General features: G+C 66.3%; 52 protein-coding genes and 1 pseudogene (1 of these 53 only partly in view). 16 read left to right on the forward strand and 37 right to left on the reverse strand.

Annotated features, from left to right (window positions below):
* The 3 genes and pseudogenes from lipA to DBZ45_RS09275 form a co-directional block, all read left to right on the forward strand.
* Positions 1-1,007, forward strand: a 1,007-nt coding sequence (gene lipA, locus DBZ45_RS09265) for a lipoyl synthase (RefSeq protein WP_223256996.1), incomplete at its 5' end; no start/stop codon positions are given.
* Positions 1,008-1,095: 88 nt separating this feature from the next.
* Positions 1,096-1,848, forward strand: a complete 753-nt coding sequence (locus tag DBZ45_RS09270; RefSeq protein ID WP_111903633.1) for a DUF4191 domain-containing protein — start codon at positions 1,096-1,098, stop codon at positions 1,846-1,848.
* Positions 1,849-1,979: 131 nt separating this feature from the next.
* Positions 1,980-2,306 (forward strand): annotated as a pseudogene (locus tag DBZ45_RS09275) (DUF3817 domain-containing protein); the annotation flags it as partial.
* 3 nt (positions 2,307-2,309) lie between these two features.
* On the opposite strand, the gene DBZ45_RS09280 reads toward DBZ45_RS09275, so the two are convergent.
* Positions 2,310-2,747 (reverse strand): RDD family protein, encoded by a 438-nt coding sequence (locus tag DBZ45_RS09280; protein WP_111903634.1) that lies wholly within the window; start codon positions 2,745-2,747, stop codon positions 2,310-2,312.
* Positions 2,748-3,018: 271 nt separating this feature from the next.
* Here DBZ45_RS09280 and glnA (DBZ45_RS09285) point away from each other — a divergent pair, with 271 nt between their 5' ends.
* Positions 3,019-4,443, forward strand: coding sequence for a type I glutamate--ammonia ligase (gene glnA / locus DBZ45_RS09285; RefSeq protein ID WP_111903635.1), 1,425 nt, complete (start codon positions 3,019-3,021; stop codon positions 4,441-4,443).
* Positions 4,444-4,589: 146 nt separating this feature from the next.
* On the opposite strand, the gene DBZ45_RS09290 is transcribed toward glnA (DBZ45_RS09285), so the two are convergent.
* The 5 genes from DBZ45_RS09290 to glnA (DBZ45_RS09310) all read right to left on the reverse strand — a co-directional run bounded on the left by DBZ45_RS09290 (position 4,590) and on the right by glnA (DBZ45_RS09310) (position 10,674).
* Entirely contained in the window at positions 4,590-5,066 is a 477-nt protein-coding gene (locus DBZ45_RS09290; RefSeq protein ID WP_111903636.1) for a hypothetical protein, read from the reverse strand.
* A gap of 277 nt (positions 5,067-5,343) precedes the next feature.
* On the reverse strand, positions 5,344-5,859 hold the full coding sequence (locus DBZ45_RS09295; protein ID WP_111903637.1) for a GNAT family N-acetyltransferase: 516 nt from the start codon (positions 5,857-5,859) through the stop codon (positions 5,344-5,346).
* A 6-nt stretch (positions 5,860-5,865) separates the two neighbouring features.
* Positions 5,866-6,291: a VOC family protein gene (locus DBZ45_RS09300; RefSeq protein ID WP_111903638.1), complete on the reverse strand. Its 426-nt coding sequence runs from the start codon at positions 6,289-6,291 to the stop codon at positions 5,866-5,868.
* 21 nt (positions 6,292-6,312) lie between these two features.
* On the reverse strand, positions 6,313-9,324 hold the full coding sequence (locus DBZ45_RS09305) for a bifunctional [glutamine synthetase] adenylyltransferase/[glutamine synthetase]-adenylyl-L-tyrosine phosphorylase (RefSeq protein WP_111903639.1): 3,012 nt from the start codon (positions 9,322-9,324) through the stop codon (positions 6,313-6,315).
* A gap of 9 nt (positions 9,325-9,333) precedes the next feature.
* Complete coding sequence (gene glnA, locus DBZ45_RS09310; protein ID WP_076798006.1) at positions 9,334-10,674, reverse strand: type I glutamate--ammonia ligase; 1,341 nt, start codon at positions 10,672-10,674, stop codon at positions 9,334-9,336.
* A gap of 242 nt (positions 10,675-10,916) precedes the next feature.
* Between glnA (DBZ45_RS09310) and panB the strand changes: the two genes are divergently transcribed.
* Positions 10,917-11,822 carry a 3-methyl-2-oxobutanoate hydroxymethyltransferase gene (gene panB, locus DBZ45_RS09315; RefSeq protein ID WP_111903640.1) on the forward strand — a complete coding sequence of 302 codons (906 nt, stop codon included), beginning with the start codon at positions 10,917-10,919 and terminating at the stop codon, positions 11,820-11,822.
* Positions 11,823-11,843: 21 nt separating this feature from the next.
* Here panB and DBZ45_RS09320 read toward each other — a convergent pair whose 3' ends face one another.
* Complete coding sequence (locus DBZ45_RS09320; protein WP_111903641.1) at positions 11,844-12,008, reverse strand: SPOR domain-containing protein; 165 nt, start codon at positions 12,006-12,008, stop codon at positions 11,844-11,846.
* Between the two features lie 125 nt (positions 12,009-12,133).
* Between DBZ45_RS09320 and map the strand changes: the two genes are divergently transcribed.
* Positions 12,134-13,012 (forward strand): type I methionyl aminopeptidase, encoded by an 879-nt coding sequence (gene map / locus DBZ45_RS09325; protein ID WP_111903642.1) that lies wholly within the window; start codon positions 12,134-12,136, stop codon positions 13,010-13,012.
* A gap of 80 nt (positions 13,013-13,092) precedes the next feature.
* A complete protein-coding gene (gene ppgK / locus DBZ45_RS09330) occupies positions 13,093-13,896 on the forward strand; it encodes a polyphosphate--glucose phosphotransferase (protein ID WP_111903643.1) in 804 nt (267 codons plus the stop codon).
* A gap of 150 nt (positions 13,897-14,046) precedes the next feature.
* Here ppgK and nrdR read toward each other — a convergent pair whose 3' ends face one another.
* From nrdR to DBZ45_RS09345, 3 genes are all read right to left on the reverse strand, one after another.
* A complete protein-coding gene (gene nrdR, locus DBZ45_RS09335) occupies positions 14,047-14,631 on the reverse strand; it encodes a transcriptional regulator NrdR (RefSeq protein ID WP_111903644.1) in 585 nt (194 codons plus the stop codon).
* A 161-nt stretch (positions 14,632-14,792) separates the two neighbouring features.
* Positions 14,793-16,169 carry a histidinol dehydrogenase gene (gene hisD / locus DBZ45_RS09340; protein WP_111903645.1) on the reverse strand — a complete coding sequence of 459 codons (1,377 nt, stop codon included), beginning with the start codon at positions 16,167-16,169 and terminating at the stop codon, positions 14,793-14,795.
* Between the two features lie 65 nt (positions 16,170-16,234).
* Positions 16,235-16,816: a hypothetical protein gene (locus DBZ45_RS09345; RefSeq protein ID WP_111903646.1), complete on the reverse strand. Its 582-nt coding sequence runs from the start codon at positions 16,814-16,816 to the stop codon at positions 16,235-16,237.
* Positions 16,817-17,009: 193 nt separating this feature from the next.
* Between DBZ45_RS09345 and DBZ45_RS09350 the strand changes: the two genes are divergently transcribed.
* Positions 17,010-17,468, forward strand: coding sequence for a flavin reductase family protein (locus DBZ45_RS09350; RefSeq protein ID WP_190243070.1), 459 nt, complete (start codon positions 17,010-17,012; stop codon positions 17,466-17,468).
* A 13-nt stretch (positions 17,469-17,481) separates the two neighbouring features.
* Here DBZ45_RS09350 and dnaE read toward each other — a convergent pair whose 3' ends face one another.
* From dnaE to dinB, 23 genes are all read right to left on the reverse strand, one after another.
* Positions 17,482-21,039: a DNA polymerase III subunit alpha gene (gene dnaE / locus DBZ45_RS09355; RefSeq protein ID WP_111903648.1), complete on the reverse strand. Its 3,558-nt coding sequence runs from the start codon at positions 21,037-21,039 to the stop codon at positions 17,482-17,484.
* 52 nt (positions 21,040-21,091) lie between these two features.
* Positions 21,092-22,018, reverse strand: a complete 927-nt coding sequence (locus DBZ45_RS09360; RefSeq protein WP_111903649.1) for an RluA family pseudouridine synthase — start codon at positions 22,016-22,018, stop codon at positions 21,092-21,094.
* The gene (gene lspA, locus DBZ45_RS09365; protein ID WP_111903650.1) at positions 22,011-22,583 is read right to left on the reverse strand and encodes a signal peptidase II; all 573 of its coding nucleotides are present in this window, start codon (positions 22,581-22,583) and stop codon (positions 22,011-22,013) included. Before lspA ends, DBZ45_RS09360 begins: the two co-directional genes overlap by 8 nt.
* A gap of 81 nt (positions 22,584-22,664) precedes the next feature.
* On the reverse strand, positions 22,665-23,360 hold the full coding sequence (locus DBZ45_RS09370) for a DivIVA domain-containing protein (RefSeq protein WP_111903651.1): 696 nt from the start codon (positions 23,358-23,360) through the stop codon (positions 22,665-22,667).
* 170 nt (positions 23,361-23,530) lie between these two features.
* Positions 23,531-23,818 (reverse strand): YggT family protein, encoded by a 288-nt coding sequence (locus DBZ45_RS09375; protein ID WP_102973980.1) that lies wholly within the window; start codon positions 23,816-23,818, stop codon positions 23,531-23,533.
* A gap of 146 nt (positions 23,819-23,964) precedes the next feature.
* The gene (locus DBZ45_RS09380) at positions 23,965-24,495 is read right to left on the reverse strand and encodes a cell division protein SepF (RefSeq protein ID WP_111903652.1); all 531 of its coding nucleotides are present in this window, start codon (positions 24,493-24,495) and stop codon (positions 23,965-23,967) included.
* Positions 24,496-24,584: 89 nt separating this feature from the next.
* Positions 24,585-25,322 (reverse strand): YggS family pyridoxal phosphate-dependent enzyme, encoded by a 738-nt coding sequence (locus DBZ45_RS09385; protein WP_111903653.1) that lies wholly within the window; start codon positions 25,320-25,322, stop codon positions 24,585-24,587.
* Positions 25,315-26,025, reverse strand: a complete 711-nt coding sequence (locus DBZ45_RS09390) for a polyphenol oxidase family protein (protein WP_111903654.1) — start codon at positions 26,023-26,025, stop codon at positions 25,315-25,317. Before DBZ45_RS09390 ends, DBZ45_RS09385 begins: the two co-directional genes overlap by 8 nt.
* Before the next feature lie 68 nt (positions 26,026-26,093).
* Positions 26,094-27,326, reverse strand: a complete 1,233-nt coding sequence (gene ftsZ, locus DBZ45_RS09395; protein WP_111903655.1) for a cell division protein FtsZ — start codon at positions 27,324-27,326, stop codon at positions 26,094-26,096.
* 203 nt (positions 27,327-27,529) lie between these two features.
* Positions 27,530-28,615 (reverse strand): cell division protein FtsQ/DivIB, encoded by a 1,086-nt coding sequence (locus tag DBZ45_RS09400; RefSeq protein ID WP_223256997.1) that lies wholly within the window; start codon positions 28,613-28,615, stop codon positions 27,530-27,532.
* A complete protein-coding gene (murC, locus tag DBZ45_RS09405) occupies positions 28,608-29,984 on the reverse strand; it encodes a UDP-N-acetylmuramate--L-alanine ligase (RefSeq protein ID WP_111903657.1) in 1,377 nt (458 codons plus the stop codon). The genes DBZ45_RS09400 and murC overlap by 8 nt, the downstream gene beginning before the upstream one ends.
* On the reverse strand, positions 29,981-31,081 hold the full coding sequence (gene murG / locus DBZ45_RS09410) for an undecaprenyldiphospho-muramoylpentapeptide beta-N-acetylglucosaminyltransferase (RefSeq protein WP_111903658.1): 1,101 nt from the start codon (positions 31,079-31,081) through the stop codon (positions 29,981-29,983). Before murG ends, murC begins: the two co-directional genes overlap by 4 nt.
* 10 nt (positions 31,082-31,091) lie before the next feature.
* Entirely contained in the window at positions 31,092-32,423 is a 1,332-nt protein-coding gene (ftsW, locus tag DBZ45_RS09415) for a putative lipid II flippase FtsW (protein WP_111903659.1), read from the reverse strand.
* Between the two features lie 2 nt (positions 32,424-32,425).
* Entirely contained in the window at positions 32,426-34,045 is a 1,620-nt protein-coding gene (gene murD / locus DBZ45_RS09420) for a UDP-N-acetylmuramoyl-L-alanine--D-glutamate ligase (RefSeq protein WP_111903660.1), read from the reverse strand.
* Complete coding sequence (gene mraY / locus DBZ45_RS09425) at positions 34,027-35,136, reverse strand: phospho-N-acetylmuramoyl-pentapeptide-transferase (RefSeq protein ID WP_111903661.1); 1,110 nt, start codon at positions 35,134-35,136, stop codon at positions 34,027-34,029. Before mraY ends, murD begins: the two co-directional genes overlap by 19 nt.
* Positions 35,133-36,605: a UDP-N-acetylmuramoyl-tripeptide--D-alanyl-D-alanine ligase gene (locus DBZ45_RS09430; protein ID WP_111903662.1), complete on the reverse strand. Its 1,473-nt coding sequence runs from the start codon at positions 36,603-36,605 to the stop codon at positions 35,133-35,135. Before DBZ45_RS09430 ends, mraY begins: the two co-directional genes overlap by 4 nt.
* A gap of 6 nt (positions 36,606-36,611) precedes the next feature.
* Positions 36,612-38,270, reverse strand: coding sequence for a UDP-N-acetylmuramoyl-L-alanyl-D-glutamate--2,6-diaminopimelate ligase (locus tag DBZ45_RS09435; protein WP_111903663.1), 1,659 nt, complete (start codon positions 38,268-38,270; stop codon positions 36,612-36,614).
* An 82-nt stretch (positions 38,271-38,352) separates the two neighbouring features.
* Positions 38,353-40,161 (reverse strand): peptidoglycan D,D-transpeptidase FtsI family protein, encoded by a 1,809-nt coding sequence (locus DBZ45_RS09440; RefSeq protein ID WP_111903664.1) that lies wholly within the window; start codon positions 40,159-40,161, stop codon positions 38,353-38,355.
* Positions 40,162-40,205: 44 nt separating this feature from the next.
* Positions 40,206-40,871, reverse strand: coding sequence for a hypothetical protein (locus tag DBZ45_RS09445; RefSeq protein ID WP_111903665.1), 666 nt, complete (start codon positions 40,869-40,871; stop codon positions 40,206-40,208).
* Positions 40,868-41,866, reverse strand: coding sequence for a 16S rRNA (cytosine(1402)-N(4))-methyltransferase RsmH (gene rsmH / locus DBZ45_RS09450; protein ID WP_111903666.1), 999 nt, complete (start codon positions 41,864-41,866; stop codon positions 40,868-40,870). Before rsmH ends, DBZ45_RS09445 begins: the two co-directional genes overlap by 4 nt.
* Before the next feature lie 174 nt (positions 41,867-42,040).
* Positions 42,041-42,469 carry a division/cell wall cluster transcriptional repressor MraZ gene (mraZ, locus tag DBZ45_RS09455; RefSeq protein ID WP_111903667.1) on the reverse strand — a complete coding sequence of 143 codons (429 nt, stop codon included), beginning with the start codon at positions 42,467-42,469 and terminating at the stop codon, positions 42,041-42,043.
* Positions 42,470-42,871: 402 nt separating this feature from the next.
* The gene (locus tag DBZ45_RS09460; RefSeq protein ID WP_111903668.1) at positions 42,872-43,243 is read right to left on the reverse strand and encodes a DUF3040 domain-containing protein; all 372 of its coding nucleotides are present in this window, start codon (positions 43,241-43,243) and stop codon (positions 42,872-42,874) included.
* A gap of 315 nt (positions 43,244-43,558) precedes the next feature.
* Positions 43,559-44,719, reverse strand: a complete 1,161-nt coding sequence (gene dinB / locus DBZ45_RS09465) for a DNA polymerase IV (protein ID WP_440130510.1) — start codon at positions 44,717-44,719, stop codon at positions 43,559-43,561.
* Positions 44,720-44,860: 141 nt separating this feature from the next.
* Here dinB and DBZ45_RS09470 point away from each other — a divergent pair, with 141 nt between their 5' ends.
* Both DBZ45_RS09470 and DBZ45_RS09475 read left to right on the forward strand, forming a co-directional pair.
* On the forward strand, positions 44,861-45,418 hold the full coding sequence (locus tag DBZ45_RS09470) for a hypothetical protein (RefSeq protein ID WP_223256998.1): 558 nt from the start codon (positions 44,861-44,863) through the stop codon (positions 45,416-45,418).
* On the forward strand, positions 45,415-46,509 hold the full coding sequence (locus tag DBZ45_RS09475) for a polyprenyl synthetase family protein (RefSeq protein ID WP_111903670.1): 1,095 nt from the start codon (positions 45,415-45,417) through the stop codon (positions 46,507-46,509). The genes DBZ45_RS09470 and DBZ45_RS09475 overlap by 4 nt, the downstream gene beginning before the upstream one ends.
* A 54-nt stretch (positions 46,510-46,563) precedes the next feature.
* Here DBZ45_RS09475 and DBZ45_RS09480 read toward each other — a convergent pair whose 3' ends face one another.
* Positions 46,564-46,917, reverse strand: a complete 354-nt coding sequence (locus DBZ45_RS09480) for an Rv2175c family DNA-binding protein (protein ID WP_111903671.1) — start codon at positions 46,915-46,917, stop codon at positions 46,564-46,566.
* A 250-nt stretch (positions 46,918-47,167) separates the two neighbouring features.
* On the opposite strand from DBZ45_RS09480, the gene DBZ45_RS09485 reads away from it, so the two are divergent.
* A complete protein-coding gene (locus DBZ45_RS09485; protein ID WP_111903672.1) occupies positions 47,168-48,484 on the forward strand; it encodes a lytic transglycosylase domain-containing protein in 1,317 nt (438 codons plus the stop codon).
* Positions 48,485-48,680: 196 nt separating this feature from the next.
* Positions 48,681-50,834: a PASTA domain-containing protein gene (locus DBZ45_RS09490; RefSeq protein WP_440130511.1), complete on the forward strand. Its 2,154-nt coding sequence runs from the start codon at positions 48,681-48,683 to the stop codon at positions 50,832-50,834.
* Between the two features lie 104 nt (positions 50,835-50,938).
* On the opposite strand, the gene DBZ45_RS09495 is transcribed toward DBZ45_RS09490, so the two are convergent.
* On the reverse strand, positions 50,939-52,330 hold the full coding sequence (locus DBZ45_RS09495) for a class II 3-deoxy-7-phosphoheptulonate synthase (protein ID WP_111903674.1): 1,392 nt from the start codon (positions 52,328-52,330) through the stop codon (positions 50,939-50,941).
* A gap of 75 nt (positions 52,331-52,405) precedes the next feature.
* Positions 52,406-53,125, reverse strand: coding sequence for a lysophospholipid acyltransferase family protein (locus tag DBZ45_RS09500; RefSeq protein ID WP_111903675.1), 720 nt, complete (start codon positions 53,123-53,125; stop codon positions 52,406-52,408).
* 110 nt (positions 53,126-53,235) lie between these two features.
* Between DBZ45_RS09500 and DBZ45_RS09505 the strand changes: the two genes are divergently transcribed.
* From DBZ45_RS09505 to DBZ45_RS09515, 3 genes are read left to right on the forward strand one after another with little or no spacing between them, the layout of a single operon-like run.
* Entirely contained in the window at positions 53,236-54,024 is a 789-nt protein-coding gene (locus tag DBZ45_RS09505) for an alpha/beta hydrolase (protein WP_111903676.1), read from the forward strand.
* Positions 54,021-54,833, forward strand: a complete 813-nt coding sequence (locus tag DBZ45_RS09510) for an alpha/beta hydrolase (protein ID WP_111903677.1) — start codon at positions 54,021-54,023, stop codon at positions 54,831-54,833. Before DBZ45_RS09505 ends, DBZ45_RS09510 begins: the two co-directional genes overlap by 4 nt.
* On the forward strand, positions 54,826-55,518 hold the full coding sequence (locus tag DBZ45_RS09515) for a GlsB/YeaQ/YmgE family stress response membrane protein (protein WP_111903678.1): 693 nt from the start codon (positions 54,826-54,828) through the stop codon (positions 55,516-55,518). Before DBZ45_RS09510 ends, DBZ45_RS09515 begins: the two co-directional genes overlap by 8 nt.
* An 8-nt stretch (positions 55,519-55,526) precedes the next feature.
* On the opposite strand, the gene DBZ45_RS09520 is transcribed toward DBZ45_RS09515, so the two are convergent.
* Complete coding sequence (locus tag DBZ45_RS09520; protein WP_223256999.1) at positions 55,527-56,672, reverse strand: ROK family glucokinase; 1,146 nt, start codon at positions 56,670-56,672, stop codon at positions 55,527-55,529.
* A gap of 194 nt (positions 56,673-56,866) precedes the next feature.
* Here DBZ45_RS09520 and DBZ45_RS09525 point away from each other — a divergent pair, with 194 nt between their 5' ends.
* A protein-coding gene (locus DBZ45_RS09525; RefSeq protein ID WP_111903679.1) for an AMP-dependent synthetase/ligase crosses the window boundary here: on the forward strand, positions 56,867-57,084 show its 5' portion. Its footprint extends 1,603 nt past the window's final position; only the first 218 of its 1,821 coding nucleotides appear in the window; the start codon lies at positions 56,867-56,869; its stop codon lies beyond the right edge, outside the window.

The raw sequence follows: 57,084 nt of genomic DNA on the forward strand, positions 1-57,084 counted from the left end.
TGACACTGGCACCAGAAGGCCGGAAAATGCTGCGGATCGAGCAGCGCAATGCGGCCACCCCGGTGGAACGCAAACCGGACTGGATCAAGGCCAAGGTCCAGATGGGCCCGGAATTCGTCCAGCTCAAAAACCTGGTCAAGAAGGAAGGCCTGCACACCGTCTGCGAAGAGGCCGGCTGCCCCAACATCTTCGAATGCTGGGAAGACAAGGAAGCCACCTTCCTGATCGGCGGCTCCGAATGCACCCGCCGCTGCGACTTCTGCCAGATCGACACCGGCAAACCCTCCCCCGTGGACAGGTTCGAACCCACCAAGGTGGCCCGCTCCGTCCAGGCCATGGCCCTGCGCTACGCGACCGTCACCGGCGTTGCCCGTGACGACGTCGAGGACGAAGGCGTCTGGCTCTACGCCGAAACCGTCCGCAAGATCCACGAACTGAACCCCGGCACCGGCGTCGAACTGCTCATCCCGGACTTCTCCGGCAAACCCGAACACATCGCCGCGATCTGCGACTCCAAACCCGAGGTGTTCGCGCACAACGTCGAAACCGTGCCCCGGATCTTCAAGCGGATCCGGCCCGCCTTCCGCTACGAACGCTCCCTTGACGTCATCACCCAGGGCCGGAACCTGGGCATGGTCACCAAGTCCAACCTGATCCTGGGCATGGGCGAAACCCGCGAAGAGATCTCCGAGGCCCTCCGCGACCTGCACCAGGCAGGCTGCGACCTGATCACCATCACCCAGTACCTGCGCCCCTCCGAACGCCACCTCCCGGTGGACCGCTGGGTCAAACCCCAGGAATTCGTGGACCTCCAGCACGAAGCCGAGGAGATCGGGTTCCTCGGCGTCATGTCCGGGCCCCTGGTCCGCTCCTCCTACCGCGCCGGCCGGCTCTGGGCCACCGCCATGCGCAAAAAGGGCTGGGAAATCCCCGCCGAACTCGCCCACATCGAATCCTCCGGATCCACCCGCCAGGAAGCCAGCTCCCTGCTCGCGGCGCACCGGTAGCACCAAGTATTTTCCATGGCCAAGGGCCGGACACCAGGACTTTTCGGCGTCCGGCCCTTTGTCGTGGATCACGTAGAATTAAGGCACTATGGCGAAATCCCCTGACTCCAGCAACAACACTCCTGCGGCCGCTGATGGCTCCAAGCGCGGACTCTTCGGGCGCAAGCCCAAGGCCGTGAAGGAAAAGAAGCCCAGCCGGCTCAAGCAAATCCGCGAGGTCTTCAACATGACCCGCCGCCACGACCCCATGGTTCCGTGGCTCATGCTGCTGGCGTTCCTGGGCGTCGTGGCCGTCAGCCTCGTTGTTGGCCTGTTGCTGAATAACTGGATTACCGGCCTGATCATCGGCATCCCGCTTGGTTTCCTCGCGGCTACGTTCATTCTTTCCCGCCGCGCCGAAGGGGCTGCCTTCGCCCAGATCGAGAACCAGCCCGGAGCATCCGGCGCTGCCCTCAGCACGCTGAAGCGCGGCTGGATCACAGAGGAGCAGCCCGTGGCTGTGAACCCGCGGACCCAGGACGCCGTGTTCCGCGCCGTCGGGCGTCCCGGCGTCGTCCTCGTCGCCGAAGGACCCACACACCGCGTGCGTCCGCTGATCGAAGGCGAGCGGAAGAAACTGGCCCGCATCCTTCCCAACGTCACCATCCACGTCATCGAGACGGGGCGCGGCGAGGGCCAGGTCCCCATCAGCCAGGTGGCGAAGAAGATGAACAAGCTCAACAACGAGCTCACCAAGACCGAGGTCAGCGCCGTGTCCAAGCGCATCTCATCGCTGGGCGGCCGCCTGCCGATCCCCAAGGGCGTGGACCCCTACAAGGCCCGCCCCCAGCGCGGACGCTGATCCGCTTGAAAAGCCCCGGGGCCGTCGCATCTGCGCCGGCCCCGGGGCTTTTTAGTCTGATCGGCATACCCCGGTAAAAGCGCATCCTCAAACCAGCCAGACACCAGCACCTACAGAAGCCGGAGCCTCCTGTGAAATTCCCGTCCGCGTCCACCGTCGTCCGCGCCTTCCGCCTGCTAGCGGTCGCCGAAGCCTTCAGCTGGGCCGCGCTCCTCGCCGGCATGTATTTCAAATGGATCGCCGGAACCACCGAACTCGGCGTAGAGATTGCAGGACCGGTGCACGGAGCCCTGTTCATCGGCTACGGAGCGGCTGCCCTTGTCCTGTGGCGCCTGCAGCGCTGGCCCTTCAGGGTGGCGCTGTTGGCAGGCCTCTCGGCGGTGTTCCCCTTCGCCACGGTCCTGTTCGAGCGGTGGGCGCTCCGCCGGGGATACCTTCCGACCGGGCGGCTACCTGCGCGGCTACCTGCGGACGAGGACGGTGTTCATGGCCTTGTCATGGAGCCCGCGCTGGTCGGGATCGAAGATGACCGCCGGGATCACCAGGCAGAGCAGGACGGTGCGGACCAGCGCAGCGAGCGGGCCGGCCGCTGAGCCGTCCGGCTTCACCACGTGGATGCCCATCGCCCGGTGCCCGATGCTGTAGCCCAGGGTCCCGATCAGCAGGATCTGCTCGGCGGCAAAGACGGCAAGCGTGGCCATGGAATTACCGGCAAGGAACACGTTGCTGATCAGCAGCGCGATGGTCCAGTCAATGGTGATCGCCAGGATCCGCCGGCCGGCGCGGGCCATGGATCCGGGGCCTGCCTCGGGGAAGCCCAGGCGTTCCCCCGGGTACTTGGAAATGCCGGAAGTGTCCGGCCCGCTGAGCCACGAACCGATGTCTTTGCGATCTACCACCTACCAAGTTTACCGAGCCGCGGGGAGCCCCTCGGTCGTTCATACTCTGGATAGGCGTGGACCACAGTGTGGACACCGTATAGCGTTTACATATCAGTAGGTTCTGTAACCTGCCGGAAACAAAGCGGACACGGACGGGAAATCCCGAATCCCTAGGGTGGTAACAGTTGCTAGCGAGCCTGGAGCGGGGCACTTTTGTGTTTCCGCCCATTGGATTGCGCTGGACCACTTGGCTTTCTAGCCAGTTATTACATATGCGTAAGGAGCATAGATGTTCAAGACTGCGGACGAAGTCCTCAAGTTCATCAAAGATGAAGACATTCGGTTTATCGATATCCGCTTCACCGACCTCCCCGGCGTTCAGCAGCACTTCAACGTGCCCGCCAAGAGCGTGGACGCCGACTTCTTCGTCAACGGCCAGCTCTTCGATGGTTCTTCCATCCGCGGCTTCCAGGGCATCGCCGAGTCTGACATGCAGCTCATTCCGGACGTCACCACCGCGTTCCTGGACACGTTCCGCATGGAAAAGACCCTCGCGCTGAACTTCTCCATCGTGAACCCCCGCACGGGCGACCCCTACCACCGCGACCCGCGCGGTGTGGCAGAGAAGGCTGAAGCCTACCTCGCCTCCACCGGCATCGCCGACACCGCGTTCTTCGCTCCCGAAGCCGAGTTCTTCGTGTTCGACAACGTCCAGTACCAGTCCTCCCCCGAGGGCAGCTTCTACAAGATCGACTCCGAAGAAGCCCACTGGAACACCGGCCGCGAGGAAGAAGGCGGCAACCTGGGCTACAAGACCCCCATCAAGGGCGGTTACTTCCCGGTTTCCCCGACCGACAAGCAGGCCGACCTGCGCGACGCCATGTGTGTTGCCCTGGACGAGGCCGGCCTCGAGGTCGAGCGCAGCCACCACGAAGTTGGCTCCGCCGGCCAGGCCGAGATCAACTACAAGTTCACCACGCTGACCCACGCGGCTGATGACCTGCAGAAGTTCAAGTACGTCATCAAGAACACCGCCGACGCCTGGGGCAAGTCCGTCACCTTCATGCCGAAGCCGGTCTTCGGTGACAACGGCTCGGGCATGCACTGCCACCAGTCCCTGTGGAGCAACGGCGACCCGCTGTTCTACGACGAGAAGGGCTACGCCGGCCTGTCCGACACCGCCCGCTGGTACATCGGCGGCCTGCTGAAGCACGCCGACGCCGTCCTCGCGTTCACCAACCCGACGGTCAACTCCTACCGCCGCCTGGTCAAGGGCTTTGAAGCCCCGGTCAACATGGTCTACTCGCAGGGCAACCGCTCCGCCGGTATCCGTATCCCGATCACGGGCTCCAACCCGAAGGCCAAGCGCATCGAGTTCCGCGCTCCGGACCCCTCGTCCAACCCGTACCTGGCCTTCGCGGCCCAGCTGATGGCCGGCATTGACGGCATCCGCAACCGCATCGAGCCCCCGGCTCCGATCGACAAGGACCTCTACGAGCTCCCCGCCGAGGAAGCCAAGGACATCCCCAAGGCTCCGGGCACCCTCGAGGAAGCACTGCAGGCCCTGGCCGAGGACAACGAGTTCCTGCAGGCCGGCGGCGTGTTCACCCAGGACCTGATCGACACCTGGATCGAGTACAAGTACGAGAACGAGATCCGCCCGCTGTCCCTGCGCCCGAACCCTTACGAGTTCGAGCTCTACTACGGCGTCTAGTCTGACTAGTCTGACCTCAGGGAAACACTCCTGACACCGCCGAGGGCGGCCACCGGTTACTGACCGGTGGCCGCCCTTGGCCGTACTACGGGTGAGTGCCCGTTCTACGGGTAAGTGCCCGTTTCCGGTTAGGTGCCCGTCCGCGGTCATGTGCCCCGGCAGGGTTCCTCCGCGTACCGTCCCCACAACGAGTCTGCACCCGTGCCGCCGAAGGCTTCCCGGTCATCCCGCAGCGCGCGGCACAGAATAAGGGAGTCCGCGAAGCTCCGCCGGATGTAGGCTTCCCAGTCCGCGCGTTCAGAGGTGAAGGCCTGCGTTCCCATCTGGTACTTCAGATGGGCGAAGTGATCCAGAATGCGGTGGGCCGTCGCCTCGGCCCGGCCCGCCAGCTGCTGCGCCTCCCGCTTCGCCGCAGGATCCGCCACCGCCGAGGCGTCCGGCAGTTCCTGGCGGCGCCAGAAATACGGCTGCAGGTCAACATTGTCCACGAAGATCCTGTCGATCTCCTGCTGCTGGGCATAGAGGGAGGAAGCCGTGCTGCTTTCCAAAGTGCTCCTGATCCCGGCGTACTGGTACGCGGCCGCGATGAGCGTCGCGGCGACCCCCGCCCCGATGAGCAACACCTCCGCCCGCCTGAACCTCCTGGCGCGGCCGCCCTTCGCTCGCGCCCGGGCATGGTCTGCGTCCTGCCGCGCGGCATCCTGCCCCAGCGGGGGCGCCCGAAGCTGGCCCCCGACGTGCTGAGACCGGGAGCCAGCCTGTTCCGGCGAGTGCCTCCGAGACGAAGACTCTTTCAAGCCTTCCCCCCAACAAGGTTTGAAGTGCACAGCCAAGACACAGCGTAGGCACGCACCCGTGCCGGCGCAACGGTCCGGCCGTGTCTCCCGGCGGGATTAGCGCTCAGAAGGCGGCATACATGGTCCGCTGCGGACCGGCCTCGCCGCCCAGATAGACTCCTTTGTCCGCAAACCCCGCCTTCAGGTACGCTCCCTGCCCGGCGGGGTTGCGCTCGTTGACTGAAAGCACGACGCCGGTTTGGCCGCCTCCCAGCCTGGCCGTCAGTTTGGCGGCGGCTGCCACTGCCGCAGAGGCCGCCGCCTGTCCCAGGCCCTGACGTTGCCGCCGCCTGTCGATTAGGAACCCGCGAAGCAGCCAGGCGGAGTCGTCGTCGGGCCAGCCGGCCAGCCCGGCGGCGCCCGACTGCAGCGTCAGCACCCCGGCAGCCCTGCCGCCCGCCTCGATGACGTAGGGCCTGCGGGACCCGTCCTCGAGCCCTGCCAGCATCATGCGCAGCGGGTCGCCCACAAACTCCTGCTGGCCCGGGGCAAGTTCCAGCTCCGCCACCGCACCCAGTTGGATCGCCCGGGCATCGGCATCCAGGTCCCGCAACGGAATGAGCCATACGTCCGGCCTCATGATCCGTCAGGAAGCAGGTGCCGCCCCGTCGGCGGGCGGACCCGCCGGATCCATCCACATGACCTCCCACAGGTGCCCGTCCGGATCCTGGAAGCTGTGGCTGTACATGAAGCCGTAATCCTGCACCGGCTGCGATTCGGATCCGCCGGCGGCCAGGGCCTTGCCCACCATCTGGTCCACCTCTTCGCGGCTGTCCACCGAGAAGGCCATGATGGCCTCGGTGGCCGAGGTCGCGTCCACGATCTCCTTGGCGGTGAACGTCTTGAAGAACTTCTCCACCAGGAGCATGACGAAGGCGTCATCGTTGATCACCATGCAGGTGGCGTTCTCATCCGTGTAGTCCTGGTTGAACTTGAAACCCAGCGCAGTGAAGAACTGCACGGACCTGTCGAGGTCCCGGACGGGCAAGTTCATGAAGATTTGGGTAGCCATGCGCCCAAACCTAGCACCGGTTCAGTGGCCGTAGAAGACTTTCTCAAACACCGCACGGGCGCGCCTGCTCACCCGCAGGTAGTCCTCCTCGAACGCAGTTGCCATCCCTTCCTCATAGCCGCACCATCTGGCCACGGCCTCCAGGTCGCGCCGGGAGGAGGGCAGCAGGTCGGAGGCGCGGCCCGTCCAGATCACGTTCGCGGAACGGATCCGGCTGGCGAGCTGCCAGGCGTCGGCCAGCAGGCCGGCGTCGTCCTCTTCCAGCAGCCCCAGCGAGGCCGCCGCCTGCAGAGCCTTCAGGGTGGACGTGGTGCGCAGCTCGGGGTGGCTTCCGGCGTGCTGGAGCTGCAGCAGCTGCACGAGCCATTCCACGTCGCTCAGGCCGCCGCGTCCCAGCTTGAGGTGCCTGGCAGGGTCCGCGCCGCGGGGCAGCCGCTCGGACTCCACCCGCGCTTTGATGCGGCGGATCTCCCGGACGTCCGCGTCGGAGACGGCGGCCGGGTAGCGGATGGGATCGACCAGCTTCACAAAGTCCGCCGCGAGCCCGTTGTCTCCGGCTATCGGCCGGGCACGGAGCAGTGCCTGCGCCTCCCAGATGAGCGACCAGCGGCGGTAGTACTCGCCGTAGGACTCCAGGGACCGCACCATGGCCCCGTTCTTGCCCTCAGGACGAAGATCGGCGTCGACGGCGAGGACCCGCTCGGCCATGATCGCCGGTTTGAGCGGCTGCGTCAGAAGGCTGGAAACATGGCCCACGATCTTCGCGGCCTGCTGCTGCGCTTCATCGTCCGAGGCTCCGGGCAGCGCCCGATGGACGTAGAGGACGTCGGCGTCGGACCCGTAGCCGATTTCCAGCCCGCCCTGCCGGCCCATGGCCACCACCAGCACCGATGTCTTGAGCGGACCAGTGGCGGAAACAATGTTTTCCGCCACCCGCAGGGCACCCAGGATGGCGGCCCGGTCCGTCTCTGCGAGCGCCTCCCCCACCTGGTCCTGGCCGAGCAGACCGGCGCTGTCCGCGATGGCGATCCGCAGGATTTCACGTCGGCGGATGAGCCGGATGAGGCGCATGGCGCTTTCCGGGTCCGCGTGCCGGGACATCTTGGAGGTGATCTCCTGCCACTGCGCCTCGAAGCTGAGCGGCGCCAGTTCCTTGTCCGTCCCCAGCCAGGACACCGATTCCGGCGATACTTCCAGGAGGTCAGCGATAAGACGGGAGTTGGACAGCATGTGGCAGAGCCGCTCGGCCGCCGCGGCCGAATCGCGGAGCATGCCGAGGTACCAGTGCGTGGTGCCGAGCGACTCGCTGATCCTGCGGAAGGCAAGCAGCCCGGCGTCGGGGTCCACGCCTTCGGCCAGCCAGCCCAAGAGGATGGGCAGCAGCTGCCGCTGCAGGGCCGCGCGCCGGCTGACCCCGGCCGTCAGGGCCTCGATGTGGCGGAGTGCACCCTGCGGGTCCCGGTAACCGAGCGCGGCGAGCCGGCCCTGCGCCGCTTCCGGCGTCAAGCGCGCATCCTCGCTGCTCAGCTTGGCGGCCGTGTTCAGGAGCGGACGGTAGAAGATGCGGTCGTGGAGTTCCCGGACCGAGCGTTTTGTCCGCTGCCACGCGGCCAGCAGGGCGTCGGGGTGCGGCCGGTCCGTGGAGAAGGGCCCGAGCACCGCCTTGGCCAGCGTGCGCAGGGGCTCCTCCTTGACCGGCATGAGGTGCGTGCGGCGCAGCTGGAACAGCTGGATGCGGTGTTCGAGCAGGCGCAGATACCGGTAGGCGTGGTCGAAGGCGGCGGCGTCGGCCCGGCCGATGTAGCCCCCGGTCGACAGCGCGGCGATGGCCGACGTCGTGTCCCGGCGCCGGAGGGACTCATCCGACTTGCCGTGGACGAGCTGGAGGAGCTGGACGGTGAATTCGACGTCGCGCAACCCGCCCCGGCCCAGCTTGATCTGCCGCTGTTCCTCGGCTGGCGGGATGTGTTCGGTCACCCGGCGGCGCATGGCCTGCACGGATTCGACGAATCCGTCGCGGTTCGCCGAGGTCCACACGAGCGGCGATACGGCCTCCTCGTAGCGGGCGCCCAGTTCGGCGTCGCCCGCGATGGTGCGCGCCTTCAGGAGCGCCTGGAACTCCCAGCTTTCCGCCCAACGGGCGTAGTAGCTCTGGTGTGACGCCAGTGTCCGGACCAGCGGGCCGGACTTTCCTTCCGGGCGGAGGTTGGCGTCAACTTCCCACAGCCCGGGCTCACGTGCCGGTGACGAAATGGCGCGCGAGATGCCGGAGGCCAGCGCCGTGCCGATGGTGTTGGCCCGGGCGTCGTCCAGCTGGCCTGACTCCACCACGTAGATGACATCGACGTCGGAGATGTAGTTCAGTTCCCGGGCTCCGCACTTGCCCATCCCGATTACTGACAGTGCGACGTCGGCGACCTCCCCGGCGTCGAACTTTCCCGCTGCTTCGGCGCGGGAGACCGCAAGGGCGGCCTCGATGGCCGCTCCCGCAAGATCCGCCAGTTCGGCGCCGACGGCGGGCATGAAGTCCAGCGGGTCGGCGGCGCAGAGGTCCTTGACGGCGAGGTCCACCACGCCCCTGCGGTAGGCGGTGCGGAGTGCCTCGTAGGCTTCGGGGCCCGAGATGCCCGCCACAGGCCGGGCCGCGGTGGTGTCGGCGCGCACCGACCTGAGCAGCTGGGCACGCAGCTCCGCCGGATCGGCCTGGAGCGGTTCCGGGCTTGCGGTCACGCTGAACGCATCGAGGTGCTCCGGGTGCCGGATGAGAAATTCGCCGAGCGCCTCGCTGGCGCCCAGGACCCGGTAGAGCGGTTCGCTCACCTCGGTGTCCGCCGCTGCCAGCTTCCGCAGGTCCGGGTGCTTCTCGATCAGCCGGACCAGGGACTGCAGCGCGGCGTCCGGGTTCGCCGCCAGCTGCAGGCCCGCAAACAGGATGTCCTGGTCAATTCCCTCCAGCTCGGGGGCGGCAAGGAATCGTTCGCCCTTCTCGAGGTCGCTGAAGCCGGCGGTAATGAGCCGGCGGGCCAAGCTCACCGCAGCCGCCTAAAGGATGGCGAGGTTGCGCTGCAGCTCGTAGGGGGTCACCTGCAGGCGGTAGTCCTGCCACTCGGCCCGCTTGTTGCGCAGGAAGTGCTCGAAGACCTGCTCGCCCAGGATCTGCGGCATCAGTTCCGAGTCCTCCATGGCACGGATGGCGTCATGCAGGCTGGCAGGAAGGGGATCGTGGCCCATCGCCCGGCGCTCGGCGGAGCTCAGCGACCAGATGTCGTCCTCCGCCGCTGCGGGCAGTTCGTAGCCCTCCTCGATGCCCTTCAGCCCGGCGCCCAGGAGCACGGCGTAAGCAAGGTAGGGGTTGGCGGCCGAGTCGATGCCGCGGTATTCGATCCGGGCTGACTGTCCCTTGCCCGGCTTGTACAGCGGGACGCGGACCAGGGCGGAGCGGTTGTTGTGCCCCCAGCTCAGGTAGCTGGGCGCCTCTCCCCCGCCCCAGAGGCGCTTGTAGGAGTTGACGAACTGGTTGGTGACCGCGGTGAATTCAGGGGCGTGCTTGAGGATGCCGGCAATGAACTGGCGCGCCGTCTTGGAGAGCTGGAATTCCGCCCCTGCCTCGAAGAAGGCGTTGGTGTCACCTTCGAAGAGCGAGAAGTGCGTGTGCATGCCGGAGCCCGGGTGGGCCGTGAAGGGTTTGGGCATGAAGGTGGCGTAGGTGCCCTGCTGCAGCGCCACCTCCTTGATGACGGTCCGGAAGGTCATGATGTTGTCCGCCGTCTGCAGGGCGTCCGCGTAGCGCAGGTCGATTTCGTTCTGGCCCGGGCCGGCCTCGTGGTGGCTGAACTCCACGGAGATGCCCACCGATTCCAGCATGGTCACTGCGGTGCGGCGGAAGTCCTGGGCCACGCCACCGGGGACGTGGTCAAAGTAGCCGCCCTCGTCCACCGGAATGGGCGAACCGTCGGGGCCGGGTTCCTGCGACTTGAGCAGGTAGAACTCGATCTCGGGGTGCGTGTAGCACGTGAACCCCATGTCGGCTGCCTTGGCCAGGGTGCGCTTGAGGACGTTGCGCGGATCCGCTGCCGAGGGCTCGCCGTCGGGAGTAAGGATGTCGCAGAACATGCGGGACGTCTGCTCGGTCTCGCCGCGCCACGGAAGGATCTGGAAGGTGGACGGGTCCGGCTGGGCCAGCATGTCCGACTCAAAGACGCGGGCGAGACCCTCGATGGCCGAGCCGTCAAAGCCCAGGCCCTCGTCGAAGGCGCCTTCGACCTCGGCAGGAGCCAGGGCCACCGACTTGAGCGAGCCCACGACGTCGGTGAACCACAGGCGCACAAAGCGTACGTCGCGCTCTTCGATCGTGCGCAGGACAAACTCTTGCTGGCGGTCCATGAAGGCCTCTTTTCCGGTCTACGTTCATGCCCCGGTCCGTCCACGACGGAGCAGCGGCAGCTCACGAATCACTTTACTAAGCATTTAGGCGTGATGCTGGCGGGGCTGCAGCGCGTAACACAGCGTTAACACTCAACCGGAGACCGGGCAGCCCCGGACTGGCACCCCGTTATGACGCGAATCACCAGTCGTCCGCTGCCGGCCGGTGGCTAGCACGGCGGGTCCCGGACTACGCTCTAGCCATGGCCTCAACCAGCAGTCCCGATCCAAGCATGTCCGCTGAAGTACCTGCTCCTTACGGGAGCGGCCCCGCGGCAGCCGCAGCGCCGCCGTCGGAATCCGGACGGAAGCCGCTCTCCCGGATCCGCACGCACCACCTGCAGCAGGCCAAGACCAGCGGCGAACACTTCGCCATGCTCACAGCGTATGACCAGTACACGGCAGAAATTTTCGACCAGGCCGGCATCGAGGTCCTGCTGGTGGGCGATTCGGCATCCAACAATGTCTTTGGCAACGAAACCAGCCTTCCCGTCACCGTCGATGAGCTGCTGCCGCTGTGCCGCGCGGTCGCACGCTCAGCCAAGCGCGCCCTGGTGGTGGCGGATCTTCCCTTCGGCAGTTACGAGGTTTCGCCGCAGCAGGCAGTGGCCACCGGCGTGCGCTTCCTTAAGGAGGGCCTGGCGCACGCAGTGAAGATCGAGGGCGGCAAGTTCTACGCCGAGACCGTCAAGGCCATGGTCCAGGCAGGCATTCCGGTCATGGCCCACATTGGCTTCACACCCCAGAGCGAGCACTCCCTGGGCGGCTACCGCGTGCAGGGCCGGGGCGATGACGCCGCGCGGCTGGTTGAGGACGCTGCGGCGCTGACCGACGCCGGCGCTTTCAGCGTGCTCATGGAAATGGTTCCCGCGGAGACGGCAAAGGCCGTGGACGCTGCCATTCCGGTGCCCACCATCGGCATCGGCGCTGGCAATGCCACCACGGGGCAGGTTCTGGTCTGGCAGGACATGGCCGGGCTCCGCGGCGGCAGGATGGCCAAGTTCGTCAAGCAGTACGCGGACCTCCGGACCGTGCTGAGCGACGCGGCCAAGGCATATGGCGAGGATGTCCGGTCGGGACAGTTCCCCGGACCGGAACATTCGTTCTAGGGGGCCTGGGCTCCGGCAAGATCAGTCGTCGTCGCCCTTTTCCCAGGTTTCATTGCGCGCCTTGACCTTCTCGAGGGCGTGTTCCGCCTCTTCCCGGGTCTTGTAGGGACCGATCAGCTGGGTCCAGTCCGACATCGCGTCTTCCTCCACCGTGTGGGTCTTGACGTTATACCAGTACTCGGGCATCAGTGTTCCTCGCTTTCCGGGTTAACAGCACACTGCCGCCGTGATCCACGTAACGTAACCCGCAACGTCAGCTGCGGGCCGCGTTAATTTACATGGCGTTCTGTGCTGCCTTATATGATCAATCTATGCCTTCCTTAGCCTCGACCGCACCCACCGGCACGCTTACCCCGGGAACCATCAGCCCGCAGCGGGCCGTTCCCGCGTCGATCGCGCGGCCGGAGTATGTCGGCAAGCCAGGACCGGCCAAATTCACCGGGTCAGAGGTCAAGTCACCGGAAACCATCGAGAAGATTCGGGTGGCCAGCAGGATCGCCGCCCAGGCCATCGTGGAGGTGGGCAAGCACATCCGGCCGGGCATCACCACCGACGAGCTGGACCGCATCGGCCACGAGTTCCTGCTGGAGCACAACGCCTACCCGTCCACACTGGGGTACCGCGGTTTCCCCAAGTCACTGTGCTCGTCGCTGAATGAGGTCATCTGCCACGGCATCCCGGACAGCACGGTGCTGCAGGACGGCGACATCATCAACATCGACATCACCGCCTTCATCGGCGGGGTCCACGGCGACACCAACCACACGTTCCTCGTGGGAGAGGTGGACGAGGAGTCGCGGCTGCTGGTCGAGCGCACAAAGGAGTCCCTCAACCGCGCCATTAAGGCCGTTGCCCCGGGACGGGAGATCAACGTCATTGGCAGGGCCATCGAGTCCTACGCCAGGCGCTTCGGCTACGGCGTGGTCCGGGATTTCACCGGGCACGGCGTGGGCGAGGCCTTCCACACCGGGCTGATCATCCCGCACTACGACGCCGCACCGGCCTACAACACCGTGATCGAGCCCGGCATGGTGTTCACCATCGAGCCCATGCTCACCCTCGGCACCATCGAGTGGGACATGTGGGCCGACGACTGGACCGTGGTCACCAAGGACCACAAGCGGACCGCGCAGTTCGAACACACACTCCTCGTCACCGAGTCCGGTGCCGAGATCCTCACCCTTCCCTGACGCCAGGCAACCGCCCGCGTCATTCCGGCAAGTCACCCTTGCCCAGCCCAAGCCCCTACCCTGCCACGAACGGAATCCCATTGGCCAAGAAGGACGAAAAGACCCGCAAGCACGCCCCGCTGATCGGCATCGACATCGGCGGAACCGGAATCAAGGGCGGCATCGTCGACCTGAAGAAGGGCAAACTGATCGGCGATCGCTTCCGCCTGGCGACGCCGCAGCCGGCCACGCCGGAAGCGGTGGTCGAGGTGGTGGCCAAGGTTGTCGAGGAACTCTCGGCTCGCCCCGACGCACCCGAGGCCGACAGCCCCATCGGCGTGACCTTCCCCGGCATCATCCAGCACGGCGTGGTTCACTCTGCGGCCAACGTGGACAAGAGCTGGCTCAACACGGACATTGATGCGCTGCTCACGGCCCGCCTGGGCCGCCCCGTGGAGGTCATCAACGACGCCGACGCAGCGGGCCTGGCCGAAGCCCGGTACGGTGCGGGCGCCGGAATCGGCGGCACCGTCCTGGTCATCACCCTCGGCACCGGCATCGGGTCCGCGTTCATCTTCAACGGCCACCTGGTGCCCAACGCCGAACTGGGCCACCTGGAGGTCGACGGCTTCGACGCTGAAAGCAAGGCCTCTGCGGTGGCCCGCGAACGGGACGGCCTCAGCTGGGAGGAGTACAGCGTGCTGCTGCAGCGCTACTTCTCCCACGTCGAGTTCCTCTTCTCCCCCGAGCTCTTCATCGTCGGCGGCGGCATCTCCAAGCGGGCAGACGAGTACCTGCCGCGCATGAAGCTGCGCACTCCGATCGTTCCCGCTGAGCTGAAGAACGAAGCCGGCATCGTGGGCGCTGCCCTGGAGATCGCCGTCAAGCACGAGCTGGCGAAGTAAACCCGGACGGGCAGCGGTAAGCGGTGCCCGCAGAAACACCGAAGGCGGCAGACACAGGGTCTGCCGCCTTCGGTGTTTCACGTAAAGCTGATGTTTGCACTGGAGCCGGTGGCAGCCGCGGCTTCCCCTCCGCTGCCGCCACCGGAGACTTTAGAGCGTGCTCTTCGCGGTGTTCTTGGCCTCGGTGTTCTTAGCCTCGGTGTTTTTAGCCTCGGGGCTCCTAACCTCGGGGCTCTTGCCTTCGGAGCCCTTGCCTTCGGCCTTGCTTGTTGTGGCTTTGGCCTCGACGTCGGACTCGTGCCGGAGCAGCGCAATGGCAGATTCGAAATCCTCAAGTGATTCAAAAGCCTGATAAACACTGGCGAAACGGAGGTAGGCCACCTTGTCCAGCTTCTGCAGCGGCCCGAGGATGATCAGCCCAACTTCGTGGGCGTCGATTTCCGCCGCGCCGGAGGCCCGGATGTTCTCCTCGACTTCCTGCGCCAGCATCGCGAGGTCGTCTTCGCTCACGGGCCGGCCCTGGCAGGCCTTGCGGACACCGTTGATGACCTTGCTGCGGCTGAAGGGCTCGCCCACGCCAGAGCGTTTGATCACGGACAGGCTGGTGGTTTCCACCGTGGTGAAGCGGCGCCCGCACTCGGGGCACTGCCGGCGGCGGCGGATGGCTGAACCGTCGTCGGCCATCCGGCTGTCCACCACGCGTGAATCAGGGTTGCGGCAAAACGGACAGTACACGTTTTCCTCCCCTTCCTTCCCCTCACGGGAAGCCCTTATCCCGAAGCCCTTATCCGGAAGCCCGTTACCGAAGCTTCTTCCGGCACCAGTTTAGGGCCACATATGGCCGAATAACAAGCCTGTAATTACTACATGTAGTGGGCGGTCGCTACATGTAGTGGTCAGCTGCCCGCCTGGAAACGGACCGTCACCGCGTCGCCATGCGCCGGGAGGTCCTCTGCACCGGACAGGCTGACAATGTGACCACTGACTTGCCCCAGCGCCGCCTCCGAGTAGTTGATCACCTGAATGGCGCGCAGGAACGTGGTCACGTTCAGCCCGGACGAAAAGGCCGCAGTACCGCTCGTGGGTAGCACATGATTGGAGCCGGCGCAGTAGTCGCCGAGGCTGACGGGGCTGTAGTCGCCCACGAAAATGGCGCCCGCGTTCCGGATCCGCGCCGCCACGGCGGGGGCGTCGGCAGTCATGATCTCCAGGTGCTCGGCCGCGTAGGCGTCGCACGCTGCGATCCCCTGGTCGAGGTCGTCAACAAGCACGACGCCGGACTGCGGGCCGGAAAGTGCCTCTCGGACACGCTGGCTGTGCTTGGTGGATGCAGCCTGCAGTTCCAGCTCCTCACGGACTTCCGCGGCGAGCTCAAGGGAGTCGGTAATCAGGACGGAGGCGGCCTTCGGATCGTGCTCGGCCTGGCTGATCAGGTCGGCGGCAACGAAGGACGGGTGGGCGGTGGAGTCCGCGAGGATGGCAATTTCCGTGGTGCCCGCCTCGGAATCAATCCCCACCACGCCCTTGACGAGTCGCTTGGCCGTGGCCACGAAGATGTTTCCCGGCCCGGTGACGACATCGACGGGTTCGAGTGCGGGAGTCCCTGATTCGCCGGGCACGCCGTAGGCGAAGGCGGCGATCGCCTGGGCTCCGCCGATTGCATAGACCTCGTCAATCCCGAGCAGTGCAGCAGCGGCCAGGATGGTGGGGTGCGGGAGGCCGCCAAAGTCCTTCTGCGGCGGTGAGGCGAGTGCGATCGATTCCACCCCGGCGGCCAGCGCCGGAACCACATTCATGATCACCGACGACGGGTAGACCGCCAGGCCGCCGGGGACGTAGAGGCCCACGCGTGCCACGGGCACCCATTTCTGGCTCACCACTGCGCCGTCACCCAGGGAAATGTCGACGTCGGCCGGGCGCTGGCCGTCCGCAAACCGGCGCGCACGGCTGATGGACTCCTCCAGCGCCGAACGCACGGCAGGGTCCAGGCCGTCCAGGGCTGACTGCAGCGCCTCGGCCGGTACGCGCGGATGCGTCTGCTCCACGCCGTCGAACGTCCGGGCGAAGTCCGCAAGGGCGGCAAAGCCGCGCTGGCGGACGGCCGTGATGATGTCGGTGACCTTCTGCTCGGCGTCTGCGACTGTCTGCTGCCGCGCCCGCGGCACCGCCTCGCGGAGTTCGGCCAGGCTGAGGCTGCGGCCGCGCAGGTCAACGGTGCGGAAATCGACGACGGGGGCATTCGGGCGTGCGGAGCTGTCCGGAGAAGTGGTCACCCGTTCATTTTACGCGCCGCCGCCCCGCGCCCCGACGAGTGTTACTGCCACATGCACTGCCGCTTCTACTGCCATGTGCGGCCGTCGGCGGTGTTGCCGCTGTCGCCGTTCGGGTACCGGTCCACGGAAGCGCGGAGGAGGCCGATGATGTGCAGGACGAAGAAGCCGGCGGCAACCGCCGCGGGCCAGAGGACTAGGACAGTCAGGGACCGCAGCGAGAAGCCGGCACTGGCGTTCACCGACGTGTCCTGCGGAGCTCCCAGCCAGCGGCCGGCCAGCACGCCGGTCTGCCAGGCCAGGACCGCTGCCGCTGCGCTTGCCGCAACGGACAGCAGCAGCAGCCCCCGAGTCCCGCCGTCGCGGCGGCCGGACAACAGCACAGCCACCAGGCAGCCCGCGAACACAAACAGTCCCGCCAGGACCAGGTCCCGGGGCAGCCAGCCCTGGCTGTTGGTTCCGGACGACAGCGCGGAGTCCCCCGAGATGAGGTTTTGCCCACCCGGGGCCAGGAGCCACCAGAGGAACCCTGCGGGGATGCCGGCACCGAGGATTCCGGCCGCCCACGCGTAACCCCTGCCGGGTTGCCGCCGGGCGCCGTGGCCCTCGTTGGAGGAGCGGACCGGAGGGACGGGTGCAGGCTGGGTCATGAAGAAACGTTAACAAATGTTATCTGGCAAATGTTGGCCGGCACTGCGCGCCATGTGTCTGCCCGTCAAGGGAATCTCCCATCCGCCCGGAAGCCCATAGTCTTGTACTAGAGACTCAACCAGCACGGATGCAGTAGGGAGATCGATTCCATTGACCTCAGATGATGTCGCCTTCGAGGGCACGTTCAAAGAGATGTTCCGCCGGCATGCTGCGGGCGTGGCCATCATCACCGTGAACTACGAGGGCGTCCCCTACGGCTTCACTGCAACCTCCGTTGCCTCGCTTTCCGCCAAACCGCCGCGCTTCACCTTCAACATGGCACGCAGTTCCAGCTCGTGGCCGGCGGTGGCCAACACTACGTACATCGGTGTGCACATGCTCGGGCTGGAGAACCAGGAGCTGGCCGACCGGTTCGCGCGCACCAAGGAACGCTTCGCCGGCGATCATTGGGCCCACGGACCCCACGACGTGCCGGTGCTCAAGGACGTTGCCGGCTGGCTGATCGGCAAGATCCAGATGCGGCTGTCGTTTGAGAACAACGCCGTCGTGGTGGTCGAAGTGGTGGAAGGGCAGGTTGGCGAGGACGGCTCGCCGCTGCTGTACCACTCCGGAACTTACGGGCAGCCGGTACCGCTGGACTACGAAATCTGAAAACCCGCGAAATCTAGGCGTCGAGGCAGGCCGGTCCCAGCAGCACCTTCAGGTCCCCGAACAGCGACGGGTTGGGATTCACACGCAGGTGCACGGGAAGCGCCATGACCTCGATGCGGCTGTCGCCCTGCAGGTTCACCCGGACCTCGGAGTTGCCCCGGTGGTTGCGCAGCACGTCCCCCAGTTCCGTGACCACGGCCTCGGTGGCCTTGTGCGTCTGCATGGTGATTACCAGCGGCCCGTTGGTGCCCTGGCTGAGGTCCGGGACGGAGAGCTCCATGCAGTTCAGGGTCACGGCACCGTCGTCGCGCCGCTGCAGTCGGCCCTTGACCACCACGATCAGGTCCTCAGCGAGAACCGAGGCAATCGGCCCGTAGACCTGGCCGAAGAACATGACCTCCATGGAACCGCCGAGGTCCTCGATCTCCGCCCGGGCATAGGCGTTGCCGCTGGCCTTCGCGATCCGGCGGCTCAACGAGGTGATCATGCCCGCGATGGTAATGATGGCGCCGTCGTGCGGCCCGTCTTCCGCGATGATCGACGTGATGGACTGGTCGGCGTGCTGGCTCAGGACCCCTTCCAGGCCCTGCAGCGGGTGGTCTGAAACATACAGTCCCAGCATGTCCCGCTCGAACGCGAGCTTGTCCTTCTTCTCCCATTCGGGCAGGTCGGGGATCTCGATGCTGAGCGACGCTTCGGACTCGGCCTCATCGAAACCGGCAAAGAGATCGAACTGGCCGATCGCCTCGTTGCGCTTGAGGGTGATGACGGAGTCGATGGCTTCTTCGTGGATCATGGCCAGGGCGCGGCGGTGGTGGCCCAGCGAGTCGAAGGCTCCGGCCTTGATCAGGGATTCGATGGTGCGCTTGTTGCACACCACGGCCGGCACCTTCATGAGGTAGTCCTTGAACGAGGTGTACGCGCCCTCGCTCGCCCGGGCTGCCACCATGGCCTCGACTGCGTTGACGCCGACGTTGCGGATGGCGCCCATGCCGAAACGGATGTCGTTGCCGACCGGGGTGAAATTCAGCGCCGACTCGTTAACGTCCGGCGGCAGCACGGTGATGCCCATGCGCCGGCATTCGTTGAGGTAAATTGCCGATTTGTCCTTATCGTCACCGACCGAGGTCAGGAGGGCGGCCATGTACTCCGGCGCATAGTGCGCCTTCAGGTAGGCGGTCCAATAGGAAATCACGCCGTACGCCGCCGAGTGCGCCTTGTTGAAGGCGTAGTCGGAGAAGGGCAGCAGGATGTCCCATAGAGTCTTGACGGCCTCCATGGAGTAGCCGTTGTCCTGCATTCCCTGCGAGAAGCCGGCGAACTGCTTGTCCAGCTCGGACTTCTTCTTCTTGCCCATGGCACGGCGCAAAATGTCTGCCTGGCCCAGGGAATAGCCGGCCAGCTTCTGCGCCACGGCCATGACCTGTTCCTGGTAGACGATCAGGCCGAACGTTCCGCCCAGGATCTCCTTCAGCGGCTCCTCGAGCTCCGGGTGGATCGGGATGACGTCCTGGATCTTGTTCTTGCGCAGGGCATAGTCGGTGTGCGCGTTAGCGCCCATCGGTCCCGGACGGTACAGCGCCAGCACGGCGGAGATGTCTTCGAAGTTGTCAGGCTTCATGAGTTTGAGCAGGGACCGCATGGGGCCGCCGTCGAGCTGGAACACGCCCAGAGTGTCACCGCGGGCCAGCAGCTCATAGGACGCCGCGTCATCCAGCTCCAGGGTTTCCAGGTCCAGGTCGACGCCGCGGTTCATCTTGATGTTTTCCAGGGCGTCCGAAATGATCGTCAGGTTCCGCAGCCCGAGGAAGTCCATCTTGATCAGCCCGAGGCCTTCAGAGGTCGGATAGTCGAACTGCGTGATGACCTGGCCGTCCTGGAAACGGCGCATGATCGGAATGACGTCGATGATGGGGTCCGAGGACATGATCACGCCGGCCGCGTGCACACCCCATTGGCGTTTCAGGCCCTCGATGCCCAGCGCGGTCTCGAAAACCTTGGCGGCCTCCGGATCCGTGCTGATCAGCTGCCGGAAATCCCCTGCCTCGCTGTAGCGCTTGGCGTCCTTGTTCTGAATGTCGGCAAGGGGAATATCCTTCGCCATAACCGCAGGCGGCAGTGCCTTGGTCAGCGTCTCGCCCATGCTGAAGGGGTAGCCAAGCACGCGGGAGGAGTCCTTCAGCGCCTGCTTGGTCTTGATGGTGCCGTAGGTGACGATCATGGCCACGCGCTCGTCGCCGTACTTGCGCGTCACGTAGTCGATGACCTCGGAGCGGCGCCGGTCATCGAAGTCGACGTCGAAGTCAGGCATGGAGACGCGGTCCGGGTTGAGGAAGCGCTCGAAGATCAGGCCGTGGTGCAGCGGATCCAGGTCGGTGATGCGCATTGCGTAGGCCACCATGGAGCCTGCACCCGAGCCACGGCCGGGACCTACCCGGATGCCGTTGTTCTTGGCCCAGTTGATGAAGTCGGCCACCACGAGGAAGTAGCCCGGGAAGCCCATCGAGGTGATGACTTCCAGCTCGTAGTCGGCCTGCTTGCGGACCTTGTCCGGAATGCCCTGGGGGTAGCGGTAATGGAGTCCCTTGTCGACCTCCTTGACCAGCCAGGAGGTTTCGTCCTCGCCCTCGGGGCAGGGAAACCGGGGCATGTAGTTGGCGCCGGTGTTGAAGGACACCTCGCACCGCTCGGCGATCAGCAGCGTGTTGTCGCAGGCTTCGGGGTGGTCGCGGAACAGCTCGCGCATTTCCTGCGGCGACTTCAGGTAGTAGCCGCTTCCGGAGAACGCGAAACGGGAGCCGCCGTTGTCGTAGGTGGGTTCGAGCAGCGTCGAGCCCGACTGGATGGCCAGCAGGGCCTCGTGCGCCTTGGCGTCGTGTTCATGCGTGTAGTGCAGGTCGTTGGTGGCAACGAGGGGGAGGTTCAGGTCCTTGGCCAGCCGCAGGAGATCGCCGGTGACGCGGCGTTCAATGTCCAGCCCGTGGTCCATGAGTTCGCAGAAGTAGTTCTCGGCGCCGAAGATGTCACGGAATTCCGCAGCGGCTTCCAGGGCCTCACGGTACTGGCCGAGCCGCAGCCGGGTCTGGACCTCTCCGGACGGGCAGCCCGTGGTGGCGATGAGCCCTTCTGAGTAGGTGTTCAGCAGCTCGCGGTCCAGCCGCGGCCACTTGCCGAACACCGAATCAAGGGAGGCGATCGAGGAGGCACGGAACAGGTTCCGCATGCCCACGTTGTTGTAGCTCAGCAGGGTCATGTGGGTGTACGAGCCACCACCGGAGACGTCGTCCTTGCGCTGGCTCTCCTCGCCCCAGCGGACGCGACTCTTGTCGCCGCGCGCAGTCCCGGGAGTCACATAGGCTTCGACGCCGATGATGGGCTTGACGCCCTTGTCGGTGGCCTTCCGCCAGAAGTCGAAGGCGCCGAAGAGGTAGCCGTGGTCGGTAGTCGCCAGCGCAGGCATGCCGAGCCGCTCAGTTTCGTCGAACAGCTCACCGAGCCTGGCGGCGCCGTCCAGCATCGAGTACTCGGTGTGGGTGTGGAGATGTACGAACGAGTCATTGCTGGAAGTCACCGGACCATTCTAGTGCCGACCCTCCGACAATTAGTGCCGGCGTGCCGCAGGCTCAGGCCCTGCCGGTGCCCAGGACTTCCAGGGCGTAGGCGAGGTCCGCGGGGTACTCGCTGGTCACAGTGACGCGTTCTCCGGTGCGCGGGTGGTCAAAGCCCAGTTCACGGGCGTGCAGCCACTGCCGGGTGAGCCCGAGGGTAGCGGCGAGCCGCGGGTCGGCCCCGTAGGTGAGGTCTCCGGCACACGGATGGCGGAGCGCGGCGAAATGGACCCTGATCTGGTGGGTCCTGCCGGTTTCCAGGTGGACCTCCACCAGGGTGGCCTTGCCGAACGCCTCAAGGACCTCGTAGTGCGTCACCGATGGCCGGCCGTCCTCAATGACCGCGAAGCGCCAGTCGTGGCCGGGATGGCGTCCGATCGGGGCGTCGATAGTGCCCTGCAGGGGATCCGGCAGCCCCTGGACCACCGCGTGGTAGACCTTGTCAACGGTGCGTTCCTTGAACGCCCGCTTGAGGGCGGTATAGGCGGGTTCTGTCTTGGCCACCACCATGACGCCCGAGGTCCCGACGTCGAGGCGGTGGACGATGCCGGCACGCTCGGCTGAGCCGGACGTGGAAATGCGGTAGCCGGCCCCGGCCAGTCCGCCGACGACCGTGGGTCCTACCCAGCCCGGGGACGGGTGCGCCGCGACCCCCACCGGCTTGTCGACCACCACAAAGTCGTCGTCATCCAGCAGGATCTTCAGGCCTTCCACAACTTCCTCCACGACTTCAAGGGGATCCCGGCGTTCGGGGACCGTCACGTGCAACACGGCGCCGGACGCGAGCTTGGCGGACTTCCCCACCGGTTTGCCGCCGCTGACCACGTTGCCTTCGGCTATCAGCGTGGCGGCGGACGAGCGGGACATGCCCATCAGCTTGGCCAGGCCCGCGTCCACGCGGGCCCCGTCCAGCTCCTCGGGGACCACCACCCGCTCAGACATTACCGGTCCCGTCCCGCTTTTCGACGCTGTGGTGCGAACCGTCAAGGGCGATACCACGCAGGGTCAGCAGGCAGATGATGACCACAGATGACACCACGGCCGCGTCGGCGATATTGAAGATCGCAAAGTTGGGCAGCTGGATGAAGTCCACCACGTGGCCCATTCCGAAGGACGGATCCCGGAACAACCGGTCCGTCAGGTTTCCCAGGGCGCCGCCGAACAGTAGCCCCAGCGCCAGCGCCCACCACGCGGAGCCGAGCTTGCGCAGCTGGAACAGGATGGCCGCGGCAACCACCACCATGATGATCGTAAACACCCAGGTCACATTCTCGCCGATGGAGAAGGCCGCGCCGGAGTTCCGGATGTAGTACCAGTGCAGCAGCGGGGGCAGCACCGGAATCCGTTCACCCTCCACCATGGTGCTGGTCACCCACAGTTTGGTGAGCTGGTCGAAGACGTAGGCGAACGCGGCCAGCCCGGCGAACAGGGACAGCAGGACGCCGCGCCGGGGCCGCGGTGATGATGAGGCTGGATGCGCTGCGTCAGCGGCAAGGTCGTCAGTCATGGTGCTTTCATTCGGGAACCGTCGTTAATGGCAAAAGCCGGTGGCCGAGGAATCCTCAGCCACCGGCCTTCAGAATACGTGCTAAACGGCGGCGCTGCTGCTTTCGCCGACCTCAGGGGCGGCAACGGAACCACGGGCGTCCAGGTCGCGCAGCTGGCCCTCGATGTAGGCCTTCAGGCGTGAACGGTAGTCGCGTTCGAAGCCGCGGAGCTGCTCCACCTTGCGCTCGAGAACGGAACGCTGCTGCTCGAGGGCGCCGAGGATCTTGCGGGACTTCTCCTGCGCGTCGTTGACCAGGCTGCTGGCTTCGATCTGTGCTTCAGCGATGATCTTGTCGCGCTGCTGCTGGCCCTCGGAGACGTGACGGTCGTGCATCTGCTGCGCCATGGCCAGCAGGCCGGCAGCCGACTCGGAGACGTTGCTGCTGGTAACGGCGGGTGCCGGGGCTGCAACGGGGGCTGCCTGCTCGCCTGCCTTCTTCTTGGCAGCTTCGGCGGCCTTGGCTTCAGCTTCGGCCTTCGCGCGGGCTTCGTCCTTCTCGGACTTGGACGGCGCGGGGACCTTCTCAACAACAGGGGGGACGGCGGAGGTGGCAGCCGGCGATCCGGAGCTGACTTCGGCGAGCTTCTTACGAAGTTCTTCGTTCTCCTGGTTCAGGCGCCGCAGTTCGACGACGATCTCGTCCAGGAAGTCGTCAACTTCGTCCTGGTCATAGCCTTCGCGGAACTTGGTCGGCTGAAAGCGCTTGTTGACAACGTCTTCTGGCGTCAAAGCCATCTGGTCACCTCGTTGGTCTAGTTCGTCAGGAGGCCTTCCGGCCGTCAAAACTACGGTACCTAAATATGGTCTGGTTCCTCTAATTCAACACCGTGGCGTCAAAGAAAAGGCTTTCTGCGCTGGATCAGCATCCATGCGGATCGGCCCCGGCGCGGCAAGCTGATATGAAGTTATGCAAATGACTTGGTGATCGCCATGGCAATGCTCAGGCCGATGAACAGCACCAGAAACCCGAGGTCCAGTGAGACGCCGCCCAGCCGCAGCGGCGGGATAAGGCGCCGAAGAACCTTCAGCGGCGGATCGGTCACCGAGTAGACCGCATGAGCCGCCACCAATGCTACCCCGCGCGGACGCCATTCCCGCGCGAACATCTGAACCCAGTCAAAGACGAGGCGGACAATCAGAGCGACGAAAATGAACAGCAGAACGATATAGACGAGCCCGAATAGTATTCCCATGAGCTAACCCATTGTCTCCATGTTCATCGCGGGCACTGCGGTGCCCTGGGATCCGGCCAGGGGAGTCCTGCCAGATTATGCTGCTCCCCTATTTCAGCACGGATGCCAGGCAGGTGCGTCCCTGCCTGGCATCCGGAGCGCCGTTTTTAGCTTTGGTTGAAGAAGCTGGCCGTGGCCTCGCTGGCTTTCTTGTCATCTCCGATGACTTCTACGTACGACGGCGACAGCAGGAAGACCTTGTTTGTCACGCGCTCGATGCTTCCGCGCAGACCGAAGACGAGGCCGGCGGAAAAGTCGACGAGCCGCTTCGCGTCCGACTCCCCCATGTCCGTCACGTTCATGATGACGGGGATACCGTCACGAAAGCTTTCGCCGATGAGCTTGGCGTCATTGTAGGAACGCGGGTGGATCGTGGTGATCTGCCGCAGTCCGGTGGTCTCTTCGCGGCTCGATGCCGCTCGCTTAATGGGTGTCACGGGTGCGCGGTATTCCTCTTCGGCAGCTGGTGGCACTTCACGGGTGACCTCTCGGAGCGGCGCCGGCGCGCGGCGCTCTTCACGGTCATGCTCCACTGAGTTGTCCTCGTCCTTTTGCTGGGTGGAAAGCTCAGACTCGTAGTGTTCATCGCCGTCGGCGAGCCCAAGATAGATCATTGTCTTGCGCATAGCGCCAGCCATGGTCGACTCCTAATCGTGTCCGGAAGCGGGCCGCCCAAAGGTCAAGACAGCATTGGAATCCCCGCCATTCACTTCCAATACGACAGACGCTACCGCACGGCCGGGCGCGAACCGAGAATATCTGAGCCAATTCGGAGGTGTGTCGCACCGAATCGGACGGCTGCTTCCAAGTCCTGGCTCATGCCGGCGGAAATCCCCGTGGCGCCGGGGAAATCGCGCTGCAGGCCGGTTGAAATACCCAGCAGTTTTTCAAAGGCCCGCTCCGGATCGGCCCCGAGCGGCGCCACCGCCATGACACCGGCAAGGCGAAGACCGCCCGCGGCTTCGAGCTGTTCAGCCAACTGCGGCACCTCGGCGGGGGTGGCACCACCGCGGTGCGCGCCGGCGTCGTCGTCCAGGCTCACCTGGATGAAACAGTCCAGGTCGTCACGTCCGGTCAGTTCCTGCTGGGCGGCCATGGCCCGCTCCAGGGCCGTCACGAGCTGGGAGCGGTCTACCGAGTGCACGGCAGAGGCGTAGCGGACCACCGTCTTGGACTTCTTGCTCTGAAGCTGGCCCACGAAGTGCCAGGTGAGGTCCAGGGCTTCGAGTTCCTCGGCTTTTGCCGACGCCTCCTGGTCCCGGTTCTCGCCGAAGTCCCGGACGCCAAGCGCTGCCAGCCGGCGGACGTCCTCGGCCGGGTGAAACTTGCTGATCACTATGAGGCTCGGCGGGTTGTTCCCGCGCTCTGCCGCCGCGGCGGCACGGCTGATGCGTTTCCGGACAGCGCCAAGGCGCTCCGCCAGCTGCACTGCCCGGGCATCCCCGGGCGCCGGGCTGTCAGTCATGGGTCCACACCAGTCCGGCGAATCTGCCGCACCGGGAGTCGCGGCGGTAGGAAAACAAGGACTCGTTTTCCAAAGTGCAGGGCCCCCGGTACTCGATGGGAACGCCGAGGGCGTCGAGCTGGCTGGCGGCAGCGCCGGGAAGGCCGAGCGCCGGCGTCCCCCAGGACGTGGTTGACCATGCGGCCGGCAGGACGGCAGCAACCTCGTCGCGGAGTTCAGCGGGCACCTCATAGCAGTTCCCGCAGACGGACGGGCCGAGCCAGGCCCGGATGTCCGCGGCGCCGGAAGCGCGCATCTGCTCCACCGCCGCCGGAATGACTCCGGAGAACAGGCCCGGGCGCCCGGCATGAACGGCGGACAGTACGGGCCCGGAAGACCCGGTACCCACCAAGACCAGCGGAATGCAGTCCGCCACCATCACCGCAAGCGGGCCACCGAGGGACACCAGCGCGTCCGCAGTCGGTGCCGGCAGGTCGGGTTCACCGGCTGTCCCAGGTTCAACAACAAGGGACACCTCGTTGCCGTGGACCTGGTTCATGTACTGGAACCTGCGCGGCGAGATACCGGCAACGTCCTCCAGCCTAACCCTGCGGCGGAGCACCGCGGCCGCGTCATCGCCCACGTGCAGGGCGAGGTTGCCGGCGTTCGTGTCGGTGAACGCCACGGACACGCCAGGCTGCACTTCAGCACGCCACAAAAACAATCGAAACTCCGGCAATCAGGGTTAGGAAGCTGGGACAGCCGCCGGGCGGATGTCCGCCCGGCATCCTGCTACTTCAGGAAATCGGGGACATCCAGGTCGTCAGACCGGCTGCCGGTCAGGTCAGGCTCAACCACCGACGGAAGGTCGACGTCGAAACCCGAGTCAGCAGGGACAGCGGAGGGGCGCTGCTGCCCCCAGCTGCTGAGACCTGCAGCGCCGACACCGGCGTGCACGGGCTGGACGTGGACCTGCTGGCTGCCCGCGGACGGCTGGCTCTGCGGGGCGGCCGTCGGAACGGCGGGCCGCTGCGGTGCAGCCTGCGGCTGCGACTGGTCCATGGACGGCGAGGTGGCCTTGACGTCGTCAAAGCCGGCCGCGATGACGGTGACGCGGGCTTCATCGCCCAGGGCGTCGTCGATGACCGCACCGAAGATGATGTTGGCCTCGGGGTGGGCGACTTCCTGCACCAGGCGTGCAGCCTCGTTGATCTCGAACAGTCCGAGGTCGGAGCCGCCCTGAATCGACAGCAGGACGCCGTGGGCACCGTCGATGGACGCTTCAAGCAGCGGGGAGGCGATGGCGAGCTCTGCTGCCTTGACAGCGCGGTCCTCGCCGCGCGCCGAGCCGATACCCATCAGGGCGGATCCTGCGCCTTGCATGACTGATTTCACGTCGGCGAAGTCAAGGTTGATCAGGCCGGGCGTGGTGATGAGGTCCGTGATGCCCTGCACACCGGACAGCAGGACCTGGTCAGCGGAGCGGAAGGCGTCCAGGACGGAGACGTTGCGGTCGCTGATGGACAGCAGGCGGTCGTTGGGGATAACGATCAGGGTGTCCACCTCGTCGCGCAGGGCGTCGATGCCCGCCTCGGCGGAGCCTGCGCGGCGCCGGCCTTCGAAGGTGAACGGACGGGTGACCACACCGATGGTCAGGGCGCCAAGGGAGCGCGCAATGCGGGCAACGACAGGCGCGCCGCCGGTTCCGGTGCCGCCGCCTTCACCGGCGGTCACGAAGACCATGTCGGCACCGCGGAGGACTTCCTCGATCTCGTCAGCGTGGTCTTCGGCAGCCTGCTTGCCGACCTCGGGATTGGCCCCGGCACCCAGCCCGCGCGTCAGTTCCCGTCCGACGTCGAGCTTGACGTCGGCATCGCTCATCAGGAGGGCCTGGGCGTCGGTGTTGATTGCAATGAATTCGACGCCGCGGAGACCCACCTCAATCATGCGGTTGACTGCGTTCACGCCACCGCCGCCGATGCCGACGACCTTGATGACGGCCAAGTAATTCTGCGGAGCTGCCACGTTACGTGTCCCTTGTTAGTGTCCTATTGCGAAAACTGATGGAGTCGAGCTTGAAGCCCTGAACCTTAACCTTCCAGTTGAAGGTTATAGTTATGTCAAGTAACTCACGTCTGTGACGCTATTTCCTATGCTGGCTACATTCAATAACCGCCACCGCGTGTCGTCCTAATCCCCGTGAAATACACGGGCGCCGCGCGTCAAGATCACCGCGTCACCGGATGCCGCGGCACACTCACGTCGTAAGTGCTGACCGGGTTGGCGGGATCTGCAGGTACCTTGAGCAGCGCCTCCAGCACGCGGGCCTTGAGTTCCTTCTCCCCCGCGTTGCCCCAGATGACGCTCTGGCCGTCCAGCAGCTTCAGTTCCACTGCATCGACGGACTTGGCGGAGGCGTTGGAGAGCTTGGCAAGCACGTTGGCCGGGAGCGCGCCGAGGACCTCGGCCGTGGCTTGGAACAGGTCCTTGCCGATGGTGCCTGCGCCGCCGTCAATCACCGGCAGCTTCACGGAGGCGGGATCTGCCGTGGTACTGAGGCGCACGCCGTCGACGTCCACGAGCAAGTAGTCCTTGCCGCGCTTCACGAGGGCGACGGGGACGCGTTCCTGAATTTGCACCGCCAGGACGGATGGCGGGTGGGCATCGGTAGTGACCGACTTGATCTGGACGAGCGGCTTCAGCAGAGCGGTGACCTCGGAATCGCTGACCTGCGGCAGCGGCTTGCCCAGAATTGGCTTCAGGGCCGCCTGCACCTGGGCAGGTTTGAGGAGCTTCGTACCGGTGACGCTCACGCTTTGGACCGCCAGCACCGGGGAATAGACGGCAGCCACGATGAGCCCCGCGACGAGGGCAGCCGTGACACACACGGCAACCAGGATGTTGCGCCTGATGCGCCGGCCCCGGGGTTCGGGAAAGGCCAGCACATTGTCCTGCCCGGGGGCGTCCGGTGCAGAGGCATCCGGTCCTGCAGTGACAGGACCCGGCTTGGCAGGTCCTGGGCTTTTGAACCGTGGCCAGGGGGCCTTGGCTGGTTTGTCCTGTGCCCTGCCCGTCTGTGCAGTGTTGCCCGCCGGTGCAGTGTTGCCCTTCGGCGCAGCGTTGCCCTTCGGTGCTGCCTTCCTCTTCGGCGTGCCGGCCTGCCCCTTCTCCTGCGCCGTGGCCTCAGGCACGCCTTTGCTCGCGGTAATCACGGCCGGCGTGCCGCTGTCCGTACCAGCAGCCGTGTCCCGGCCAGCCGTGTCCCGGGTGGCGGGCTTGGCCGGACGGTAAGTGGGGCGCCGGGTGCTAGCCACCGAGGGACTCCACGATGAGCGGCCCGTAGGCGGTGACGTCCCCTGCACCTGCGGTGAGGATGATGTCCCCCGGCTGCGCGGCGGCGGCCAGGGCGGCAACGGCCTCATCGCCGCCGACCAGGCCGCTGCCAGCGCCCAGATGCTCGGTGATGAGCGCGCTGGTGACGCCGGGGATGGGATCCTCGCGGGCCGGGTAGATGTCGAGCACCAGGGCAGTGTCCGCGGCCTTGAGTGCGTCGGCGAAGTCTGCGGCAAACTCCCGGGTCCGGGAAAACAGGTGCGGCTGGAAGAGGACGTGGACCTTGTGGTCGCCGGCCACGGACCTCGCCGCCGCCAGGGCTGCCCGCACCTCCGTGGGGTGGTGGGCGTAGTCGTCGTAGACCCGCACGCCCCGGCCCTCCCCCTTGTATTCGAACCGCCGCGACGCGCCGGAGAAGCCGGCCAGGGCCGAAGCAGCAGCCTGCGCGTCCACGCCGAGTTCGAGCGCTACTGCCATGGCGGCGGCAGCGTTCAGCGCGTTGTGCCGTCCGGGGACCTGCAGTGCCAGCGGGAACCGGCCGCCCGCCGTCGTAATGGCCACCTTGCCCGGGCCGCCGTCGTCGAGCCGGAGGTCGGCGGCGTCAGAGGTACCGTAGAGAACAACGCGGGTATTGCCCCGCTCGCGGGTGCGCAGCGCCAGGGCGTGCGCACCGGCGTCGTCCGCGCAGGCCACCAGCACGCCGTCCGCCGGCAACAGCGCCGTGAAGTGGTCGAAGGATTCGTACACGGCTTCGGCGGTGCCGTAGTGGTCGAGGTGGTCCGGTTCCACGTTGGTGACGACGGCGATCTGCGGGCGGTAGTTCAGGAACGAACCGTCGGATTCATCCGCCTCGGCAACGAACACCTGGGAGCTGCCGTTCGCCGCGTTGACGCCGAGCGCCGGAACATTGGCGCCGATCGCGAACGACGGGTCCAGGCCTGCGCCCTGCAGCAGCACGGTGATCATGGACGTCGTGGTGGACTTCCCGTGGGTTCCGGCCACGGTCACCACGAGGTCACTGCCCATCGTGGCGGCCAGCGCTTCGGAGCGGTGCAGCACCGGCAGGCCGGCGGCCCGCGCGGCCTCGAGTTCGGGGTTGTCGGCGCGGATCGCCGATCCTGCCACGACGGTCTGGGCGTCGCCGAGGTTGCCGGCGTCGTAGCCCACGCAGATCCGGGCGCCGGCCGCGGCGAGCTCCTTCATGACGGGCAGGTCCTTCGCGTCCGTTCCGCTGACGGGAATCCCGCGCGCCACCATGATCCTGGCGACGGCGGACATGCCCACGCCCCCGATCCCGATGAAGTGCACGCGGCCCAGTGCTTCCTGGCTGGGTGCTGCGTTGGTAGTCATTTGGATACCGCTTCCAGTACGAGGTCGGCCATGAGCTGATCGGCATTTCGGATGCCAAGGTTCTCCGCGTTCGCCGCCATCGCGTCGAGGCGGGAACGGTCGGTCAGCAGGGGGATGAGGCTGGTGCGGACCCATTCGGGGGTGAAGTCCCGGTCCGCCACCAGCACGGCGCCGCCCGCTTCCACCAGCCCGCGGGCGTTCAGCGCCTGCTCACCGTTGCCGATCGGCAGCGGCACGAAGACCGCGGGAACGCCGACGGCGGCGACCTCGCTTACGGTGGCGGCGCCGGAACGCGCGAGCAGCAGGTCCGCCGCGGCGTAGACGGTTTCCATGCCGTCGACATACTCAAGCTGGCGGTAGCCGTCCGCGCTCAGCGCGTTGCCGTCTGCGTCCGTCACAGACTTGCCGCGGCCGGTGATGTGGACGGTCTGGACGCCGGCCTCGGACAGTGCGTCGAGCGAGGCCGCCACAGTGCGGTTGATACTTTGCGCCCCGGACGAACCCCCCGTCACGATGAGCACCGGCTTCCCGGGCTGCAGGTCCAGGGTGTGCAGGGCGCCGCTCCGCGCCGTTGCCCTGACCATGGCCGAGACTTCGCGGCGCATGGGCATGCCCACGTGGCGGGCGTTGCGCAGCGGGGTACCGGCGAAGGCCACGGCCACGTGCCGGCTCAGCCGCGCTCCGACCCGGTTGGCCAGGCCCGGCCGGGTATTGGCTTCGTGGATGACGATGGGGATCTTCCGCCGCCAGGCAGCGAGGTACATCGGAGTGCAGACGTAGCCGCCCACGCCGACGAGGACGTCCGCCGCGGCGTCGTCGAGGATCCGACCGGCCTGCCGCACGGCGCCGGCGAGGCGTCCCGGAAGGCGGAGCAGGTCCGCGGAGGGCTTCCGCGGGAACGGGACACGGTCGATGGCGGCCAGTTCCAGCCCGGCGGCCGGGACCAGCCTGGTCTCCATGCCGGCGGCCGTTCCCACCGCGAGCAGCCGGGCGTCGGGGCGGGCATCGCGGATGGCGGCGGCGATGGCCAGCAGCGGGTTGATATGGCCTGCTGTTCCGCCGCCGGCGAGGACCACGGACAATGACTCGGTTTTCATCAGGTGCTGGTTACGCTTTCGTACGGGATTTCTTGCGCCCGGGCAGCCGCCACGGGCCGAGCAGTTTACGGGGCCGGATGTTGGGCGCCATCTGTTCCCGGGCCAGTGACAACACTACGCCGATCGCGCAGAGCGACATCAGCAGCGCCGAGCCGCCGTAGGAGATGAAGGGCAACGGGACGCCGATCACCGGCATCAGGCCGGTGACCACGGCCATGTTGACCGTCGCCTGGCCTAGCAGCCACACCATGATCGTTCCGGCAAGGACCCGGTGGAACAGGTCCTCCTGTGCCACCACCACCCGGTAGATGGAGGCGCCCAGAATGGCGAACAGGACCAGGACGACGACGGTCCCCACCAGCCCGAATTCCTCACCGATGATGGCGAAGATGAAGTCGTTGTGGGCTTCGGGGATCCAGCTGTATTTCTGCCTGCTCTGCCCGAGCCCGACGCCGAACCAGCCGCCCGACGCCAGCCCGTAGAGGCCGTTGGTGGACTGGTAGTTGGCGTCGATGCCGTCGCCGCAGCTCTGGCCGGTCCACCACGACGTGATGCGGCAGACCCGGTTGGAGCTGGTCATGGCCATGAACGCTATGACCGCGCCCAGGCCCAGGGCCGCGAACCCGAACAGGTAGAGGCGCACCCCGGCGAAGAACAGGGCGGCGGCCGTGATGAGCATGATGATCATGCCGGTGCCGAGGTCGTTTCCGACCAGGACGAGTCCGATGATCCCGCCGGCTATGGGCACCACGGGGACCACGGCGTGCCCCCACTGGTGCAGCAGAGACGCCTTCTTGGCCAGCACGGTGGCCATCCACAGGGCCAGGGCAAGCTTGGCGGCCTCGGAAGGCTGCAGGGTGAAGAACCCGCCGACGTCGATCCAGTTCTTGTTGCCGTTGACGCTGGTGCCAATGACCAGCACGAGGGCCAGCAGCACCAGTGCAACGCCGACCGCCGGCCAGGCAAGGCGCTTCAGCCACACCACATTGATCCGGGACAGCACGAACATGGTGAAGATGCCCAGACCGGCGAACAGGCTCTGCTTCAGCGCGTCCCCGTAGGGCGACTTGTCCGCGGCAATAGCCTCCACACTGGACGCCGAGAGCACCATCATGATGCCGATGGCGGTCAGGGCCAGCGTGGTGCCAAGGATGAGGTAGTAGGTGGAGCCGTTGCGCGACTTGCCGTTTCCCTCGAGGGCGGTCCAGAAGCGCCTGTACCAGCGGAGCAGCCGGCCGCTCGTGGGAATCGTGGATGCCGGAGTCTTCGGTGCAGCACCCGGTCCGGGTTTCGCCCCCGCCCGCTGCCGGGCGGCCGCGGGACGTGCGGGTGTGCTGACCATTATTACTCCTTGCCGGTCCGGGCCTCCCCTTCCACGAGCTCGCGGACCGCTGCAATGAAGGCGTCGCCACGGTGAGCGTAGGAAGAGAACTGATCCATGGATGCAGCAGCCGGGGCCATCAGCACAGTGTCACCCGAGGCGGCGAGCTGTGCCGCCGATGCGACGGCCCGTGCCATCACTGCCTCCCCGGTTTCGGCTGAATCCGGTGCGGCGTCATGTCCGGTTCCGGCAGACTGCACAATTTCAGTGTGGCCTGCCGCCTGCCGGATGACGGGGACATCCGGTGCGTGTCGCTGCAGGGACTCTTGCAGTGACGCCGTGTCCTTGCCAATGAGCACCACAGCCTTCAGGCGGCGTGCATGGTCGCGGACCAGGTCGTCGTAGCTGACGCCCTTGGACAGGCCGCCGGCAATCCACACCACGGGGTCGAAGGCGGCCAGGGAGGCGGCGGCGGCGTGCGGGTTGGTGGCTTTGGAGTCGTTGATCCAGAGAACGCCGTGCTGCTTGGCGACCGGCTGGATGCGGTGGTTTCCGGGGATGTAGGCCTGCAGTCCTTCGCGCACGTGCTCGGGGCTGACGCCGTAGGCACGTACCAGGCCGGCGGCGGCCAGGGCGTTGGCCACCATGTGGCGGGGGGCCACCGGGCCGAGGTCAGACATGGACGCCAGTTCGACGGCGCTGTCCTTCCGCTCGGCGATGAAGGCCCGGTCCACGAGCAGGCCCTCCACTACGCCGAGCATGCTGATGGCCGGCGTGAGGGTGGTGAACGCGACGGCGCGGCAGCCCTCCACCACGTCAGCGTCCTCCACCATGCGTTCGGTTTCGATCTGCTCGTCGTTGTAGATGCAGGCCTTCTGCGTGTTTTCGTAGATCTTGGCCTTGTCGGCGAGGTAGGACTCGTAGGAGCCGTGCCAGTCCACGTGGTCCTCAGCGACGTTGAGGCACACGCTGGCCACCGCCGAGACGGAATCGGACCAGTGCAACTGGAAGCTGGAGAGCTCCACCGCGAAGACGTCGTACTCCACAGGGTCACGCAGGGCATCGAGGATGGGCGTGCCGACGTTGCCCACTGCGATCGCCTTCAGGCCCGCAGCCCGCAGCATGGATTCCGTCAGGCCGACCGTCGTCGTCTTGCCGTTCGTGCCGGTGATGGTGAGCCAGTCGGCGGTCTTCCGGCCCTCGCGGACGCGCAGGCGCCAGGCGAGTTCGACGTCGCCCCAGACCGGAATGTGGGCACGGGCGGCAGCCGCGAGCAGGGCCTGGTCCGGACGCCAGCCGGGCGAGGTGACCACGAGGTCCGGCTTCAGGCCATCGATCTTTGGCAGGGAGCGGACAGCCTCCTCCCCCAGGAGGACGTCGGCCGCGCCCACGATCCGCAGCGTGTCCGCCTTGGCCTGCGCAGTTTCCGTGGTGGCGCCGTCGACTACCACCACGCGGGCGCCGAGTTCGATCAGCGTGTCCGCGGCCGCGAAGCCCGAGACACCGATCCCGGTGACCACGACGCGCAGTCCGGCCCAGTCGGAGTCCCAGCTGACCAGGCCGCTGAGCCTTGCCGGACCCGTTAGGGCCGGACCGGACAGTTCAGCGGAGGTATCGGAGCCGTTCACAGGAGGACCACCCATTCTGCGTAGAAGATGCCAAGGCCCGCGGCGACGAACAGGCCGGCGAGAATCCAGAACCGGACAACCACGGTGACCTCCGCCCAGCCCTTGAGTTCGAAGTGGTGCTGCAGCGGCGCCATCTTGAAGAAACGCTTGCCCTTGGTCACCTTGAAGTAGCCCACCTGGATGATGACGGAGAGCGTGATGAGGACGAACAGGCCACCGATGAAGGCGAGGAGCAGTTCGGTGCGGGAGAGGATGGCGAACCCTGCGATGGCCCCGCCGATCGCGAGGGAGCCCGTGTCGCCCATGAAGATTTTGGCCGGTGAGGTATTCCACCACAGGAAGCCCACCAGCGCGGCGCTCATGATGGCCGCAAGAAGCGCCAGGTCCAGCGGATCCCGGACGGAGTAACAGCCGCCACCCGCCTGACGCGGCGATCCGCAGGCCTGGTTGCTCTGCCAGATGCCCATCAGCGTGTAGGCGCCGAAGACCATCACCGCGGCGCCCGCAGCCAGTCCGTCCAGTCCGTCGGTGAGGTTGACGCCGTTGGTGGCGGCGGTGACGATCAGGTTTGACCACAGCACAAAGAGGATCGCACCAAGCACGGTGCCGCCGAACGCCAGGTCCAGCCACGGGATGTCACGGACCAGCGAGATCTTGGTGGACGCCGGGGTCAGGCCGTCCGCATCCGGGAAGTACAGGGCCATGACGGCGAAGATGATGCCCACCGCTGCCTGGAGGATCAGCTTCGCCTTGGCGTTCAGGCCGAGGCTGCGCTGCCGTGAAATTTTGATGAAGTCGTCCAGGAAGCCCACCAGGCCCATCCCCACCATCAGGAACAGCAGGAGCAGCGCCGAGGCCGACGGCCCGGCCGACCGGGGGTTCATGAGCCACATGATGAGGTGCGTCAGGCCGTAGCTCAGCAGGACTGCGCCCACCACCACTGTGCCGCCCATGGTGGGCGTGCCGCGTTTAGTGTGGTGGGAGGTGGGTCCGTCGTCGCGGATGAACTGGCCATAGCTCTTACGGACCAGCAGGCGGATGAACAGCGGCGTACCCACCAGAGCCAGCAGCAGGGCCAGGCCAGCGCCGATCAGCAGTGCAATCACAGCAGCTCGCTCCCTTCATTGGCATTTGTGGGGGTGGCGCGTGGGGGTAATGCTATCCGATCGCCCAAATGGCGCAGTCCCACGCTGTTCGAGGACTTGAAGAGCACCAGGTCGCCGGGTTCGAGCTGCTCCTGGAGCACTTCGTAGGCCTCATCAGCAGTCTCGGCGAAGATGCATTCATCGCCCCAGGACCCTTCCTGAACGGCGGAAACGTACAGCGAACGCGCTTCCCGGCCCACCACCAGGAGGCGGGAGATGTTCAGCCGCACCACCTGCGTGCCGACGGCGGTGTGCTCGCGGATGGAATCGTCGCCCAGTTCCAGCATGGCCCCGAGCACGGCCCAGGTGCGGCGTCCGCGGCCAAGGTCGGCCAGCGTGCGCAGGGCCGCCCGCATGGATTCCGGGTTGGCGTTGTACGCGTCGTTGATCACCGTGACGCCGTCGGGCCGTTCGGTCCGCTCCATGCGCCAGCGGCTTGCCGCAGACTGGGAGCTCAGCGATGCGCTGATCCTGTCAGCCGGTACGCCGGCCGCATGCGCGGCGGCCGCGGCGGCAAGGAGGTTCGCCACGTGGTGTTCGCCGATGAGTTTGCTGCTGACCCGGACCGTGGGCTCCCCCGGCACTTCGAGGTCGAACTCCGGGTTGCCCGAGGCGTTGGTGTCCAGTTTGGCGGCCCGGACAGCAGGAGCGTCCGGATCAGCATCCCGGGAAGAGAAGCCCAGAACAGCGCCGCGGGTCCGGGTGGCCATGGCGGCAACACGGGGATCGTCAAGATTCAGCACAGCGGTGCCTGCGGCGGGTACGGCCTCGGCGAGCTCGCCCTTGGCGGCCGCGATGTTTTCCACGCCGCCGAACTCCCCGGCGTGGGCTGTTCCGACGCCGAGCACCACGCCAATCTCCGGCCGGACCATGTCGGCCAGGTAGCGGATGTGTCCGATGCCGGTGGCCCCCATCTCGATGACCAGGAACCGGGTGTCAAAGCCCGCCTGGAACACGGTAAGGGGCACGCCGACCTCGCCGTTGTAGGAACCCTGGGGTGCAACGGTAGGCGCCTCGGCCGACAGGATACCCGCGAGCAGGTCCTTGGTGGTGGTCTTGCCTGCCGAACCGGTGATGCCGATGACGGTCAGCTGCTGGCCCGCCGACTCACGGTGCTGCCTGATCCGCCGGACCGCCTCTGCCGCAAGGGCGCCCATGGCCAGCACCGCATCCTCGACGACGACGGACGGATAGGTCCGGCCGGCGTCGTCCTTGATTTCGCGTTCGGTGAGTGCCAGAACCGCGCCGCGGTCAAAGGCCGCGCCCACGAAGCTGTGTCCGTCTGCGCTTTCGCCCGGTTTGGCGACATAGAGGGAGCCGGCGACAGCCTCCCGCGAGTCGGTCACCACGGATGCGGGGGTGAGGCCGGGGTCGGCAAGCAGCCGGCCGTTGGTGATTTCGGCGATTTCCGCCGCAGTAAGTTCAATCATGTCGGTCTAGGACTCTATCCCGTCGTCTTGGAGAACGGTGAATCCTCGTGCCGTCAAGGCGTTCCGTAGTTCCACCCTGTCGTCGAGGGCAAGGTTCACTCCCTTGACCTCCTGCCACACTTCGTGCCCGCGCCCCGCAACCAGGATGGTGTCCTCCGGAGCGGCCAGGTTGACGGCCTCACGGATGGCAGCATCGCGGGGGAAAACTTCCATGATTTTGCAGTCGAGCCGCTCGGCTTCCTTGGCGTCCGTCGCACCCACCAGCACCTCGGAGCGGATGGCCGCGGCGTCCTCATCATGGGGGTCATCGTCGCTGACGATCACGACGTCAGCGAGCCGGGCTGCTGTCGCGCCCATGGCAGGGCGCTTGCCCTGGTCACGCTGGCCGGTGGCGCCGAAAACCACGATCACCTTGGACGCGGGCTCCGGGGACCGGGCGGCCTCCAGAGCGCGTGCCAGTGCATCAGTGTTGTGCGCGAAGTCGACGACGGCGGCCGGCCTGGTGGCGACCAGCTGCATGCGGCCGGGCACTGCCACGGTGAACGGATCCCTGGCATCGAGTGCTGCCTGTACTTCGGCGGGGTCTGCACCGCCGGCGAGCACCATGGTCAGGGCCAGCGCCGCGTTGGAGACATTGAACGCCCCGGGCAGGCCCGTGTGTACGCGGAGTTCCGTGCCGTTGCCGCGAAGCGTGAATTCCGTACCGAGGCCGCGGGGCTTGGGGGCGGTGACGGTCCAGTCAGCGGCTGCTGATCCGGCCGCCGCCCCGCTGCCGGGCTGGAGGGTTGCGAGCGTGGTGACCGGAAGCTCAGTCTGGCCGGCAAGCCGCCGTCCCCATTCGTCGTCGACCGTCACGACGGCGGCACGGGCGCGTTCGGCGGTGAACAGCTCCGCTTTGGTCCGGTAGTACTCCTCCATGGTGCCGTGCAGGTCCAGGTGGTCCTGGGTGAGGTTGGTGAAACCGACGACGTCGAAGACCACGCCGTCCACGCGGCGGAAGGACACAGCGTGCGAGGAGACCTCCATGGAGGCGGCGTCAAGGCCGCGTTCCCGCATGAGGGCAAGCAGGGCGTGGACATCGGTGGATTCCGGGGTGGTCAGGAGGCTCGGAATCGGGTCCCCGCCGGCCAGGATCTCAATGGTGCCGATGAGTCCGGTCTTCTTGCCCATCGCCTGCAGCAGGGCGTTGATGAAGTACGTGGTGGTGGTTTTTCCGTTGGTGCCCGTCACGCCGAACATCGAGGGGCCCGGGAGATCGGCGTCCTGGCTCCGGTAGATCAGCCTGGACAGGCGGCCCACCACGCTGCGGGGCTCCGCCACCACCAGCACGGGCACGGCGAGGTCGGAGCCGACGGCAAGAAGCCGCGCGCCGGCGTCGTCCGTCAGTACCGCAGCCGCGCCCGACCCGATCGCCGTCGCGGCGAAGTCGGCACCGTGCCGTGCCGCCCCCGGCAGGGCAACATACAGGTCTCCGCGTTCCACGGAGCGGGAGTCGAGCGAGATGCCGGTGACCTGAACGGACTCGGAGGCCCGGGGCACGGGAACACCCACTGACTGGCCGATGACACCCAGTTCGACGGCGGCGACGGCAGTGGGCCGGAAGCTGCTCTTTGATGCCTGCCCCTCCGGGGCGTCGGCAGTGCCGGGGTCATGGTGCTGTGACAACTGGATCTCCGTTGGTGCTAGCGGACCAGCGGACACGACAGAACTGTTTGTTCAGGTGTACCGCGGTCTTTCTTGGCGGGCGTTACTTAGCGAACTGCGGCAGCCTGACGGGCGTGCCCTTGGACGGCGGAACGTTGTACGTCCGCAGTGCCTGGCTCATGACCGAACGGAACACGGGCCCGTTGGTGATCCCGTAAATGGACCCCTTGGGACGCTGCAGGACCACCTCCACAATAAACCGCGGATCGTCCATCGGCGCCATCCCCACCATCGAGGCGGTGTACCCGCAGAAGCCGGCGGTCCCGTCGTCGCAGGGCGATTGCGAGGTACCGGTCTTGGCTCCGACCCGGTAGCCGTCGATCGCGGCCTCCTTGATCTGGCCCTCGGTGACGGCACTTTCGAGGATGTCCCTCACCTGCTGCGCCGTTTGCTCCGAGACCACCCTGCGGGACGGCTTGGCCGCCACCTTTTCCTCGGTTCCGTCCGGGCTGATGTAGCTGTCGATGAGCCTCGGCTGCAGCATCACACCGTCATTGGCGATCGACTGGTAGGCGCGGACCGTCTGGAGTGTCGACTGTGAGACACCCTGTCCGAACAGCACCGTGTACTGCTGGCGCCCGTCCCACTGGTCGGCCGGGGTCAGGATGCCCTTCGCCTCGGCCGGCAGGCCGATCTCCGGCGCCTCACCGATTCCGAACTTCTGCAGCCAGTCGTGCCGCTGGTCTTTGCTGAGGCGCTGGCCTGCCATCACAGTGCCCGTGTTCATGGACCAGCCCAGGATGCCCGCCAGGGTCCGCTTCTCTGTCCCGTGGGAAAAGGAATCGTCGAATTGCTGGCCGTCCACCACCAGGGACGGCGGGATAACGAACGTGTCCAGCGGTTTGGCTTTGCCCTCTTCGATGACGGCGGCGGCCGTGATCATTTTTTCCACAGACCCGGGCTCGTAAGCGGCGGTAACGGAGCGGACGCCACGGTCCTTCGCGGCCACCTTGCCGGGGTCGTTGGGATCGGGCGTATTGGTGTCGGCCATGGCGATGATGTTGCCGGTCTTCACATCCGAGACGATGATGACCCCCCACTCGGCGCTGAGCTTGTCCGCCTGGGTCTGGATGGCCTGCTGGGCGAAATACTGGAGGTCGGAGTTCAGCGTGAGTTTGACGTCCTTGCCGTCCTGCGCGGGCGTCAGTTCGTCGATGCCCACGGGAATACGGAGGCCGTCGGCGCCGATTTCGAACACGCGCTTGCCCGCAGTGCCGCGCAGTATTTCGTCCTGGGTCTGCTCGAGGCCGGCCTGGCCGGTGGTTCCGTTCTCAAGGAAGCCCACAATGCCGCCGGCCACCGAGCCGTTCGGGTAGACACGCTTGCTGGTTCCCTCCGAGAAGATACCCGGGATTTGCAGTTCCGATACCCGGTTTTCGACGTCGGGCCGGAGGTCCTTGGCCACGATGTAGTAGGTCCTGGTTCCGGTGACTGATTTCCGCACGTCCTCGGCGTCCATGCCAAGGACGGCTGCAAGCTCGGCGATCCCCTGGTCCCGGGAAACGGTGACGATTTCGTCCTTCCCGTTTACCTTTTCAAGGCGCTTGAAGGATTCAGTCTTGGTGTTTACAGACTGGTCAACAGTGATGTTGTAGCGGATCACGCTGTTCGCCAGCACTGCTCCGCTGGCGTCCAGGATGCTGCCGCGCTCGGCCGGCAGCACGGTGGGGCGCAGCCGGTTGTCCAGGGCAGCTTCAGCCATGCCGCCGACGTCCAGTCCCTGCACCAGGAAAAGCTTTCCCCCGACAACCACCAGCAGCGCAAGCATGATGCTGAGTCCGAGGCGGAGCCTCTTCGTGGCGTTAGCAACCTTCTTCTTGCTTGCCTTGCTCTTGCCTTGCGCCACGCTCATCCCCTACTGCTTGCCATGCGGGCTACCAGCCGCCTGTTCCTGCCCTACTGCCCCGGCGTCCGTTGCTCCGGCGCCGGAATGGTGCCGCCGTTAAGGGCCGCGGGCTTGGCCGCAGCCGCCGGCTCGGCCGGCTTCGCAGCAGCCGGGGCCTCCGGCTGGGCAGCTGCCGTTTCACCGGCAGCCGGGGCCCTGCTTTCCAGCGGCTCGCCTGAGCTGGCAGGCGGGACCACATTCAGCTGTCCCGGGACGGCAGGCGCGGCGATCACCGCTCCTGCCGTGTCTCCCTTGACCGCCGGCTTGGCATCCCCGCTCACGGTCAGCGTGGAAAGATCAATTTGTCCCTTGCCGGTAGAAGCAACCATCCCCAATTGTGCGGCCTTGGCAGCCAGATTCTGGGGAGCCTCAAAGTTTTGCACCTGCTGTGTCAGGTCCTGGTTCTCTTTGGTGAGCTTGGTCTGTTCGGCACGGAGCTTGACCAACTGGTACTGCGCTGTGGAAACAGTGATGTTGAGCACCAGCACCGCTATCAGCGCAGCCGCCAGCATGCCGAAGCAGAGAACAACGAAGGGCGCGCGGCGCTTCGCCGGTGCGGAGCGGACCAGGGACAGCGGGGTGCGAGCCTTGCGGGCCGACCCCGGAAGCCCGGCCTCTATGTCATGGACGCTGGGGCCGGACGGAAGGGCGAGGTTCCTGGCAGCTGCGGTGCTCATATTGCTCTCCTGGCTCTGATGCGTTCCACTGCGCGCAGCCGGGCTGATGCTGCGCGCGAATTCTCTGCGATCTCGACGGCGGTGGGCACCTCGGTGCCCTTGGTCAGGGTTTTGAGTTCGGCCTTGTGTTCTTCAAGCTCCACCGGGAAGCCGAGCGGAGCTGATGATTTGGAGCGGGTTTGGAAAACGCCCTTGACGATCTTGTCTTCCAGGGAGTGGTAGGACATCACGACGATCCGGCCGCCGAGCGCGATGGCATCCACCGCCGCAGGAACGGCACGCTCGAGGACTTCGAGTTCCTCGTTGACCTCGATGCGCAGGGCCTGGAAGGTGCGCTTGGCCGGATGTCCGCCGGACTTGGCTGCGGCAGCCGGAACCACCGCCCTGATCTGCTCGACCAGCTCCCCCGTGGTGGTGAACGGTTTCGCTGACCGGGCGGCAACGATCCTGTTGGCGATGCGCCCCGCGAACTTTTCCTCACCCCACTTTCGGATAATCCTGACCAGTTCCTCTTCGCTGTAATTGTTAACGACGTCCGCCGCCGTCTGGCCACGACTGGTGTCCATCCGCATGTCCAAGGGCGCGTCAAAGGAGTACGCGAAACCGCGTTCGCGCTCGTCGAGCTGCAGGGACGAGACCCCGAGGTCCATCAGGATACCGTGGACCTCGGGAATGCCGAGGTCATCCAGCACCTCGGCGATTTCGTCGTACACAGCGTGGACCAGGTCCGTGCGGGCCGCGAAGGGTTTGAGCCGCTCGCCCGCCAGCGCCAGGGCTTCTTCGTCACGGTCGATGCCCACCAGGTGCAGGTCAGGAAAGCGCTGGAGCATGGCTTCGGAGTGCCCGCCCATGCCGAGCGTGGCATCAATGGCTACCGGCGTCTCACCGCGCAGGCGTGCTGCCTCAAATCCGGGCGCCAAAAGATTGATGCACCGGTCCTTCAGGACCGGTACATGGCGTTCGGACGTGGGCTTCGGCTGGTCGGGTTCTGTCATGCCTTCGTCCTTCCTTGAGCGCCGGGAATGATTCCTTGGGGGTGGTTTCTTGGGCCAGATCCCCATCCGCGCCTATCCCGTTGGCTGCCTGGCTCCGGGGAAGTGAGCCAGGTAGTCGGCCGGGATGGGCGGCTGGAGATCTCGTCCAAGAAACGCAAACGGGTTCGGGCCGGCCTAAAGGATGCCGGCGATGGGATTGTCAGTTTCAGAGAAGGAGGTTTCCTTCTCCGCCAGGTACTCACTCCAGGCTTGGGCGTCCCAGATCTCCGCGCGGGTGCCGGCGCCAATAACGGCCAACTCCCTGCCGAGCCCTGCATACTCCCGGAGCGCGGGAGGTATGGTCACGCGCCCCTGCTTGTCAGGTACCTCGTCCGAGGCTCCAGAGAGAAAAACCCGGATGTAGTCACGAGCGGACTTGTTGGAGATCGGAGCCTCCCGGATCTGCTCGTGTACCCTCGCGAATTCCTGCTCGCTGAAGACGTAGATGCAGCGCTCCTGGCCTCGCGTGAGAACAAGTCCGCCGGCCAGCTCCTCACGGAACTTGGCGGGAAGAATGATCCTGCCCTTTTCGTCAAGACGCGGCGAGTGTGTCCCAAGGAACACGTCCCACCGCCCGTCTGCCGTCAGAAGCCGAACAACCCCCGCGCTGCCACTACCCTCTTACGCGCTCCACTTTACTCCACTTCTCCCCACAGTCAACGCGACGCGGGCAATTCCCTGCTACCGGAACGAACATGTTTCCGCGGAATGGCGGGGATTTCGCCCGAGGGTGGGAAGTGGAGGGAAATTGGGCCGCTCCGGCGGTGTCGGCCGGGCGGCATTGGCCCGGGAACATCGGCTTCGGGCACCAGGTCCGCGGGTCAACAGGCACAGTTCCCCGGGTTAAAGCGAAATGACCCGCCGTAGCGGGTCATTCCTGGACTATTGACGCCCACCCGGGATGGGTCCGGTGGTGCGCTGTGGAGGGTGGTGCGAAGTGGAGGTGGTGGGAAGTGGAGCGCGGGCTCAGGACTCTCCGCGGCGCCTTTCATCCCATCGTTCCTCGAGGCTGTTCATAAAGGAGCTCTTGCTCTTGGACTTCCTGCCATGCCCGCCGGCATTCGCTTTGCCCGCCGCAACGCTGCGCATCGTGGCAAAGTAAACTCCGGCACCCATGACGACGAACCCGAGGACCCCTACAAATATGTTCTGGAGGGAGACCCCTACCAGGAGGAGCAGCACCCCGGCCAGCGTGGCCAGTACGCCAATCACGATGTGCCGGGTGGACCAGCTGCGGCCGGGATCCGAGCCCATGGAATTGGCGAACTTGGGATCGTCCTCATGCAGTTGCCTCTCGAGTTGCTCGAGCAGCTTCTGTTCGTGCTCCGAGAGCGGCATCACGACCTCCTTAAGTAGGCCAACGTCCAGACAGGCCGGAACCGGTTGTTCCTGCCTCGTCAACGACCGGCATGCCATCCAGGTTCCCGGTCCTGCCAGCTTGGCAGATCCAGGAATTCAAGCATACTGACGCGGCGGGTCAGGTGATCCCCACATGTCCAGACGTTCGAAATCTTTGTATCTATAAGGATAGTTTGTTGGGCGCTGTTCTGAAAGACGCTGTTCATGGGCGGCAAAACCGCCCGGGCCCTGACCTGACACTGATCCACGGCCATGAACACGGTTTCCGCACCCGGGGGTGTCGCCGGAATCACGTCAGGGGCTGCCGCTTCCCGACTCAAGCAGCCGGGCCGGAAGCACGGACTTGCTGCCGAACTTCTCTGCCACCTTGTCCAGTGCTTGTTCAGCCGCCCGCCAGTTGTCGTCGCGCCGGTCCAGGCTCAGCTGTAGGGAGGTCTGGGCGGCCGCTTCCAGCTGCTCCGCACGGACGCCCACCAGCCGGACCAACAGGGGCCGGCTGCCCAGCGACTCCAGCAGCTGGATGGCCACGGCATAGATGAGCTGCGCGCTGTCCAGCGGCGTGTGGACCGTGCGGCTTCGGGTCACCGTCGAGAAATCGGCGTACCGCAGCTTGAGCGCCACCGTCCGGGCCACCAGCCCGGAAGCGCGCAGCCGCTCTGCAGTGCGGTGGGACAGTCTCAGCAGCTCCCGGTGCAGCAGGGCATCGTCCGCCGTGTCCGAGGCGAACGTTTCCTCCGCTCCGATGCTCTTCTCCACCCGCACCGGGGTAACAGCCCGGCTGTCGATACCCCAGGAGAGCCGGTGGACGTGTTCGCCCGTGGCGCCCAGCACCTTCTTGAGCGAGGAGACCGGCGTCGCGGCGACATCCGCCACGGTACGGATTCCCATGCGGGCCAACACTTCCGCCGTCTTGCCTCCAACACCCCACAGTGCGTTGACCGGAAGGCTGTGAAGATACGGGACGGTCTGCTCCGGACGGATGAGCAGCAGCCCATCCGGCTTGGACCGGGTGGAAGCGATCTTCGCCACAAACTTGCTGGCGGCGATCCCCACGGACGCCGTGATGCCCAGCTCGCTGGCAACCCTTCTCCGGATCAGCTGCCCTATGTCACTCGGCGGACCAAGCCTGCGGATGGCCCCTCCGACGTCAAGGAACGCCTCGTCCACGCTGAGCGGCTCAACGAGCTCGGTGATGGACTCGAAGATGCCCATCAGCTGGCCGGAGACTTCGTAGTACAGCTTGTGCCTGGGCTCGATGATGACGGCCTGCGGACACAGCCGGTGGGCCACGGCCATAGGCATCGCCGATTTCACGCCGAATCTGCGCGCCTCGTACGAAGCGGACAGCACCACGGAACGCTCCGCCGGAAAACCCACTATCACCGGCCGGCCACGCAGATCAGGTCGGGTGCGCAGTTCAACTGAGACAAAAAAAGCGTCCATATCGACGTGCATGATGCTCGCCCGCCGAAGCTCCCGCAGCCGCGCTTCCGCCTGCTCTCTGTCGTCGTCCGGCCCCACATCTGCAATCCTATGCCCTGCACCTGACTAAACTGGAGGCTGAATCCGGCATCAACACCCAGGAGGACCGCACCTGTGAAGGTCATTGGAACGCTCATGCCTGCCCGCCTTGGGCTGCTCGCCGCTGGAGCGGCCGTAGTGGCGGCGGCGTCAGCGTGCACGGCACAGGCGCCCGGTTCCGCAACGCTGGCGGCGACGGCATCGGCCTCCGCCGCTGCCGCGGCAACGCACACAGCAGCCGCCACGGCGTCCCCGACGGCAGCCGCCTGCCCGTCTGCGTCCCCCGGCACGTCGGCCACCGTGGGAGCGCTCGTAGCCGGCTTCCCGTCAAAGCTTGTGCCCGTGATGCCCGGGGCCAAGGTGGTGGCCAGCAGCTTCGATAAGTCAACCTCCCCGGCCACTGTCGCACTGGTTGGCTCCATCTCCGCCAAGCCGGCCGCCGTCGTCGCCTATTACACCAAAGCCCTGGAGGGGCAGGGCTTTACGGCTGTTCCCGGCAACGCCGTGGGAAGTGTGGCGTCAAAGGACTTCGTCCGCGCGGGAAGCGAGACCGTGAATATCGCCGTCCCCGCAACGGGCGGCGTTTCAACCTTCACCATCGGCGCCAACGTGACTCCCGAGTCCGTCAAGTGATGGTGGCCGAGCAGCTTCGCGTGGAGCAGGCGGACTTCGTGGCCGCCGTGGCGGGAAAGCTGACAGAGTTCCTGACCACCCGGCAGTCGATCATGACGGCAATCTCGCCGGACATCGATCCCATCATGGGATCCATCTCCAATCTGGTCACCGGCGGCAAGCGGCTGCGCGCCCTCATGTGCTACTGGGGATGGCGTGGAGCGGGTGGCCCCGCCTCCGCCGAGGACATCATCACGGCAGGCGCGGCCCTTGAGCTGTTCCAGGCCGCCGCCCTGATCCACGACGACATCATCGACCGGTCGGACACCCGCCGGGGCGGACCCAGCGTGCACCGCCGGTTCATCCAGCTCCATGAGTCCCAGGGCTGGGCCCTCGACAGCGAACGCTTCGGCCACGCCGCAGCCATCCTGGCCGGCGACCTGTGCTTGTCCTTCAGCGAGGAAGCCTTCACCGACATCGGCGCAACGGCGGCCTCAGGAAGCAGGGCAAGGCTGATCTTCAACCTGATGCGTTCGGAGGTCATGGCCGGCCAGTATCTGGACATCCTCGAAGAGGTGGCCGGGCCGGTCCGGGACCGCGCCGGGGCCGTCAGCCGCGCCCAGTCAATCATCCGTTTCAAGTCGGCCAAGTACTCAACGGAACATCCGCTTGCCCTGGGCGGGGCGCTCGGCGGGGCCTCTGACGAACTGCTCCGGGGCTACTCCGCGTTTGCGCTCCCCCTGGGCGAGGCCTTCCAGCTTCGCGACGACGTCCTGGGCGTCTTCGGGGACCCGGTGACCACGGGAAAGCCCGCGGGAGACGACCTCCGGGAGGGCAAGCGGACGGTGCTCGTGGCCTTCGCCCTGGATTTGGCCACCCCCGAGGAGTCCGCGTTCATCGACTCGAAGCTCGGCAGCCCCGAGTTGGGCGAGGACGACGTGGCCGAGATCCGCCGGATCATTGCGGACTGCGGAGCGCTGCAGGCCACGGAGGTGCTGATCGAGGAGTTCGGCGCCGCGGCCTACGCAGCCCTCGAGCTTCTGCCGCTGGAAGACCTCCCCAAGACCGCACTGCGCCGGCTGGCTGAGGCGACAGTGAGCCGGGCCGCCTAATCGGCTGGCCCGGCCCGTTTATCAGGCTGGGTTGATTACCACGCTGGGTTTCTCTTACCAGGCCAGGGACTGCGCCCGGCGGCGGATTTCTGTCTTGCGACCCTCGCGGAGGGCATCGATGGGCCGCCCGCGCAGTGACTCGTCAGGGGTAAAGAGCCAGCCGATAAGCTCTTCGTCCGAGAAGCCGGCGTCTGCCAGCACAATGATGGTGCCCTTGAGGCTGTCCACGACGTGACCGTCCTGAAGGAATGCCGCGGGCACCGATCGAATCCGGCGTTCCCCGATCCGCAGGGCTGCCAGCGCGCGCTCGTCAAGGAGTCCGTGGACTTTGGTAATGGACACATCCAGCAACTGGGCAACATCGGGCAGGGGCAGCCAGTCGCCTACGAGGGTTTCTACAGTACTCACGGGTCAAGGTTGCCATGGCGGGCGCCCGCAAGCCTAGTCGAAACGGCGCGCGTGTGCGCGCGCTCCAATTTCGCGCCCGACACTCCCAGCCGAGCGGACTTTCCGGCTGAAATCTGTTTCTTGTGCTATCCGGAAAATCGTGAGAGATTCACATAGATAACATTTGCAACACGACTAACACCAGTAACATAAGTATCACGAGCAACTGGCATGACCGACAGCATTCGCCGCTGAGAAGAGGATCTTTCCCATGACGACGACCCGCTCCACCAAGCAGTCACCCCGGCCGGGCCTGCCACTGATCGCGGCCACGACGGCCACGCTCCCTGCCGTCATGCTTTCCTCCCTCGCGGTCGCCCAGCCCGCAACGGCCGACGTCCAGCCCACGACAGTGCCCGCGACACTCGCCGCCGCCATCGAGGCCCAGGCGGCCGCAGTCAAAGCGGGCATCATCCCGGCAGCCTCCGTGCCGGCTGCGCTTCCTTCCGGCCTTCAGCCCACCCGCGTCACGCCGACGGTCCATACGGTGGTCCGCGGGGACACGGTCAGCGGCATCGCCGGCAGGTACGGGCTGAGCACCACTGCCGTGCTGAAGCTCAACAACCTGAAGTCAAACTCCGTAATCTACCCGGGGCAGCGGATCAAGCTGAAGGCTGCTGCCGCTCCGGCGGCTAGGGCTGCTGCGCCCGCCGGCACCGCTGCCAGGACGTACACCGTCAGGTCCGGCGACACGCTGGGCGGCATCGCAGGGCGGCACGGAGTCAGGCTCTCCCAAGTGCTCAGCTGGAACGGACTCAAGGTGTCATCGATCATCTACCCCGGCCAGAAGATCCGGCTCGGTGCCGGCACCGCTGTCGCGGCGGCCCCGGCCAAGGCGGCAGCACCGGCTGCCGCCCCCTCAGCCTCGTATGTCATCAAGTCCGGGGACACACTGTCCGGCATCGCATCCAGGCACGGCGTCAAGCTCGCGACCATCCTGTCCGCGAACCGGCTGAAGGTCACCAGCGTGATCTACCCCGGCCAGAAGCTCGCCATTCCCGGAAAGACCGGCTCCGTCCAGCCAGCATCCAGCGTCACGCCGCTGGTGCCCAGTTCCTTCCTCGGTTACACCTACCCGGCAGCCGTTGTCAGCTCAGCCAATAAAAACAAGGCCCTGCTCAACGCCTCGCCGGTTCCGTCCCTGGCCCAGATGCAGTCCATCGTGGCCGACACGGCACGGCGGATGGGCGTGGATCCGGCACTGGCGCAGGCCTTCGCCTACCAGGAATCCGGGTTCAACCAGCGGGCAGTGTCACCGGCCAACGCCATCGGCACCATGCAGGTCATCCCCTCCTCCGGCGAATGGGCATCCGACCTCGTGGGCCGGAAGCTGAACCTGCTTGACCCGTACGACAACGCCACGGCCGGAGTTGCAATCATCCGCCAGCTGATCAGGACCAGCAAGAGCCTGGATTACGCCATCGCCGGCTACTACCAGGGCCAGTACTCGGTCAACAAGCACGGAATGTACACGGACACGAAGCACTATGTGGCGGCCATCAAGGCCCACCGCAGGACCTTCAGCTGATTCCCTGAATGGCCTCAGGGCCGGGCCACGCCGGCCTCGGGGAGCATAACGATACGGGTCCGGATCGCATGTTGATTCGGACCCGTTTCCGTGCAGCACTTAGTATCGAAGAGTGCAGGAAAACGCTCTAGGCAGTTTCGTTGGGTCGCTGGTGGACAACCGCTACCAGGTGAAGTCCCGGTTGGCGCGGGGCGGGATGTCCACCGTCTATGTGGCCACGGACCAGAGGCTGGACCGTGATGTTGCCCTGAAAGTCCTGCATCCCCACCTCGTCAACGACGGCAATTTCCTCGACCGCCTGGCCCGCGAAGCACGGGCGGCCGCAAAGCTCTCACACCCGCACGTGGTGGGCGTCCTCGACCAGGGGCACGACGGAGACACCGCCTATCTCGTGATGGAGTACATCAAGGGGCACACCCTCCGCGACGTGATCAACAGCAAGGGCGCACTGTCCCCCCGGCTGGCCCTGGCACTCATCGATCCGGTGGTGGAAGGCCTGGGGGCTGCCCATGCCGCAGGCATGATCCACCGCGACGTCAAGCCGGAGAACGTCCTGATCGCCGACGACGGCCGGATCAAGATCGGCGACTTCGGGCTCGCACGCGCCGTGACAACCACAACCAGCACAGGCGCCCTGATTGGCACCATCGCTTACCTCTCGCCGGAACTGGTCCTTGGCAAAGCGGCCGACGCGCGAAGCGACATCTACGCCACGGGCATCATGCTGTTTGAGATGCTCACCGGACGCCAGCCGTTCGAGGGCGACGTCCCCATCCAGGTGGCATACCAGCACGTGAATTCCACTGTGGGCGCTCCCTCCGGCCTGGTTCCCGGGCTCGCCGAAGAGGTGGATGAACTCGTACTGTGGTGCACCGCCAGCGACCCCGAGCAGCGGCCGGTGGACGGCAACGCCCTGCTGGCGGAACTCCGCCACATCCGGACCAACCTCACCGACTCCGAACTGGATCTCCAACCGCCTGCAGCCATTCAGGCGGCCGCGGCGGCGGGCACAGTCACCGACGCCGGCCCGCGCGGCACGGGCGCCCCGCCCGCACCTGCCCGGATGCCGTCCCGAATGCCGGGAAACCCGCCCGGCCAGGGAGCGCCGGGCGGCCCGGCACAGGGAAACCAGGCAAACCAAACAGACCAGGGAAACCATACGGAGCTGCTGGCACCCATTCACGGGGATGACGTCCCCCAGGGCCGCCCCACCGAAGTCATTTCACGGACCAGCAACCCGACCACCGTGTTTTCCTCCCCTGTCTCTCCACCGCCTGTCTCTCCAAGACCCGTCTCGCCAAAGTCCAGCCCGGTCCTCCCGTCCTACGAATTCGACGACGACGAGGCGGAGGCGGCGCCGCTCCCCCTGAGCAAGCGGGAACAGCGGAAACTGGACCGCCACGAACAAAAGGAACGATCGCGCGCCGCGGCCACTCCCGTCCGGACGCTCCGGGAGGGCAATTCCCGCCGCAGGGGCGCGCTTTGGATTGTTGTCCTAGTGCTCCTCGCCCTCCTTGCCACCGGCGCGGGATGGTTCTTCGGCATGGGACCGGGCTCCCCCGGAACCGTGCCGGCCGTGGCGAACAGGACAGTGGCGGAGGCCCAGCAACTGCTCCGGGACACAGGCTTCCAGTCCAGCACCCAGGACGTATTCGATGACGACGTCAAGGCCGGCCTCGTGGTGGGATCCGAACCTGGCGCCGGAACGGAAATCCGCAAATTCCAGCAGGTCTCGCTGTTCGTCTCCAAGGGTCCGCAGCTGTTTCCCCTGCCGCAACTGACGGGCAAGACGCTCGATGCCTCCAAGGAAGCGCTTAACGGCGCCGAGATGGCGCTGGGTAAAGTCACCGAGAAATTCGACGAGGAGATCCCGGCAGGAACGGTCCTGGGCCAGGCCCCGGCTGCGGGAACGCCGGTGCGGCACGGCACGCCGGTGAGCCTCACAGTTTCGAAGGGCCCGCAGCCCATTCCGGTGCCGGACGTGCGCGGACAGGACCAGGATGAGGCCGTCCGCTCGATTGAAGCTGCCGGCCTCAAAGCTGTGGTGGAGGACAAGACGGTGCACGACAAGAACATCCCGAGGGGGGCCGTGGTCAGCCAGGAACCTGCTTCCGGGACACTGACAAGGGGCCAAGCGGTCACCCTGACGATTTCCGAAGGGCCCAAGCTCGTGAAGGTCCCCAGCTACATCGGCAAGCAGGTGGAAGACGCAGTTGAGGCACTGAGGAAACGCGGCTTCGAGGTTCGTGTGAACAACATCCTGGGTGGTTTCTTCGGCACGGTGCGGGACCAGGATCCCGTGGACACTGAGGTACCCGAAGGCTCCGTCATCACCCTGACCGTGGTGTAACAGGGACGACGAACAAAAAGACCGGCGCCCGGGGGTCTGTGCTCCCGGCGCCGGTCTTTCGTTCTGCTGCTGGATCTGCCCAGGGCAGCTTAATGCAGGGCGGCTTAGCGGCGGGTGAGCGCGCCCGCCACGAGGAACGCCATCTCCAGCGACTGCATGTGGTTCAGCCGGGGATCGCAGACCGACTCGTAGCGGTCGAGGAACGCTTCCTGGTCGACGGGGTCAGCGCCGCCGAGGCATTCGGCCACGTCATCCCCGGTCATTTCGACGTGCAGGCCGCCCGGAACCGTCCCCAGGGCATGGTGCACCTCGAAGAACCCGCGCACCTCGTCGATGACGTCGTCGAAATTCCGGGTCTTGTAGCCGTTGGGTGAGGTGACGGTGTTGCCGTGCATCGGGTCCGTGACCCACAGGACCTTGGCGCCGGAGGCGGTGACCTTTTCCACGAGGGACGGGAGCTTCTCGCGGATGTTGCCGGCACCCATGCGGGTGATGAATGTGAGCCGGCCGGGTTCGCGCTCGGGATCCAGCTTGTCGATGAGGCGCAGGGCGTCGTCGCCGGACGTGGACGGGCCCAGCTTGACGCCGATCGGGTTGCGGACCCGGGACAGGTAGTCCACGTGGGCATGGTCCAGCTCGCGGGTACGTTCGCCGATCCACAGGAAGTGGCCGGAGGTGCCGTAGGGCAGGCCGGTGCGGGAGTCGATGCGGGTCAGAGCACGCTCGTAGTCGAGCAGGAGGGCCTCGTGGCTGGCAAAGAACTCAACCCGCTTCAGGGCTTCAAAGTCGGCGCCGCAGGATGCCATGAATTTGATGGCGCGGTCGATGTCGCGCGCGAGGGACTCGTAGCGGGCGTGGGCAGGGTTCTCGGTGAAGCCCTTGTTCCAGGTGTGCACCAGGCGGAGGTCTGCGAATCCGCCCTGGGTGAATGCCCGGATGAGGTTCAGCGTGGAAGCGGAGGTGTGGTAGGCGCGGAGCATGCGGCTGGCGTCGTGGCCACGCGACTCGGGCGTGAATTCGTAGCCGTTCACGATGTCGCCCCGGTATGCCGGCAGCGTCACGCCGTCACGTGTCTCGTCGTTGGAGGAGCGTGGCTTGGCGAACTGGCCGGCCATGCGCCCCATCTTGATGACGGGCATCGCCGCGCCGTAGGTCAGGACCACTGCCATCTGTAGGATCGTTTTCACGCGTGCGCTGATCTTGTCCGCCGTCGCACCTTCAAAGGTTTCGGCGCAGTCACCGCCCTGGAGCAGGAAGGCCTTGCCCTGGGCTGCCGCGGCGAGACGCTCGCGGAGGATGTCCACCTCGCCAGCGAAAACGAGCGGCGGGAGCGCCGACAGCTCCTTGACGGAGGCGTTGAAGACCTCGGAGTCCTGCCAGCTCGGCTGCTGGGAGATGGGAAGGTCCCGCCAGTTGTCGAGTCCGGGATAGTTGGCCGCACCGCTCTGTGAAGTGCTGGTCAGGGAAGAGGCAGGTTTTGCAGATAGCTCAGTCACACTACTAAGAGTAGTTGGCCGGACCGGCTCGGGACACCCGGACTGTCATGCGCCCGGCCCCTGCGTCACAGACACTCAGGCTGACCGGGGCGTATCCGTCTCCTCCGGCCCGGCCTTCCCCGCCAGCCTGAGCTTGACCACCGAGGCGTACTCGTCCACGTATTCCTGCCCGGAGAGCCGCATGAGCTCGTACATGACCTCGTCCGTCACGGACCGCTGGATCAGCCGGTCATCGGCCATGCCCTCGTACCTGCTGAAGTCCAGGGGCTTGCCGAAGATCATGCCGATCCGCCGGATGTTCGGCAGACGCTTGCCGATGGGCTGGACCTTGTCCGTTCCGATCATCGCCACCGGGATGACGGGGACACCGGCCTGGAGGGCCAGCCTGGCCACCCCCACCTTCCCGCGGTACAGCCGCGAGTCGGGGCTGCGCGTGCCCTCGGGGTAGATGCCCAGCAGTCCGCCGTGGGTTAGTACATCCATGCCCGCATCGAGCGAGGCCGACGAGGCCGCGCCCCCGGAACGGTCCATGGGGAGCTGGTTGGTCAGCCGGAAGAACATGGCGGTCAACCGGCCCTTGAGCCCCTTGCCCGTGAAGTACTCGGATTTGGCCAGGAAAATGACCGGCCGCGGCACCATCAGCGGCATGAAGATAGAGTCCGAAAATGAAAGGTGGTTGGAGGCGATAATGGCCGCCCCCTCGGACGGAATGTTGTCCAGCCCTTTGACCCATGGCCGGAAAAGAGTGCGGACCACCGGCCCCAGGAAGATCCGCTTCATGACCCAATAGAACACGTGTCTTACCTCTCCGGACGGCCACCGCCCGGGCGTTCCAAGGGCCCGGCGGCACTGCAATGCAACCCTACTCTAGTGAGAATTGTCCGGAACAGTGACACGATGGATTCATGACAGAAAGCAGCGACCGCCCAAGGCCCGCCGCTTTCAGCTACGCGGGACACGGAGCCAATGCGCGCATCGGAATCGCGATTTCGCACGGCTTCACCGGCAGTCCCCTCAGCATCCTGCCGTGGGCTGAATACCTGGCGGGGCGCGGCTTCGCCGTCACCGTTCCGCTGCTCCCCGGGCATGGCACGAGCTGGCAGGAACTGGCCAGGACAGGATGGCGGGAGTGGCACGGCGCCTTCGAACAGGCGTACCTGGAGCTGGCGGCCAGGACCGATGAATGCTACGTGGCAGGCCTCTCCATGGGCGGCGCCATCGCCCTGCTCACCGCAGCCCGCCACAACGTGGCGGGCGTCGCCGTCGTCAATCCGGGCCTGACCTTTTACGACCGGCGCGTCCGGATCATTGGCCTGCTGAAGTACATCCAGCGAACCACCGTGCCCATGGCGGAGGAAAATCCGACGGCGGCCCCCACGGACGACGGCGACTACTCGCTCACGCCGCTGGCGGCGGTCCACCAGCTGAAGAGGCTGTTCGCTGCCGCCGTCCGCGGCCTCCCGCGGATCACTGCCCCGGTGCTGGTCTTCAAGTCGGCCAATGACGCAGTGGTACCCCCGACTTCGCTAAGCCTGATCCGGAGGCGCCTCGGTTCGGCGGCCCTCGACGTGGTGCTGCTCAGGAACAGCGGTCACGTGGCTACGCTGGACACGGACGCCCAGGAAATTTTCGAGTCCTCGGCGCGGTTTTTCCAGCTGCATTCCCGAAGCCACATACCGTCGGAGAAGTCATGACCACAGTTCCCGATCACAGCCCGTTCAGCAGCGCCTTCTCCGGCGAGGGGCCGTCCATCGGCATCGCCCTGTCCCACGGGTTCACCGGCAGCCCGCACAGCCTGCGTTCGTGGGCCCAGTCGTTTGCCGATGCCGGCTTTGCCGTCAGGATGCCGCTGCTGCCGGGCCACGGCACCACCTGGCAGGAGCTGGCCCGCAACCGCTGGCCGCAGTGGCACGACGCGATGGACGCCGCTTACCTTGAACTCGAGTCCGAATGCGACCTTGTCTTCGCGGCGGGCCTGTCCATGGGCGGCGCCCTGGCACTGCGCATCGCCGCGACCAGGCCCGTCGCCGGAGCCATCGTGGTCAACCCCGGCCTTGTCATTGATGACCGCCGGGCCCCGCTGGCCGGGATCCTCAAGCTGGTCCTCAAGAGCACGCCGGCAATAGCCAACGACATCCGGAAGCAGGGCGTCGACGAGGGCGCATATTCCCGTACCCCTGTGGCAGCCGCCCACGAACTCAATAAGATGTTCAAGGACACGGTCCGGCTGCTGCCTCGCATCACAGCGCCGGTCTGCGTGTTCCGCTCCACGGTGGACCACGTTGTGTCCGATACCAGCATCACGGCCCTGCGGCACGGGCTCATCCACGCCCCGCTGCAGCTCACACGCCTCCACAACAGTTACCACGTGGCCACGCTGGACCACGATGCCGACCAGATCTTCAGCGGCTCGGTGGACTTCATCCAGTCCGTGGTGGCGGACGGCCACCGGGGATCCGCCGACTCCGCGACAGCCAGCCAGAAGGGCGCGACCGATGAATAGGCCCGATTCGAATGCATCCGATCCGAGTGCCAACCAGGATGACGCCGTCTGGCTCGACCTGGTGGCCAGGCTCCAGGGCGACAGCCCGGCTCCGGATGCGGACGTCGCCCCAGGCGACGGGGAACCCCGACCCACCAAGTCCCCGCGCCATCACGGCGGTCCCCGGCACAGCGCAGCTCCCAGCGACAACCGAGCCGACGACGCCGGCTCCGCACGGGCAGAAGAGCCGGACGCCGGTTCCGGTCCGGGAAGCGCGGCAAGACGCTTCACCGACTTCGATCCGCTGGGCCTGGCGCCACGGGCGCCCCGGGAACTGTCAGCCGCCGAGCGGCAGCAGGCCGCCGACCAGGAGAAGGCAACAGGCCAGGAGAAGGCCGACCGGTCTGGACAGCCTGACGTTCCCCCCGGCGCCGGGGACCCGCGCGACTACAGCGTCGAGGACGACGACGGTGAGTTCGTGCCGGAGGAGCCGCCCAAGCTTTCGGCGACGGACCCGCTGACGATGCTCGCCTGGCTGGGCGCCGTCGGCGCTCCGGTTGCCCTGGTCCTGTCGTCGATGTTCTGGCGCTCCGCGCCGCTGCTGGCAATCCTCGGCATGGTGGCCGCCTTCATCGGGGCTGTGGTGTACCTGATCATGAAGCTGCCGCAGGAGAAGGACGAGAACGACGACGGCGCCCGGGTCTGACGCTTCCGTCAGCGGTGCGTGCGGCTGCTGGCCCGGGACAGGTCGGCAGCCCCGATCAGGCCGGCATTTGGCCCAAGGGCGGCCAGGTCTATTTCTGCGGCAGGACGGAAACCGCGGCCGGTGAGGTTGCGGGCGAAGGCCTTGCGCGCCGGAGCCACCAGCAGTTCGCCGGCCGCGCACAGACCGCCGCCAATCACGAACTTCCCCGGATCGAGGGCGGCGGCAAGGTTCGCCAGCCCCAGACCGAGCCAGTTCCCGACGTCCTCAAGGAGCTCCCGGGAGGCGGCGTCGCCGGCGATGGCCAGTTCCGTCACCGTGGCCCCCGTGATGCGGCCGGCGCTTCCGTCGACCGCTTTGAGAAGCTCCTGCGCCACCGGCGAATTCGCCATCGCCAGTTCCCGGGCCTCCCGGCCGAGGGCGTTGCCTGAGGCATACTGTTCCCAGCAGCCGCGGTTGCCGCACTCGCACCGGTGGCCGCCGGGCATGATGATCTGGTGGCCGAACTCCCCCGCCACACCAAACCTGCCGCGCTCGACGCGCCCGTCCATCACCATGGCTCCGCCGATGCCGGTGCCAAGGGTGATGCAGACCAGCCGGTCCTGCCCCTGCCCGGCACCGAAGCGCCATTCGGCCCAGGCCGCAGCATCGGCGTCGTTAACCAGCATCACGGGGCGCCGCAGCAGGTGCTGCAGGTTCTCCCGCAGCGGTTCGTTCCGCCAGGCGAGATGCGGGCTGAACAGCACCGTGCCGCCGTCGAGATCCATCCAGCCGGCGGCACCAATGCCCACGGACCGTATCCGGGTACCGGCGCTCAATTCCTCAACCAGTTCCACGATGACGCGCTCCACCGCACGCGGGTCGCTTCCCGGCGTGGACCGCCGCGCCTCGCGCAGGATGCGGCCCTCGGCGTCCACCACGCCGGCGGCAACCTTGGTGCCGCCGATGTCGATGCCGATGGCAAGTCCCCGGCGCCCCAGCCGCAGTTGCTGCCGGAAGAGGCGGCGGCCAGCCAGGTGGCCCCCGTACCCCGGGGCCGGTCGCCGTGACACGGAGTGCCGCGGCTCCGCGCGCCGGGACGCCCATCCCCCGGGCTGGCTGCTCCGGACGGAGTCTAGGGGCGGGGCTGGCTGCTCGTTGGGCGCGGAGGGCTGCATAGTCCCCCATTCTAGGTGTCGCCCCAGAGCGTCGTCGCAGGTGGGACACCCGAACCGCACGTCCTGCCCACTGGCGGCGCGTACCCTTTAGCCGTAAAGTTACCGACGGGTAACCACGATCTGCCGGCCCCGGCCAGGTGACGTACTAAGGTTAGGACTACCCGCTGCGGCCAACGGATATCAAAGGAGCTAACGTGCGCGAATTCAGCGTTCCGCCCTTGGCGAACGTCCCCCTGGACAGTAATATCACGGACCTTGTTCTGCGCCAGGCAGCCAAGGCATCCAACCCTGCCCTGTTTTCGCGCCTCGACCCTGCCGGCCAGTGGCAGGACATTCGGGCCAAGGAATTTGTGGCCGACGTGTCCGCTCTCGCCAAGGGGCTCATCGCCAATGGTGTCGGTGCGGGCGACCG

Origin of the sequence: Arthrobacter globiformis (assembly GCF_003261175.1) — a bacterium.
Classification (GTDB): domain Bacteria; phylum Actinomycetota; class Actinomycetes; order Actinomycetales; family Micrococcaceae; genus Arthrobacter; species Arthrobacter globiformis_A.

Excerpts from the sequence above, each read along its gene's own strand:
- DBZ45_RS09270 (WP_111903633.1), top strand. The coding sequence starts at position 1,096 with ATGGCGAAATCCCCTGACTCCAGCAACAACACTCCTGCGGCCGCTGAT.
- glnA (WP_111903635.1), top strand. The coding sequence starts at position 3,019 with ATGTTCAAGACTGCGGACGAAGTCCTCAAGTTCATCAAAGATGAAGAC.
- DBZ45_RS09295 (WP_111903637.1), bottom strand. The coding sequence starts at position 5,859 with ATGAGGCCGGACGTATGGCTCATTCCGTTGCGGGACCTGGATGCCGAT.
- DBZ45_RS09300 (WP_111903638.1), bottom strand. The coding sequence starts at position 6,291 with ATGGCTACCCAAATCTTCATGAACTTGCCCGTCCGGGACCTCGACAGG.
- glnA (WP_076798006.1), bottom strand. The coding sequence starts at position 10,674 with ATGGACCGCCAGCAAGAGTTTGTCCTGCGCACGATCGAAGAGCGCGAC.
- panB (WP_111903640.1), top strand. The coding sequence starts at position 10,917 with ATGGCCTCAACCAGCAGTCCCGATCCAAGCATGTCCGCTGAAGTACCT.
- DBZ45_RS09320 (WP_111903641.1), bottom strand. The coding sequence starts at position 12,008 with ATGCCCGAGTACTGGTATAACGTCAAGACCCACACGGTGGAGGAAGAC.
- map (WP_111903642.1), top strand. The coding sequence starts at position 12,134 with ATGCCTTCCTTAGCCTCGACCGCACCCACCGGCACGCTTACCCCGGGA.
- DBZ45_RS09345 (WP_111903646.1), bottom strand. The coding sequence starts at position 16,816 with ATGACCCAGCCTGCACCCGTCCCTCCGGTCCGCTCCTCCAACGAGGGC.
- DBZ45_RS09350 (WP_190243070.1), top strand. The coding sequence starts at position 17,010 with ATGTTCCGCCGGCATGCTGCGGGCGTGGCCATCATCACCGTGAACTAC.
- DBZ45_RS09360 (WP_111903649.1), bottom strand. The coding sequence starts at position 22,018 with ATGTCTGAGCGGGTGGTGGTCCCCGAGGAGCTGGACGGGGCCCGCGTG.
- lspA (WP_111903650.1), bottom strand. The coding sequence starts at position 22,583 with ATGACTGACGACCTTGCCGCTGACGCAGCGCATCCAGCCTCATCATCA.
- DBZ45_RS09370 (WP_111903651.1), bottom strand. The coding sequence starts at position 23,360 with ATGGCTTTGACGCCAGAAGACGTTGTCAACAAGCGCTTTCAGCCGACC.
- DBZ45_RS09375 (WP_102973980.1), bottom strand. The coding sequence starts at position 23,818 with ATGGGAATACTATTCGGGCTCGTCTATATCGTTCTGCTGTTCATTTTC.
- DBZ45_RS09380 (WP_111903652.1), bottom strand. The coding sequence starts at position 24,495 with ATGGCTGGCGCTATGCGCAAGACAATGATCTATCTTGGGCTCGCCGAC.
- DBZ45_RS09385 (WP_111903653.1), bottom strand. The coding sequence starts at position 25,322 with ATGACTGACAGCCCGGCGCCCGGGGATGCCCGGGCAGTGCAGCTGGCG.
- murC (WP_111903657.1), bottom strand. The coding sequence starts at position 29,984 with ATGACTACCAACGCAGCACCCAGCCAGGAAGCACTGGGCCGCGTGCAC.
- murG (WP_111903658.1), bottom strand. The coding sequence starts at position 31,081 with ATGAAAACCGAGTCATTGTCCGTGGTCCTCGCCGGCGGCGGAACAGCA.
- ftsW (WP_111903659.1), bottom strand. The coding sequence starts at position 32,423 with ATGGTCAGCACACCCGCACGTCCCGCGGCCGCCCGGCAGCGGGCGGGG.
- murD (WP_111903660.1), bottom strand. The coding sequence starts at position 34,045 with ATGGGTGGTCCTCCTGTGAACGGCTCCGATACCTCCGCTGAACTGTCC.
- DBZ45_RS09430 (WP_111903662.1), bottom strand. The coding sequence starts at position 36,605 with ATGATTGAACTTACTGCGGCGGAAATCGCCGAAATCACCAACGGCCGG.
- DBZ45_RS09440 (WP_111903664.1), bottom strand. The coding sequence starts at position 40,161 with ATGAGCGTGGCGCAAGGCAAGAGCAAGGCAAGCAAGAAGAAGGTTGCT.
- DBZ45_RS09445 (WP_111903665.1), bottom strand. The coding sequence starts at position 40,871 with ATGAGCACCGCAGCTGCCAGGAACCTCGCCCTTCCGTCCGGCCCCAGC.
- rsmH (WP_111903666.1), bottom strand. The coding sequence starts at position 41,866 with ATGACAGAACCCGACCAGCCGAAGCCCACGTCCGAACGCCATGTACCG.
- DBZ45_RS09460 (WP_111903668.1), bottom strand. The coding sequence starts at position 43,243 with ATGCCGCTCTCGGAGCACGAACAGAAGCTGCTCGAGCAACTCGAGAGG.
- dinB (WP_440130510.1), bottom strand. The coding sequence starts at position 44,719 with ATGCACGTCGATATGGACGCTTTTTTTGTCTCAGTTGAACTGCGCACC.
- DBZ45_RS09485 (WP_111903672.1), top strand. The coding sequence starts at position 47,168 with ATGACGACGACCCGCTCCACCAAGCAGTCACCCCGGCCGGGCCTGCCA.
- DBZ45_RS09490 (WP_440130511.1), top strand. The coding sequence starts at position 48,681 with ATGTCCACCGTCTATGTGGCCACGGACCAGAGGCTGGACCGTGATGTT.
- DBZ45_RS09505 (WP_111903676.1), top strand. The coding sequence starts at position 53,236 with ATGACAGAAAGCAGCGACCGCCCAAGGCCCGCCGCTTTCAGCTACGCG.
- DBZ45_RS09510 (WP_111903677.1), top strand. The coding sequence starts at position 54,021 with ATGACCACAGTTCCCGATCACAGCCCGTTCAGCAGCGCCTTCTCCGGC.
- DBZ45_RS09515 (WP_111903678.1), top strand. The coding sequence starts at position 54,826 with ATGAATAGGCCCGATTCGAATGCATCCGATCCGAGTGCCAACCAGGAT.
- DBZ45_RS09520 (WP_223256999.1), bottom strand. The coding sequence starts at position 56,672 with ATGCAGCCCTCCGCGCCCAACGAGCAGCCAGCCCCGCCCCTAGACTCC.